Origin of the sequence: Mycobacterium sp. ITM-2016-00318, from assembly GCF_002968285.2 — a bacterium.
Taxonomy (GTDB): Bacteria; Actinomycetota; Actinomycetes; order Mycobacteriales; family Mycobacteriaceae; genus Mycobacterium.
Window position 1 is genome coordinate 630,056 of sequence record NZ_CP134400.1, and the last position, 54,625, is coordinate 684,680.

Annotated in this window: 64 protein-coding genes (2 of these 64 cut by a window edge); 30 read left to right on the forward strand and 34 right to left on the reverse strand. The window is 66.7% G+C overall.

All coding sequences use genetic code 11. The features are described 5' to 3' along the window. The 6 genes from C6A82_RS03030 to C6A82_RS03055 form a co-directional block, all read right to left on the reverse strand. Nucleotides 1-160 carry the 5' portion of a VWA domain-containing protein gene (locus tag C6A82_RS03030; protein WP_105343434.1) on the reverse strand. Its footprint begins 785 nt before the window's first position, so 160 of the gene's 945 nt are visible here — the first part of the coding sequence; it begins with the start codon at nt 158-160; the stop codon falls past the left edge of the window. Beyond that, on the reverse strand, nt 157-1,158 hold the full coding sequence (locus C6A82_RS03035; protein WP_105343436.1) for a hypothetical protein: 1,002 nt from the start codon (nt 1,156-1,158) through the stop codon (nt 157-159). Before C6A82_RS03035 ends, C6A82_RS03030 begins: the two co-directional genes overlap by 4 nt. Beyond that, nucleotides 1,149-1,622 (reverse strand): hypothetical protein, encoded by a 474-nt coding sequence (locus C6A82_RS03040; RefSeq protein ID WP_105343437.1) that lies wholly within the window; start codon nt 1,620-1,622, stop codon nt 1,149-1,151. The genes C6A82_RS03035 and C6A82_RS03040 overlap by 10 nt, the downstream gene beginning before the upstream one ends. Further along, nucleotides 1,612-2,592 (reverse strand): DUF58 domain-containing protein, encoded by a 981-nt coding sequence (locus tag C6A82_RS03045; RefSeq protein ID WP_105343439.1) that lies wholly within the window; start codon nt 2,590-2,592, stop codon nt 1,612-1,614. Before C6A82_RS03045 ends, C6A82_RS03040 begins: the two co-directional genes overlap by 11 nt. Nucleotides 2,593-2,601: 9 nt before the next feature. Beyond that, nucleotides 2,602-3,603, reverse strand: coding sequence for a MoxR family ATPase (locus tag C6A82_RS03050; protein WP_311101643.1), 1,002 nt, complete (start codon nt 3,601-3,603; stop codon nt 2,602-2,604). Between the two features lie 161 nt (nt 3,604-3,764). Then, the gene (locus C6A82_RS03055) at nt 3,765-5,012 is read right to left on the reverse strand and encodes a sulfotransferase (protein ID WP_105343066.1); all 1,248 of its coding nucleotides are present in this window, start codon (nt 5,010-5,012) and stop codon (nt 3,765-3,767) included. 28 nt (nt 5,013-5,040) lie between these two features. Between C6A82_RS03055 and C6A82_RS03060 the strand changes: the two genes are divergently transcribed. Together C6A82_RS03060 and C6A82_RS03065 are read left to right on the forward strand one after the other, a co-directional pair. Then, the gene (locus tag C6A82_RS03060) at nt 5,041-5,616 is read left to right on the forward strand and encodes a TetR/AcrR family transcriptional regulator (RefSeq protein WP_105343064.1); all 576 of its coding nucleotides are present in this window, start codon (nt 5,041-5,043) and stop codon (nt 5,614-5,616) included. Next, nucleotides 5,613-6,716 carry a DUF1214 domain-containing protein gene (locus C6A82_RS03065; RefSeq protein WP_105343062.1) on the forward strand — a complete coding sequence of 368 codons (1,104 nt, stop codon included), beginning with the start codon at nt 5,613-5,615 and terminating at the stop codon, nt 6,714-6,716. The genes C6A82_RS03060 and C6A82_RS03065 overlap by 4 nt, the downstream gene beginning before the upstream one ends. Before the next feature lie 9 nt (nt 6,717-6,725). Here the strand turns inward: C6A82_RS03065 and C6A82_RS03070 are convergent, their stop codons facing one another. Next, nucleotides 6,726-7,598, reverse strand: coding sequence for a 1,4-dihydroxy-2-naphthoate polyprenyltransferase (locus C6A82_RS03070; protein ID WP_105343070.1), 873 nt, complete (start codon nt 7,596-7,598; stop codon nt 6,726-6,728). Nucleotides 7,599-7,688: 90 nt separating this feature from the next. Here C6A82_RS03070 and C6A82_RS03075 point away from each other — a divergent pair, with 90 nt between their 5' ends. From C6A82_RS03075 to C6A82_RS03100, 6 genes are all read left to right on the forward strand, one after another. Further along, a complete protein-coding gene (locus C6A82_RS03075) occupies nt 7,689-7,901 on the forward strand; it encodes a hypothetical protein (RefSeq protein WP_105343060.1) in 213 nt (70 codons plus the stop codon). Then, nucleotides 7,898-8,677 carry an S-methyl-5'-thioadenosine phosphorylase gene (locus C6A82_RS03080; RefSeq protein ID WP_199193648.1) on the forward strand — a complete coding sequence of 260 codons (780 nt, stop codon included), beginning with the start codon at nt 7,898-7,900 and terminating at the stop codon, nt 8,675-8,677. The genes C6A82_RS03075 and C6A82_RS03080 overlap by 4 nt, the downstream gene beginning before the upstream one ends. After that, nucleotides 8,674-9,705 (forward strand): NAD(P)-dependent oxidoreductase, encoded by a 1,032-nt coding sequence (locus C6A82_RS03085; RefSeq protein WP_105343056.1) that lies wholly within the window; start codon nt 8,674-8,676, stop codon nt 9,703-9,705. The genes C6A82_RS03080 and C6A82_RS03085 overlap by 4 nt, the downstream gene beginning before the upstream one ends. Before the next feature lie 95 nt (nt 9,706-9,800). Then, nucleotides 9,801-11,222, forward strand: coding sequence for a PE-PPE domain-containing protein (locus C6A82_RS03090; protein WP_105343054.1), 1,422 nt, complete (start codon nt 9,801-9,803; stop codon nt 11,220-11,222). 40 nt (nt 11,223-11,262) lie between these two features. Further along, nucleotides 11,263-12,051 carry an alpha/beta hydrolase gene (locus C6A82_RS03095; RefSeq protein ID WP_105343052.1) on the forward strand — a complete coding sequence of 263 codons (789 nt, stop codon included), beginning with the start codon at nt 11,263-11,265 and terminating at the stop codon, nt 12,049-12,051. 13 nt (nt 12,052-12,064) lie between these two features. Then, nucleotides 12,065-13,192, forward strand: a complete 1,128-nt coding sequence (locus C6A82_RS03100; protein WP_105343050.1) for a nitronate monooxygenase family protein — start codon at nt 12,065-12,067, stop codon at nt 13,190-13,192. Here the strand turns inward: C6A82_RS03100 and C6A82_RS03105 are convergent. Then, nucleotides 13,181-13,660 carry a DUF5990 family protein gene (locus C6A82_RS03105; protein ID WP_311101644.1) on the reverse strand — a complete coding sequence of 160 codons (480 nt, stop codon included), beginning with the start codon at nt 13,658-13,660 and terminating at the stop codon, nt 13,181-13,183. The two genes, C6A82_RS03100 and C6A82_RS03105, sit on opposite strands and share 12 nt — an antisense overlap. 36 nt (nt 13,661-13,696) lie before the next feature. Beyond that, nucleotides 13,697-14,146: a nitroreductase family deazaflavin-dependent oxidoreductase gene (locus tag C6A82_RS03110; protein ID WP_311101645.1), complete on the reverse strand. Its 450-nt coding sequence runs from the start codon at nt 14,144-14,146 to the stop codon at nt 13,697-13,699. A 78-nt stretch (nt 14,147-14,224) separates the two neighbouring features. Here C6A82_RS03110 and C6A82_RS03115 point away from each other — a divergent pair, with 78 nt between their 5' ends. Beyond that, nucleotides 14,225-15,559 (forward strand): adenylate/guanylate cyclase domain-containing protein, encoded by a 1,335-nt coding sequence (locus C6A82_RS03115; RefSeq protein ID WP_105341725.1) that lies wholly within the window; start codon nt 14,225-14,227, stop codon nt 15,557-15,559. A 2-nt stretch (nt 15,560-15,561) separates the two neighbouring features. Here the strand turns inward: C6A82_RS03115 and C6A82_RS03120 are convergent, their stop codons facing one another. The 3 genes from C6A82_RS03120 to C6A82_RS03130 all read right to left on the reverse strand — a co-directional run bounded on the left by C6A82_RS03120 (nt 15,562) and on the right by C6A82_RS03130 (nt 18,064). Next, nucleotides 15,562-16,215: a cytochrome b gene (locus C6A82_RS03120; RefSeq protein WP_105341726.1), complete on the reverse strand. Its 654-nt coding sequence runs from the start codon at nt 16,213-16,215 to the stop codon at nt 15,562-15,564. A gap of 122 nt (nt 16,216-16,337) precedes the next feature. Further along, nucleotides 16,338-17,363: a cell wall metabolism sensor histidine kinase WalK gene (locus C6A82_RS03125; protein WP_105341728.1), complete on the reverse strand. Its 1,026-nt coding sequence runs from the start codon at nt 17,361-17,363 to the stop codon at nt 16,338-16,340. Then, complete coding sequence (locus C6A82_RS03130) at nt 17,363-18,064, reverse strand: response regulator transcription factor (protein WP_105341729.1); 702 nt, start codon at nt 18,062-18,064, stop codon at nt 17,363-17,365. Before C6A82_RS03130 ends, C6A82_RS03125 begins: the two co-directional genes overlap by 1 nt. 104 nt (nt 18,065-18,168) lie before the next feature. On the opposite strand from C6A82_RS03130, the gene C6A82_RS03135 reads away from it, so the two are divergent. Genes C6A82_RS03135 through C6A82_RS03145 form a run of 3 tightly spaced genes read left to right on the forward strand, consistent with a single transcriptional unit; the run spans nt 18,169 to nt 20,118 of the window. Further along, nucleotides 18,169-18,825, forward strand: coding sequence for a glycosyltransferase family 2 protein (locus C6A82_RS03135; protein ID WP_311101646.1), 657 nt, complete (start codon nt 18,169-18,171; stop codon nt 18,823-18,825). Continuing rightward, complete coding sequence (locus C6A82_RS03140; protein WP_105348850.1) at nt 18,822-19,487, forward strand: DUF2064 domain-containing protein; 666 nt, start codon at nt 18,822-18,824, stop codon at nt 19,485-19,487. Before C6A82_RS03135 ends, C6A82_RS03140 begins: the two co-directional genes overlap by 4 nt. A 1-nt stretch (nt 19,488) precedes the next feature. Next, nucleotides 19,489-20,118, forward strand: a complete 630-nt coding sequence (locus tag C6A82_RS03145; RefSeq protein ID WP_105348848.1) for a class I SAM-dependent methyltransferase — start codon at nt 19,489-19,491, stop codon at nt 20,116-20,118. Here the strand turns inward: C6A82_RS03145 and C6A82_RS03150 are convergent. From C6A82_RS03150 to C6A82_RS03160, 3 genes are all read right to left on the reverse strand, one after another. Further along, the gene (locus C6A82_RS03150; RefSeq protein WP_105348846.1) at nt 20,099-20,605 is read right to left on the reverse strand and encodes a hypothetical protein; all 507 of its coding nucleotides are present in this window, start codon (nt 20,603-20,605) and stop codon (nt 20,099-20,101) included. The two genes, C6A82_RS03145 and C6A82_RS03150, sit on opposite strands and share 20 nt — an antisense overlap. A 1-nt stretch (nt 20,606) precedes the next feature. Next, a complete protein-coding gene (locus C6A82_RS03155; protein WP_105348845.1) occupies nt 20,607-21,980 on the reverse strand; it encodes a molybdopterin-dependent oxidoreductase in 1,374 nt (457 codons plus the stop codon). A gap of 67 nt (nt 21,981-22,047) precedes the next feature. Then, complete coding sequence (locus C6A82_RS03160) at nt 22,048-23,403, reverse strand: hypothetical protein (RefSeq protein WP_105348843.1); 1,356 nt, start codon at nt 23,401-23,403, stop codon at nt 22,048-22,050. Between the two features lie 127 nt (nt 23,404-23,530). Here C6A82_RS03160 and C6A82_RS03165 point away from each other — a divergent pair, with 127 nt between their 5' ends. Further along, nucleotides 23,531-24,370, forward strand: coding sequence for a GNAT family N-acetyltransferase (locus tag C6A82_RS03165; protein ID WP_105348841.1), 840 nt, complete (start codon nt 23,531-23,533; stop codon nt 24,368-24,370). 29 nt (nt 24,371-24,399) lie between these two features. Next, nucleotides 24,400-24,990 (forward strand): TetR/AcrR family transcriptional regulator, encoded by a 591-nt coding sequence (locus C6A82_RS03170; RefSeq protein ID WP_105348840.1) that lies wholly within the window; start codon nt 24,400-24,402, stop codon nt 24,988-24,990. Nucleotides 24,991-25,002: 12 nt separating this feature from the next. Here C6A82_RS03170 and C6A82_RS03175 read toward each other — a convergent pair whose 3' ends face one another. Then, a complete protein-coding gene (locus C6A82_RS03175; protein WP_105348838.1) occupies nt 25,003-26,463 on the reverse strand; it encodes a lipase maturation factor family protein in 1,461 nt (486 codons plus the stop codon). Nucleotides 26,464-26,603: 140 nt separating this feature from the next. Between C6A82_RS03175 and C6A82_RS03180 the strand changes: the two genes are divergently transcribed. Then, complete coding sequence (locus C6A82_RS03180) at nt 26,604-29,111, forward strand: glycogen/starch/alpha-glucan phosphorylase (RefSeq protein WP_105348836.1); 2,508 nt, start codon at nt 26,604-26,606, stop codon at nt 29,109-29,111. Nucleotides 29,112-29,179: 68 nt separating this feature from the next. Further along, nucleotides 29,180-29,524, forward strand: a complete 345-nt coding sequence (locus tag C6A82_RS03185) for a DUF3140 domain-containing protein (RefSeq protein ID WP_105348835.1) — start codon at nt 29,180-29,182, stop codon at nt 29,522-29,524. Nucleotides 29,525-29,568: 44 nt separating this feature from the next. Here C6A82_RS03185 and menE read toward each other — a convergent pair whose 3' ends face one another. Further along, nucleotides 29,569-30,660, reverse strand: a complete 1,092-nt coding sequence (gene menE / locus C6A82_RS03190) for an o-succinylbenzoate--CoA ligase (RefSeq protein ID WP_233217157.1) — start codon at nt 30,658-30,660, stop codon at nt 29,569-29,571. Nucleotides 30,661-30,710: 50 nt separating this feature from the next. After that, nucleotides 30,711-31,013 (reverse strand): DUF3349 domain-containing protein, encoded by a 303-nt coding sequence (locus C6A82_RS03195; protein ID WP_105348832.1) that lies wholly within the window; start codon nt 31,011-31,013, stop codon nt 30,711-30,713. 228 nt (nt 31,014-31,241) lie between these two features. Between C6A82_RS03195 and C6A82_RS03200 the strand changes: the two genes are divergently transcribed. Genes C6A82_RS03200 through C6A82_RS03210 form a run of 3 tightly spaced genes read left to right on the forward strand, consistent with a single transcriptional unit; the run spans nt 31,242 to nt 33,138 of the window. Next, nucleotides 31,242-32,507, forward strand: a complete 1,266-nt coding sequence (locus C6A82_RS03200; protein ID WP_105348830.1) for an inorganic phosphate transporter — start codon at nt 31,242-31,244, stop codon at nt 32,505-32,507. Between the two features lie 30 nt (nt 32,508-32,537). Beyond that, nucleotides 32,538-32,822 (forward strand): hypothetical protein, encoded by a 285-nt coding sequence (locus C6A82_RS03205; RefSeq protein WP_105348828.1) that lies wholly within the window; start codon nt 32,538-32,540, stop codon nt 32,820-32,822. 10 nt (nt 32,823-32,832) lie between these two features. After that, on the forward strand, nt 32,833-33,138 hold the full coding sequence (locus tag C6A82_RS03210; RefSeq protein WP_105348827.1) for a DUF3349 domain-containing protein: 306 nt from the start codon (nt 32,833-32,835) through the stop codon (nt 33,136-33,138). 44 nt (nt 33,139-33,182) lie between these two features. Here C6A82_RS03210 and C6A82_RS03215 read toward each other — a convergent pair whose 3' ends face one another. From C6A82_RS03215 to C6A82_RS03240, 6 genes are all read right to left on the reverse strand, one after another. Next, a complete protein-coding gene (locus tag C6A82_RS03215) occupies nt 33,183-33,554 on the reverse strand; it encodes a VOC family protein (RefSeq protein WP_105348825.1) in 372 nt (123 codons plus the stop codon). A gap of 46 nt (nt 33,555-33,600) precedes the next feature. Continuing rightward, entirely contained in the window at nt 33,601-34,482 is an 882-nt protein-coding gene (locus tag C6A82_RS03220; protein ID WP_105348823.1) for an SDR family oxidoreductase, read from the reverse strand. 104 nt (nt 34,483-34,586) lie between these two features. Continuing rightward, on the reverse strand, nt 34,587-35,498 hold the full coding sequence (locus C6A82_RS03225; RefSeq protein WP_105348821.1) for a 1,4-dihydroxy-2-naphthoyl-CoA synthase: 912 nt from the start codon (nt 35,496-35,498) through the stop codon (nt 34,587-34,589). Next, a complete protein-coding gene (locus C6A82_RS03230) occupies nt 35,495-35,947 on the reverse strand; it encodes a nitroreductase family deazaflavin-dependent oxidoreductase (RefSeq protein ID WP_105348819.1) in 453 nt (150 codons plus the stop codon). The genes C6A82_RS03225 and C6A82_RS03230 overlap by 4 nt, the downstream gene beginning before the upstream one ends. A 10-nt stretch (nt 35,948-35,957) precedes the next feature. After that, nucleotides 35,958-36,419 carry a nitroreductase family deazaflavin-dependent oxidoreductase gene (locus tag C6A82_RS03235; protein ID WP_105348818.1) on the reverse strand — a complete coding sequence of 154 codons (462 nt, stop codon included), beginning with the start codon at nt 36,417-36,419 and terminating at the stop codon, nt 35,958-35,960. Nucleotides 36,420-36,428: 9 nt separating this feature from the next. Next, nucleotides 36,429-37,151: an HAD family hydrolase gene (locus C6A82_RS03240; RefSeq protein WP_233217156.1), complete on the reverse strand. Its 723-nt coding sequence runs from the start codon at nt 37,149-37,151 to the stop codon at nt 36,429-36,431. Between the two features lie 58 nt (nt 37,152-37,209). Between C6A82_RS03240 and C6A82_RS03245 the strand changes: the two genes are divergently transcribed. Further along, nucleotides 37,210-37,962 (forward strand): PIG-L deacetylase family protein, encoded by a 753-nt coding sequence (locus C6A82_RS03245; RefSeq protein WP_105348816.1) that lies wholly within the window; start codon nt 37,210-37,212, stop codon nt 37,960-37,962. A gap of 75 nt (nt 37,963-38,037) precedes the next feature. On the opposite strand, the gene C6A82_RS03250 is transcribed toward C6A82_RS03245, so the two are convergent. Beyond that, a complete protein-coding gene (locus tag C6A82_RS03250) occupies nt 38,038-39,246 on the reverse strand; it encodes an RNA polymerase sigma factor (RefSeq protein ID WP_105348861.1) in 1,209 nt (402 codons plus the stop codon). Between the two features lie 62 nt (nt 39,247-39,308). Between C6A82_RS03250 and C6A82_RS03255 the strand changes: the two genes are divergently transcribed. Continuing rightward, nucleotides 39,309-39,905, forward strand: a complete 597-nt coding sequence (locus tag C6A82_RS03255; protein ID WP_105348814.1) for a nucleoside/nucleotide kinase family protein — start codon at nt 39,309-39,311, stop codon at nt 39,903-39,905. 91 nt (nt 39,906-39,996) lie between these two features. Here C6A82_RS03255 and fadD8 read toward each other — a convergent pair whose 3' ends face one another. Then, nucleotides 39,997-41,598 (reverse strand): fatty-acid--CoA ligase FadD8, encoded by a 1,602-nt coding sequence (fadD8, locus tag C6A82_RS03260; protein WP_105348813.1) that lies wholly within the window; start codon nt 41,596-41,598, stop codon nt 39,997-39,999. Nucleotides 41,599-41,665: 67 nt separating this feature from the next. Between fadD8 and C6A82_RS03265 the strand changes: the two genes are divergently transcribed. Next, nucleotides 41,666-41,881, forward strand: coding sequence for a DUF3253 domain-containing protein (locus tag C6A82_RS03265; RefSeq protein WP_105348811.1), 216 nt, complete (start codon nt 41,666-41,668; stop codon nt 41,879-41,881). A gap of 55 nt (nt 41,882-41,936) precedes the next feature. Here the strand turns inward: C6A82_RS03265 and C6A82_RS03270 are convergent, their stop codons facing one another. Together C6A82_RS03270 and C6A82_RS03275 are read right to left on the reverse strand one after the other, a co-directional pair. Beyond that, nucleotides 41,937-42,404, reverse strand: a complete 468-nt coding sequence (locus C6A82_RS03270) for a YciI family protein (protein ID WP_105348809.1) — start codon at nt 42,402-42,404, stop codon at nt 41,937-41,939. Between the two features lie 167 nt (nt 42,405-42,571). Further along, a complete protein-coding gene (locus C6A82_RS03275) occupies nt 42,572-43,195 on the reverse strand; it encodes a PadR family transcriptional regulator (protein WP_105348808.1) in 624 nt (207 codons plus the stop codon). Between the two features lie 63 nt (nt 43,196-43,258). On the opposite strand from C6A82_RS03275, the gene C6A82_RS03280 reads away from it, so the two are divergent. Further along, nucleotides 43,259-44,077, forward strand: coding sequence for a maleylpyruvate isomerase N-terminal domain-containing protein (locus C6A82_RS03280; protein ID WP_105348806.1), 819 nt, complete (start codon nt 43,259-43,261; stop codon nt 44,075-44,077). Nucleotides 44,078-44,083: 6 nt separating this feature from the next. On the opposite strand, the gene C6A82_RS03285 is transcribed toward C6A82_RS03280, so the two are convergent. Both C6A82_RS03285 and C6A82_RS03290 read right to left on the reverse strand, forming a co-directional pair. Then, entirely contained in the window at nt 44,084-44,713 is a 630-nt protein-coding gene (locus C6A82_RS03285) for a heme-binding protein (RefSeq protein WP_105348805.1), read from the reverse strand. Nucleotides 44,714-44,814: 101 nt separating this feature from the next. Beyond that, nucleotides 44,815-45,396, reverse strand: a complete 582-nt coding sequence (locus C6A82_RS03290; protein ID WP_105348803.1) for a hypothetical protein — start codon at nt 45,394-45,396, stop codon at nt 44,815-44,817. A 251-nt stretch (nt 45,397-45,647) separates the two neighbouring features. Between C6A82_RS03290 and C6A82_RS03295 the strand changes: the two genes are divergently transcribed. Then, a complete protein-coding gene (locus C6A82_RS03295) occupies nt 45,648-46,637 on the forward strand; it encodes an o-succinylbenzoate synthase (RefSeq protein ID WP_105348801.1) in 990 nt (329 codons plus the stop codon). Here the strand turns inward: C6A82_RS03295 and C6A82_RS03300 are convergent. Genes C6A82_RS03300 through C6A82_RS03310 form a run of 3 tightly spaced genes read right to left on the reverse strand, consistent with a single transcriptional unit; the run spans nt 46,593 to nt 47,992 of the window. Continuing rightward, nucleotides 46,593-46,847 carry a hypothetical protein gene (locus C6A82_RS03300; protein ID WP_311101649.1) on the reverse strand — a complete coding sequence of 85 codons (255 nt, stop codon included), beginning with the start codon at nt 46,845-46,847 and terminating at the stop codon, nt 46,593-46,595. The genes C6A82_RS03295 and C6A82_RS03300 overlap by 45 nt on opposite strands. Beyond that, on the reverse strand, nt 46,844-47,707 hold the full coding sequence (locus C6A82_RS03305; RefSeq protein WP_105348799.1) for an oxygenase MpaB family protein: 864 nt from the start codon (nt 47,705-47,707) through the stop codon (nt 46,844-46,846). Before C6A82_RS03305 ends, C6A82_RS03300 begins: the two co-directional genes overlap by 4 nt. 60 nt (nt 47,708-47,767) lie before the next feature. Beyond that, nucleotides 47,768-47,992: a hypothetical protein gene (locus C6A82_RS03310; protein WP_199193959.1), complete on the reverse strand. Its 225-nt coding sequence runs from the start codon at nt 47,990-47,992 to the stop codon at nt 47,768-47,770. 122 nt (nt 47,993-48,114) lie between these two features. On the opposite strand from C6A82_RS03310, the gene C6A82_RS03315 reads away from it, so the two are divergent. The 5 genes from C6A82_RS03315 to C6A82_RS03335 are packed head-to-tail and all read left to right on the forward strand — an operon-like array spanning nt 48,115 to nt 52,812. Then, nucleotides 48,115-49,083 (forward strand): GlxA family transcriptional regulator, encoded by a 969-nt coding sequence (locus C6A82_RS03315; RefSeq protein WP_105348857.1) that lies wholly within the window; start codon nt 48,115-48,117, stop codon nt 49,081-49,083. 11 nt (nt 49,084-49,094) lie between these two features. Further along, the gene (locus C6A82_RS03320; protein WP_105348796.1) at nt 49,095-49,838 is read left to right on the forward strand and encodes a DJ-1/PfpI family protein; all 744 of its coding nucleotides are present in this window, start codon (nt 49,095-49,097) and stop codon (nt 49,836-49,838) included. Continuing rightward, entirely contained in the window at nt 49,835-50,611 is a 777-nt protein-coding gene (locus tag C6A82_RS03325; protein ID WP_105348794.1) for an alpha/beta fold hydrolase, read from the forward strand. Before C6A82_RS03320 ends, C6A82_RS03325 begins: the two co-directional genes overlap by 4 nt. 9 nt (nt 50,612-50,620) lie before the next feature. Next, nucleotides 50,621-52,273 carry a 2-succinyl-5-enolpyruvyl-6-hydroxy-3-cyclohexene-1-carboxylic-acid synthase gene (gene menD / locus C6A82_RS03330; protein ID WP_105348855.1) on the forward strand — a complete coding sequence of 551 codons (1,653 nt, stop codon included), beginning with the start codon at nt 50,621-50,623 and terminating at the stop codon, nt 52,271-52,273. Then, nucleotides 52,270-52,812 (forward strand): DUF3592 domain-containing protein, encoded by a 543-nt coding sequence (locus C6A82_RS03335; protein ID WP_233217155.1) that lies wholly within the window; start codon nt 52,270-52,272, stop codon nt 52,810-52,812. Before menD ends, C6A82_RS03335 begins: the two co-directional genes overlap by 4 nt. Here the strand turns inward: C6A82_RS03335 and C6A82_RS03340 are convergent. Then, entirely contained in the window at nt 52,770-53,477 is a 708-nt protein-coding gene (locus tag C6A82_RS03340; RefSeq protein ID WP_105348792.1) for a thioredoxin domain-containing protein, read from the reverse strand. The genes C6A82_RS03335 and C6A82_RS03340 overlap by 43 nt on opposite strands. Nucleotides 53,478-53,609: 132 nt before the next feature. Here C6A82_RS03340 and C6A82_RS03345 point away from each other — a divergent pair, with 132 nt between their 5' ends. Further along, nucleotides 53,610-54,625, forward strand: the 5' portion of a protein-coding gene (locus tag C6A82_RS03345; protein WP_105348791.1) for a glycosyltransferase family 1 protein. The gene runs 112 nt beyond the window's last position; only the first 1,016 of its 1,128 coding nucleotides appear in the window; the start codon lies at nt 53,610-53,612; the stop codon falls past the right edge of the window.

Genomic DNA, 54,625 nt, shown 5'->3' on the forward strand with positions numbered 1-54,625 from the left:
GCAGCAGGACGGCGAGTGTCAGACCGGTCCAGCGCCAGACGGTCGACCACCGACCCCCGGCTGTGGCGTACAGCCGCCGCATGGTCAGTAGTCGCATTGCGATGACCACGACGGCGACCACGATCAGGACGACGGTTGGCAGCACCGGCTGAAACGTCATCGTCTCAACACCATCAGCGACAGGCACAGCAGCATGGAGGCCACCACGGCAACGCCGAGCGGAACGGCAGGCGCGTCGCCGAACCAGGAGGTGGTGGACTCTTCGACGGGAGCGGTCGCCGCAGGCGATTTACCTCGAATGGCGTCCAGATCGCCGGTGAGCTGGTCCTGTCGCCCGTCGAGCGAGAAGTACTGTCCGCCTGACGATTTCGCGACCGACGGTAGGACGCCCGCGTTGCGGCTCGATGTACTGAGCGCGTTGATCTGGATACCAGCCTTGCTCGCCATGGCGCTGATCTGGTCCGCCGTAAGCAACGACGGCCTGGTCTCGTCGGCTCCGCGCAGCTGGCCAGAGCCGAGATAGATCAGCGAACGACGGTGTGAGCTTGTCGATTCGAAGGACGGGAAGCCGGTCATACACAGCGCGAGGACATCCTCGACGCTGGACGCGTAGTCGACGTAGTTCACCGCCGGCGTGAATGAGGCGGCGGTGGCGACGGCGTCGTCTGCGCGGTCCCGGGAAAGCTTGGCGAGGTCGCCGAGCCTGGCGGCCACGTATTGGTAGTCGCGGGTCATCGGGATGACGCGACGGTTTGGCGAGGTGAGGCCGATGCGCTGGGTGCCATACGTTCTGGCCTGGCCCGCGAAGTACGTCAGGAAGTCTCCGGTGACTGGTTCGGTGACGGGCTCGCCGACACAGAGCATGATGTCGTCCGGCGGGTCGGGCGGCGCGCTCGACCACCACCACCCGCTCGGTCGAGCGCTGGCAAGTACCGACGCGCCGAGAAGCAGCCCGATCAAGGCCACCGCCATGAGCATCGAGAAGAGCCTCGCCCGTGCCAGTCGGGCGTATTCGGGTAGACGCGTCAGCCGCGAGGTGTTCGCCATCCGGCGCAGTTGCCGCCGAACCTGCTCCATCGGTAGAAGCAGCGCAAGCACGATAGCGACCGCGGCGCAGATCAATCCGGCGATCGCGACCGGCCACCAGGTCAGGACCACGACTGGATCAATTCCTCGGCCGTCACACCGATTTCTCGGACGTCGACCGGCGACGCCGTGTTGAACTGCGCATCGTTGAGTGCGGCGAGCACGGGGGCCGCATCGGCCAGCGTGCCGGATCGGATCGCTTCCACATGCAGGTACTGCGCGGGAGTGCCGGTTGCCTGGTGCAGGAAGCTGCGCAACGTCCGGCTCATCCGGTGACTGGCCTCGGCCGCCGTCAGTTCACCTGCGCGGTATTGCCCGTCGATCGACCGGATCGCGCGGACGAATGTCCGTCTCAGCAGCTTGGCATGCACCGATCGCAGCACGGGAATGGACCGCAGCCGGTGCGCTGGCAGCGTCCAGGCGAAAACGGCTGTGTACCAGCCGATGACGAGGAGCAACAGCGCCAACCCGAGCCATAACCACGACGCCGAGTACGGCGACGGGCCGAACACGAAATTCAGAACGTCATCCGGCACGCGGCCGCACCCCCGTACGAGAGGAGGACGAGGAGACACCCGCACGCGAGGAGGACGAGGAGACGCCCGCACGCGAGGAGGACGAGAACACCCCCGCACGCGAGGAGGACGAGAACACCTGCGCCATCTCGACCAGCCGAGAGCGGATCTGCCGGCTGGCGCCGACGATCGTATGGGGGATCGCACGTGTGGTCATGAACTCTTCGAGCGTGCGCCGACGGTTCGTCTCGGCGCGCCGGTAGGCGGCCACGATCCGGGGACCGAGGTCGGCTTCGCCGATCACGAAGTTCCCGTTCGCGACGTCGTACCCGTCGTGCTGCGCTACGTGCGTTCCGATGGCGGGTGCGTCGGCGACCATGGCCCACAAGACATCATGCCGACCTGCGAGTCGGCGCACCGCCTCCTCGAGATGCCCGCCGGTCTCGGGCTCGTCGGAAACCACCACGATGAGCATCGAGTGACGGTAATGCTTCGCCACATAATCCAATTGACAGGCGATTTCACTGGCGCCGGGCTTGGCCAGTGCGTGACCGTAGTACCGGTGCAGCATGTTCTCGATATGGGTTTCGCCGCGGCCCTGGCGGATGTTGACGCAACCGCGGCTGTCACCGTAGACCATGCCGATCTGATCGGCGCGACCGAGAGTGATCAACCCGATGGCGCCGAGAATGTTGGTGGCCACATCGATTTTCGCCTCGCCGCTCGGCGCCTGCGCCGTCATGTTCCGGCCTGCGTCGGCGACGAGCAGGATCTTGTGGTGCTTCTCGTCGACGAAGCGCTTGATCAACACGCTGCCCGAGCGTGCGGAGGCCTTCCAGTCGATGTCGCGCACATCGTCGCCGCGCACGTAGGGGCGCAGGTCGTCGAATTCCAGGCTGCGGCTGTGCAACAGCGCGTAGCGCCCGCCTTCGAGGAGGCCGCGGGTGTCGGTGCCGAAATGCGACCTCGCCCTGTTGAGATGCTTGCTCACGCCGAAGCCTTAGGGCACTCGGACAGCTTGCAGCACAGCGTCGATGACTACTTCGGGGGTGACGCCGTTGCTCGCCGCCTCGAAGCCGAGGATGAGGCGGTGCCGCAGCACGCGGTGGGCCAGCGTGGCGATGTCGTCGGGGATCACGTGTGCCCGGCCCGACAGCAGCGCGAGCGCACGCGCGGACTTGACGAAGGCGATGGTCGCGCGCGGGCTGGCGCCGTACTCGATGAGGCGCGCCAGTTGCGCGGGTAGGTAATCCTCGGGCGCGCGGGTCACCGAGACGAGCTCGCTGGCGTAGCGGATCAAAGCCTTGTCCATGTAGATGTGGCGGACCACGTCCTGCAGCCGACGAATGTCATTGAGCCCGACGACCGGCCTGCTTCGGTTGCTCTTGTCGTATAGCCCCGCGTCCATGCGGTCCATCACCTCGACCTCTTCGTCGGCGGAGGGATAGGAGAGAACGTCTTTGAGCATGAACCGGTCGGTCTGCGCCTCCGACAGCGGATAGGTGCCTTCCTGGTCGACCGGGTTCTGGGTGGCTATCACCAGAAACGGTTCGGGGATCGGGTAGACCGTTCCCGCGATGGTGGTCTGACGTTCCTCCATCGCCTCCAGCATGGCGCTCTGGGTTTTGGCACTACTGCGGTTGATCTCGTCGAGCAGCACGATGTTCGTGTGCACCGGGCCGAGCTGGGTGTTGAACGAGTTCGTCGCCGACTCGTAGACCTGGGTGCCGATAATGTCGCTTGGCAGCAGGTCAGGGGTGCACTGGATGCGCTGGAAGCCGCCGTGGATGGATTCTGCGACGACGCGGGCGGCCGTCGTCTTCGCCAGGCCAGGAACGCTCTCGATAAGGATGTGTCCGCCCGCGAGCAGGCCGATGAGCAGCGACTCCCGCAGGTTCTGCTGGCCCACCACCTTCGCGGAAAAGGCGTTGCCGACGGCGCCGACGATGCGCTGGGCATCGGTGATGGCACGCTGGTCGAGCGGTGCGGGTGCTGCGGTCATCTGTGCCTTTCTAGCCGTGAACGGGCCAGGGTGCTAGTACCCGTGGTCGCCGGTCCGCACACAGAGACCTCGAAGGGGTTGGTTGCCCTCCGTCGCGAGCAGATGCAAAAGTGCCCAAAGGCGCCCGTTCGAGGGTACTTTTGCGCCTGCTCGCGGTGAAGTCAGGCCAGGAATCGGGCGACGTAGCCGGCGAACGGGTCGCGCAGCTCACTCTCGGTCAGGCCGAACATCTCCGGCGATGTCGCCACCTTGCCGAGTCGGCCGCGCTGGTGGCCTGCCAGGTAGCCGCTGATCGCTGTCAGTGCTTCGTCGTCGAGCGCCTCGCCTGCTTTGTCGTACACCTGCGTCGCGACGGCCATCTCGTCGACCATGAACTCGTCGAACCGGACGTCGATCGAGCGTTCCTCCGGAATGGTTTCACGATCGCGGACCAGCGCGTTGAGCATCCGGCCCAGCCGCTCGACCCATGTCGACGAGATGTCGTGTACCGGCACCGGCGCGCAGTACATCCGCGCGCTGTAGGTGATCATCGCAAGCATCGACAGCGTCACCGGGGCCGGGTCGCGATGGGTGAAGATCACGAACACGTCGGGGAAGACGGCGTTCAGCACCGGCAGTTGCTCCAGGTGCTGCGGCGACTTGAGCAGCCAGCGCCGGCCCCCGCGAAGGAACTGCATGGCTTTCAGTTGTGTCGCGAGGTACTCGTAATGCGACGTCTGATCGTGGGCCATGTAGTAGTCGCGCCACCGCGGTACGTGCGCCAGCGTCTCGAACAACATCGTGGAGAAGTCGTTGGCCAGTAGCTGAATCTCCTCGTGCACATGGTCGGTCGTCATTTCGTGCATCAAGGGGAAGTGCGGCATCACGACGTTCATCACTTCGACGGCGACGTCCATCCGGGTTCGGCGCGGATCGGGCTCGAGGCCGGCTTCGGCAGGCAACGGGAACGGCTCATTGCTTTCCCAGTACGGCATCGTGCGGAAGGTCGCCGGCGCGGCAAGCAGGTTGTGCAGGTGGGTGGTCCCGGTGCGCGGCAGCCCGGCGATGACGACCGGCGGCAGCAGTTCGATGTCGTTGATCTGCGGGTGACGAGCCAGTAGTTCGGTGAGCAGCAACCGGTTCTTCAGCCACTGCAGTAGCTGGGCGTGATGGTTGACGATCCCGGCTGGGATCAGCGTCGGAATCTCCCGCAGCGCAGTCAGATACACATCGAGGCGTTCTCGGTAGTCGTCGGGGCCGAAGTCGTCGAAGCCGGTCTCTGCGGCGGCCTTGGCGTGCAGTACGTCGGCGTCGAGTGGGCAGTCGGGCGCCATGGACGCCATCACGTCGCGAATCTGCTGCGCCCCTTCGCTGAAGCGCGGCTCGGTCAGGTCATCGAGGTGGGCGACGGCTGCTTCGACATCGGTCATGTGGACTTATGTTACTCTGAGTTTCGTAATGACAACAGACCTCGGCCGCCCCCGCGACCCGCGCATCGACGATTCGGTGCTGCGCGCGACGGTCGAACTGCTGGGGACGTCGGGTTACGCCGATTTGTCGGTCGATGCGATCGCCAAGCGCGCCGGCACCAGTAAGCCGGCGATCTACCGGCGCTGGCCGAGCAAGGCGCATGTGGTGCACGAGGCGGTCTTTCCGATCTCCGAGGCGACCGAGCTGCCAGACACCGGCTCGCTCGCCGGCGATTTACGCGAGATGGTGCGGCGCGCGACGGGCGTGCTGACCACTCCGGCAGCGAGAGCCGCGATGCCGGGGCTGCTGGCGGAGATGGCCACCGATCCGACGCTGCATGAGAAGCTGCTCGGCCGGTTCGGCGACATCACCACCCGAGGTATGACCGAGCGTCTCGACGACGCCGTGAGGCGCGGCGAAGTCCGGCCGGACGTGACGGCCGTCGATCTCGTCGAAGCCATCGCCGGCATGGCGTTGATGGCGATCATCACCCGCAATCACGATCTCGACGACGCCTGGGTGGAGCGCACGGCCACCTTCATCACGAAAGGAATCAGCGCATGACACACGAGTCGACGCTTGCATGGCGCGAACTGCTGGAAACCCTTGGGGAACTGGATGCCTCGTTCCTCGAAGGCGATCGCGCCGTCACCGATGACCGGCACGTCGCCGACGGCTATCGCATGCTCGCGACCACACTCGGCGTCGCATTCGATACCTATATGTTCCCCGACCCGAGCCGACCGCGGTGGATCGAGGTCAATTCGCCTGCGCGGCAGGATCGCCGCTGGGGCGGGGACAACACCGACGCCTACTACTTCATGTGCCCGGTGGACCCGAAGCGGCGCTACCGAATCAGCGGGAACAAAGGTGACAGCGTCTACTTCTCGGTGACCGCATACAACGAGCCGTCGCCGGGTGCGTGGTCGGACCGGATCGTCGCGATCCTGCGCGACGACGACCTCGACATCGACGCCGACGGCAACTTCTCGTTCGAATTGGGGCCGACGCCCGATGCGGCCGTGCTGATGACCCGCGACTACCAGGCCGACCCGCGCACCGGACGGCCCGTCAGCTGGCATATCGAGGCACTCGACGAGCCGGATCCGTTCCGCCACGGTGACGAAGAGACCGCCGCCGCTCTGCGGGCGAGTGCCGCGTGGATGCGGACCATGTTCGCCATTCTGCCGCTCGCCGTCGGCGCACGGGTCGAGGACTCTCACGCCTTGGGCCACGAGATCTCGCAGGCCGCAAACCAATTCGCCGATCCCTACCAGGTTCCCGACGCGAACTTCGGCTGGTCGGCGCGCGACGCCTGCTATGGGTACGGAAGCTTCGTGCTCTCTGACGACGAGGCGCTGGTCATCACTCATCGACCGCCGAAGTGCCGATTCTGGAACTTGGTGCTGTGGAATCAGTTCATGGCCACTCCGGGCGTCGACGACGCTCGCAGTTCGGTCAACGGCCACAGCGCGGTGCCCAACGCCGACGGCTCGGTGACGGTCGTGTTGTCGCGCGGGATGACTACGCATCCGAATGCGCTGACGACGCTGGGCTATCCGCTCGGCAACCTCGCGTTCCGCTGGTTCCTCGCCGAAGACGTGCCCGCCCGCCCGGAGGTGCAGTTGGTCAAAGTTGCCGATGCGCCGACGGCCGTCAGCTGATGAAGGGCGCTAGGCGCCGAGCCACAACGCCAGCGCCAACGCGATCGACCACACCAGCATGGTCAGGCCCGTGTCACGCAGGACCGGGATGAGGTCTCTGCCGATGCCGCCGGTGCGCACGGGCCGCGCGGCACGCAGCGCCAGCGGCGCCGCGACCAACCCGACCGCGCACCACGGCGTCGCGAGCATCAGCAACAACGTCATGAGCAGGGCGACGGCCAACAGGCCCTGATACAGCAGGCGAGTGCGGGCGTCGCCGAGGCGCACCGCCAGCGTGATCTTGTCGGCTTCCTTGTCGGTGGGTATGTCGCGAAGATTGTTGGCGACCAGGACCGCCGACGACAGCGATCCGATACCGGCCGCGAGGGCGAGGCCAATCCAGTCGACGCGACCGGCCTGCGTGTACTGCGTACCGAGCACGGCGACAAGGCCGAAGAACACGAACACGGCGACCTCGCCGAGTCCCAGATATCCGTACGGCTTCGAGCCTCCGGTATAGAGCCACGCGCCTGCGATGCACACCGCTCCGACGGCGAGCAGCCACGGCGCACTCACGAGGGCCAGTGCGGCCCCGGCCACGGCAGCGAGGCCGAAGCACACCAATGCAGCGGTGAGCACCTTGCGTGGTGCGGCCAAGCGGGACCCCACCAGCCGCAGCGGACCGGCGCGCACATCGTCGGTGCCGCGGATGCCGTCGGAATAGTCGTTGGCGTAGTTGACCCCGACGATCATCGCGACCGCGACGGCGAGCGCCAGCAGGGCCTTCCACCAGACGAAGCCGTCCAGCCAGGCAGCGGCACCCGTGCCCCCGATCACCGGAGCGATGGCGTTCGGCAGAGTGCGCGGTCGCGCCCCCTCGACCCACTGCGCGACACTCGCCACGGACGCCATCGTGTCATGGGCTGCCAATCTTGCGGGCGGAGTGACGACCGACACATTGTCGGGCTGCGGCCGCCGCCGAAGACTGAGACCATGGATGACCGACTCAGCAGCGGCGAGATTCGTAAGGACGCACTTCAGGAGATTGCGCAATCCGTGGCATCGACGGTGGGCGAGGTGACCGCAATCATCACCACCGCCGTCAAAGACGTCTTCGGCGCGATCGGCGGCCTGGCCACCGACGTGTTCGAGATCCGGGAAGGGGTCCGCCGCGCGCAGGAGCGCAGCGACGACACAATGGAGTGATGCTCGGAGTCATCGGCGGCAGCGGCTTCTACTCGTTCTTCGGCCCTGATGCGCGCAGCATCAACCTCGACACGCCCTACGGCGAGCCGAGCGCACCGATCACAGTGGGCACCGTCGGCGATCACGAGGTGGCGTTCCTGCCTCGTCACGGCGTCAACCACGAGTTCTCGCCGCACACGGTCCCGTATCGGGCCAACATGTGGGCGCTGCGCGCGCTGGGTGTGCGGCGGATCTTCGGTCCCTGCGCGGTGGGCAGCCTCACGCCTGAACTCGGGCCCGGCGCGATGGTGGTGCCCGATCAACTGGTCGACCGGACCCGCGGACGCCTTGACACCTACTTCGATTCCGGCGGCGTCCACGTCGGGTTCGCCGACCCCTACTGTCCCGCGCTTCGCGCCGCGGTGACCGACCTGCCCGGGGTGGTCGACGGCGGCACCATGGTCGTGGTTCAGGGTCCGCGGTTCTCGACGCGTGCCGAGAGCCAGTGGTTCGCGCGGGAGGGCTTCACGCTGGTGAACATGACCGGCTACCCCGAGGCGGTACTGGCCCGCGAGCTCGAGATGTGTTACGCAGCAATAACTTTGGTGACCGACGTTGACGCAGGTGTACCAGTGGGAAGTGGCGTGCGCGCCGTGGATGTGTTCGCCGAATTCGAGCGCAACCTTGTGCCGTTCAAGAAGCTGGTGCACGAGGCGATCTCCCAGGTCACCGCCGAGCGCCTGTGCACCGACTGCCTGGCGCACGAAGGCGTCACCCTGCCGTTCGAACTGCCATGAGGGTGCTGCTGACCGGCGCGGCCGGCTTCATCGGATCGCGGGTGGCAACCGCGCTCGACGAAGCCGGTCATGAGGTTGTTGCCGTCGACGCCATGCTGCCCGCCGCGCACGGCGAGAATACCGAACCGCCTGAAGGGGTACAGCGCGTCGACGTGCGGGACGCGACGGCGGTGGCGTCGCTACTCGGCGGCGTCGATGTGGTGTGTCATCAGGCGGCGGTGGTCGGTGCAGGGGTCGACGCGGCGGATGCGCCGTCGTACGGCAGCCACAACGACTACGCCACGTCGGTGCTGCTGGCTGAGATGTTCGCCGCGGGCTGTCGACGCTTGGTGCTGGCGTCGTCGATGGTGGTGTACGGGCAGGGCCGGTTCAGGTGCGCCGAGCACGGTGTCGTCGATCCGCTGCCTCGCGCACGCGCCGACCTCGACGCGGGGATCTTCGAACACCGCTGCCCCGTCGGCGGTGAGGAACTGCAGTGGCAGCTGGTCGACGAGGATGCGCCGCTGCGGCCGCGCAGTCTGTACGCGGCGAGCAAGCTCGCACAGGAGCATTACGCGCTGGCATGGGCGGAGTCGACCGGGGGATCGGTGGTGGCGCTGCGCTATCACAACGTTTACGGGCCGCACATGCCGCGCGATACCCCGTACTCGGGGGTCGCGGCGATCTTCCGCTCGCAGCTCGAAGCGGGCGATGTGCCGAGAGTTTTCGAGGATGGCGGCCAGATGCGCGACTTCGTTCACGTCGACGACATCGCCGCGGCCAACGTGTTGTCCGTCGAGTCGGACCTGGGCGGCTTCAATCCGGCCAATGTGTGCTCGGGTAAGCCGATCTCGATTCTCGAGGTCGCGACCGAGTTGTGCGAAGCGCGCGGAGAGTCGGCGCCGGTCGTGACGGGCCAGTACCGCAGCGGCGACGTCCGCCACATCGTGGCGAGTCCGGCGGGGGCCAAAGAGTTGCTGCAATTTAACGCCGCCGTCGATCCGCGGGACGGTCTGCGGGAGTTCGCGTACGCCCCTTTGCGCGGGTAGGCAGTGCGCTTGGGAATCTTGCGTAAGCGGGATAGCTCCCGGGCTTGCGCCGTGTTAGCGTTTGCCAAGTCGGGGGACGAACTTGTGTCCACCGCATGATCTGGGAGGCCCCGTTGGCCGGTAAGCACTGCAAGCGTTCGCCGATTCAGACTGAGGTTGCCAAGCGCGGAGGCACGGGCCTCGCTGCAGCAGCCCTCACCGTCACCGGCTTGTCCACCGCCGTCGTGACCGGTACGACCGCAGCGGTTGCGCCGAACGTGCAATTGATGGCGCTGGTCTCCGCCGCCAACTCCACGTCGCAGTTCTTCGCCGGCTCGTCTTACTACGGCCAAGATTGGACCGAGATCTACGGCGGTCAACAAGTCGTGCCGTTCTTCCAGGGTCCGCAAGGCATCGCAGATGCGATCACGAACGTCGCATTCGAGGACGACAGCACGGGGGTGACGGGTTCTGGTTGGGGCGCAGGACAGGCTGGCACCGCCTTGGGCATCATCGCCGCAAACGACGCAGCGAACCCTCCCGGCGAGGACGACGTACTTCCCACCATCGGGCTCGTCATCCTTGACAACAACACCAACCGTGCCGGCGGCGGCTTCTGGACTACCTACCCTCAGTTCGCGCCGCTGCTGTTGACGACGGCCGACCCCACGCCGAACAATCTTGACGTCACGGTGTTGGACATCGCCTACGAGTACAACATCAACTCGGATGCACCCGTCGACCCGCTCAATCCATTCGCCTTGGGTAATAGCTTGGCTGCCTACGCGTTCGGATACGGGGCCGAGTCCAGAACGCTGAACATCACGCAGGATGAAGCCGGCGCCACTCCGGTGTACACCGAACCGGACGGCACAGAGGTTCCTTTGCAGCCGGGATATCACTATGTCGTCGATAGTGATGGCTTCATCGCATCTGAGGACAAACTGCCGGTTAACCCGGACGGATCTTCTGTCACCACTACCTACATCACCGTCGACAGCGGCAACCTGCCGCTGACGCGCCCGCTGCGGCTCATTCCTGGCGGCGACATCCTGGCCAACGCGATCGATCCGCTCATGACCGACCTCGTCAACGCCGGCTACAATGACGGCCTGGGGCAAGAAGACAACCCGGCGATTCCGGAGAATCCGACCGTCACCCGGCCGTGGCAGCCGTTCTCGTCGCTGTCGGCGTTGGATGCGGGCGATCTGCAGGATGACGTTGAAGACGGCGCTACCGCCGGCGCCACCACGGCGTTCGAGAACATCGGCAACCCGTCGAACTTCATCACCAAGCCCATCGGTGAGATCGGCCAGCTGCCGTTCCTGTCGACGCTGACCAACTCGTCGGTAACGCAGACCGGCCTGACCACCAACAAGGCTGCGTCCGCGCCACAAACAGCTGCTACAGGGTCGAACAGCGAACGGCCTCGGCCGCTGAAGAAGGCCGCTGACGACTTCAACTCGTCACTGAAGAAGTTCGCGGAGAGCCTGCACAAGAAGGCGCCCGCATCGTCCGAGAACGACAACGAAGGCTAGACCGCGGCGGATCCTCGCCGCGGCGCTTATCGTCACGCTTGTGGCCTCCGCACTCATTGTCGCTATCCGGACGCAGCAGCGTCGGCTCATCTACTTCCCGACGCGTGACCCGGTGCCCTCGGCCGCGGCATATTTCCCGGGCGGTCGCGACGTCGTGCTCGACACCGAGGACGGCAAGCACCTGGGCGCTTGGTATCTAACGGCGCCGATCGGAAAACCGGGCCCGGCTGTCGTGGTGTTCAACGGCAACGGGGGGGACCGGTCGGGTCGGGCGATGCTCGCTGTCGGCCTGCAGCGGCTCGGCATGTCGGTGCTGCTCTTCGACTACCGCGGATACGGCGGCAACGACGGCACCCCGTCGGAGAAGGGCCTCGCCGCCGACGCGCGCGCTGCGCAGGCCTGGCTGGCCGCACAGCCCGAAGTCGACCCCGACCGCATCGTCTACTTCGGCGAATCCCTCGGCGCGGCAGTCGCCATCGGTCTATCGCTGGAGCGGCCGCCTGCCGCATTGGTGCTCCGCTCTCCGTTCACGTCGCTGGCCGAAGTCGGCAAGGTCCATTACCCATGGCTGCCGGTCGGTTGGTTCCTGCTCGATCGCTTCCCGTCGATCGACCGGATCGGCTCGGTCACCGCACCGGTGATGGTCGTCGCCGGTGACCGCGACGACGTCGTGCCGGAGCCCCTCAGCAAGAAGCTGTACGACGCGGCCCCCGACCCCAAGCGCTACCTGCTGGTGCCCGGCACCGGACACAACGACCTGGTGCTCGCCGGCGGCGACCGCGTGATGGACGAGGTCGGGAGGTTCCTGTCAGAGGCGAAGGTGCTCTAGCGATACTGAACGGGTGAAACCCGCGATCTGTGAACAGTTCGGCATCGACTTCCCGCTCTTCGCCTTCAGCCACTGCCGCGACGTCGTCGCCGCGGTGACCAACGCCGGCGGCTTCGGGGTGCTCGGCGGAACGGCCTTCACACCCGAACAGCTCGACCAGGAACTGTCGTGGATCGACGACCAGGTGGGAGACAAACCCTACGGCCTCGATCTGATCGTGCCCGCCAAGTTCGAGGGCAAGGGCGAGAAGATCAGCTCCTCGGACCTCGCCGCGCGCATTCCCGACGAGGTGCGCGGATACGTCGCCGACATCCTCGCCGCGCACGACATCGAGTCCGATCCCAAGCCGTTCATCGGCGGCTCGTCGCTGGCCGGCACCACCGGCCGTGAATTGCTCGAGGCGGCCATGAGTCATCCGATCAAGCTCATCGCCAACGCGCTCGGTGTGCCGCCGGACTACATGATCGACGCGGGCAAGGAGCGCGGCATCCCGGTCGCGGCACTCGTCGGCGCCAAGGAGCACGCCGCCAAGCAGGTCGCCGCGGGCGTGGATCTGATTGTGGCGCAAGGCACCGAGGCCGGCGGGCACTGTGGCGAGGTGAGCACGATGGTCTTGGTGCCCGAGGTCCTAGAAGCTCTGGCGGCCATCGGCAGTCAAATCCCCGTGCTGGCCGCAGGTGGCATCGTCACCGGCAGGCAGATGGCGGGGGCCGTCGCGATGGGCGCAGACGGAGCGTGGACCGGATCCGTGTGGCTCACCACCGAGGAAGCCGAGACGGCACCGCATACCAAACAGAAGTTCCTCGCGGCGACGTCGCGCGACACCATCCGCTCGACCGGCCGCACGGGAAAGCCCGCGCGACAGTTGGTTTCGGACTGGACGAACGCCTGGGCGCCGACGCCGGGTGGCCATGAGACGCTGCCGCTGCCGCTGCAGTCCATGCTGTGCGAGCCGGTCATCCGCCGCGTCGATGTTCTTGCCTCGCAGGGGCATCCGGGCGCTCAGGCGCTGTCGACCTACTTCGTCGGGCAGGGCGTGGGCCTGATGAACAAGGTCAAGCCGGCGCGCGAGGTCGTGCGCGAGTTCATCGAGGACTATCTCGCTGCGACCGAACGGCTGAACAACTCGCTACCCGACTGACCACTCGATCACGGGCGGTCGCACCGCCGCGCACAGCGGCTGCCCCTTGGCGTCGGTGAGCTTGAGCCGGCCGACGAGCAGCCCGGACTGAGCGGCTTCCGCGAGGACCTCGGCGGGCACTCCGTCGAGCATCAGCTTGGCTCGACGGAACATCTCCAAGCGACCGTTGCCGCCGGCGCTGCCCCAGTCCAGGTAGATGAACCTATCGCCCGGTCTGCCCTGGATGTACGGGCCGCGGACGTCTGATCCGTTCACCTCGCAGTCGATGGTCCACGTCACCTCGGCTACGTCGGCGGGTTGCAGGTTCAGCAGCTCGGGCGGTCGGCGCCTGGTCTGCATGCCGACGTGGACGTTGGCGTAGCCGGGGAAGTTGTGGCCGGACGGGCAGTCGCGACCGGGCAGGTCGGTGCCGACGATGCGTATCTGCACCCACCCATTGTCGTCGACCAGCGATTTCGGCGCGTTCACGTGCGCTCAGCGTCGATTGGCGCGCCGAAATCGCAATCAGTCGGTGAAGGTGATGCGCACCGAGATGGGGTCGCTCTGCAGCGCGCGCATACCCAGCGCGGTAGCCGACTGGCCGAGCTTGCTGTTGCCGCCGAAGCTGCGGGCCCTGGCGACGACGTCATCGTCGGGCGCGAACGCCGCAGTGCCGGTGCGCCATTCGTTGTTGATGCGCACTCGAACCTCCGGGTTGGCCGTGATGTTGTGCGCCCAGCCGGCGCGCTTACCGTGCTGGGAGACGACCCAGACGCCGGTTGCGTCGGCGCGCCCGGTGAGCGGGACGCGACGCGGCTGGCCGGTCTTCGCGCCGGTGGTCTCCAGTTCCACGGTCGACGAAGCCCGAATGCCGATCCTGTCCAGCGCAGTGATCAACGGATTGACGATCATCCGACCGACCTGCCGCTCGAACTTGAACTTGCGAAGCGCCTTGCGGGAATCAGTGGTTGCCATGATCACCGACAATAGTAGAACAATCATTCAAGTACAACAGTCGGCCTGAAACCACCGGTCAGATGACATGCTCATCGCATGAGCGGCGTCCCCGAAACGAGATTCGTGCGCGACGGTCACGCCGACATCGCTTATCAGGTTGTCGGCAAAGGACCGGATCTGCTGTTCGTTCCGGGACCGCAGCATCCGATCGACCTGATCTGGGACGAGCCGGAGGTTTCGGGCCATCTTCGCCGGCTCGCGTCGTTCACTCGGTTGATTTTGACCGACCTCCGCGGCAGTGGCAGCTCGGACCATGTGGAGATCGCGGATAACCCCGTGATGCAGTCGTGGGTCGATGGGCTGGTCGCCGTGCTTGACGCCGCCGATAGCCAATCCGCCTCGGTCTTCTCGCATGCGGGAGCCGCGCTGCCGATCATGCTGCTGGCGGCGAGCCATCCCGATCGAGTGCGTTCACTGGTGCTGTGGAACGCCTACGCACGGTTTAATCGCGCATCCGATTACCCCGTCGGCGTTCCCGAGCATGCGCTGCCGGGTTACATCGACAACTATGTGAACGCGCTGGGAACCGGTGCGATGGTTGATATCTCGGCACCGAGTTGGGCGGGCGATGCGGCAAAGCGGCGGTGGTGGGCGCGAAGCGAACGGCTCGCCGGGGGCCAAAACTATTTCAGAAGGGCGCTGAACTATTTCATGCGCACCGATCTCCGGCCCGTACTCGAAAGCATCCAAGCTCCGACCTTGATTCTGCGCCGGCGCAACGAGCGTGAGGTCCGTCGCGGCCACGCCCTCACTCTCCTCGAGCGGATACCGAATGCGCGGCTGGTGGAGTTGGACGGCGAAGATCACATGTGGTTCGCAGGCGACGGGGACGCCGTAGTGGATGAGATCGAGTCGTTCATCACCGGCGAGCGTCGCGCGAAGCCGTCGAACCGCGTGTTGTCGACGGTGCTCTTCACCGACATCGTCGGGTCGACGCAGCGGGCGGCGCAAGCCGGCGACGCCGCGTGGACGATCACCCTCGCATCCCACAACCGCATCGTCGAACAGCACGTGGCGTCCGCGCGGGGAAAGGTCGTGAAGTTCACCGGCGACGGCGCGCTCGCAACCTTCGACGGTCCGGCCCGAGCTATCGAATGCGCCTGCGCGATGCGCGATGCGTTGCAAGACCTCGGCTTACAAGTTCGTGCCGGCTTGCACACCGGCGAAATCGAGATGGCCGCCGCCGATATTCACGGAATCGCTGTCCACGTCGCCGCTCGCATCATGGGGCTCGCAGGCGCTGGCGAGGTTCTGGTATCGAGCGTGATGCCGCCGCTCGTTCTCGGTTCACGCATCGAGTTCGACGACCGCGGCACTCACGAACTCAAGGGTGTTCCCGGCTCCTGGCCCGTCTTCGCCGTGCGCGGTTGACGTCACAGCATTCGCCGCAGTTGGCCGTCGCGCCGGACGACTGTGTGGCTCAACACCAACCCGACGTGTACCGCGATGACAGCCAAGAGGATAAATTGAGCGGCGATGTGCGCCGCAAGCCAATCGTCTCCGGTCGCGATCAGCAGCAGACCCGTTCCCGGAACCACGAACAACAACGTGAGCAACAGCTTCTCCAGCGCCGCTTCGAGCCGTCGCTCACCGGGGCGGAGGTATGGAGCCCATGGAGGTAGGGGAGCCGCGGCCCGCCACGACACCCGCAGAAGCCCGAGCGTCACGACCGAAAGGCCAAGGAGGACATGGATTTCCGGTAGCGAAACGCCGTCTGCCAGGAGGCCACCGGAGAACACGTCGGAGAACGCCGCCGACACATAGTCGTCCTCGCGCGCGTCCAAGTTGTCCTCCAGTCTGTCGATCTCGTCCTTGAACGCGTCCTCTGCCGCGTCGCCCTGCTCCTTGGCTCGGTCCTTGCCGGCGTCCTCGAGAGCGTCGATGCGATCCTTCTCGCGATAGAAGGCCTCATCGTCGCCCTCCATGGTCCAGCCGACCAGAAACTGGCCGAGGATCGCGAACACCGTCAGCCAGTGCAGGGTCTCGGTGACGGCGCCGTAGCCGTGGTCGCCGTTTCCCAGGGGCATAGACCGACGTTAGCGAGCAGCCGCCAGCATTCATTCGCCGATCGTGCAGTTGTTGTACATGACGCGCAGGTAAGCCCGCAAACAAGTGCACGCTCGCCGCGACGACGTCGAAGACGCGTGAGTCAGTCGACTGCCAGCGGCAGCCGGACCTCGAACCGCGCTCCTGTGTCCAGGTTGCGCGCGGACAGCGTGCCCCGATGCGCCTGCACCAAACCGGCGGCGATCGCAAGGCCAAGGCCGGATCCGCTCGGCAGCGACGCGTCCGAGCGCGGCACCCGGCCGTTCGACCCGCGGTACGCCACGTCGAACACCCGTGGCAGGTCTACTTCGTCAATGCCGACACCGGTGTCATCTACGCGGGCCCACGCACCGTTCTCGTCGCAGCCCAGTGCCAGCTCCACCTTGCCGCCCTCCGGGGTGTGCGCGATTGCGTTGGCGACCAAGTTCGACAGCACCCGCACCAGCGCGCGGTCACTGCCGACCACTCGCACCGGGTCGGTGGGCAGATCCGCCGTCAGCACCACGCCGGCGCGCTCGGCCGCGATGCGATGCGCCGACATCACATCGTCTACGACCTCGTCGAGCGCTACCTTGTCGAAGGCGGGCTGGACCGCACCCGCGTTGATCTTCGACATCTCGAACAGATCGTCGACCATCTCGGAAAGCCGAATCGACTCCTGTTCGATGTGTTTGGCGTGATCGCGAACCTCGTCGTCGGCGACCACGCCGTCGGCGATGGCCTCCGACACGGCGCGGATACCCGCCAGCGGCGTACGCAGGTCATGGCTGACGAAGGCGACCAACTGTCGTCTCGACACCTCGGCGGCCTGCTCCGAGTCGCGGATCTCCTGTTCCCACACCGTCCGGCGGGCCTGATAGCGCGCCATCATGATGGCGGCGGGGATCGTCACGATCGACACGATGACCAGCACGACGGCGATCCGCTCGAACATCCCGGTCACCATGAACCCGCTTGCGCCCAAAACTCCGGTGAACGTGGCGATCGTCGGGATCAACACAAGCGCGACCATGCTGACCGCCAGCGACCACGACCGAGCCAACTTGATGATCAGCGCGCCCGCGAGCACCACCGGGACCGAACACGCCAGGGCCCACCCGGCGATCTCCCAGAGTTCGTGCGGCGGCATTACCCGGTCTGCTCTACCCGCGACCGCTCATCGCCGCCCCACAAATATCCGCGGCCCCACACCGTCTGCACCCGATGCTGGTCACCGAGCTTGGAACGCAGGCGCTTCACGTGCACGGTCACCGTCGACAGGTCACCGAAATCCCACCGCCATACCTGCTTCAGCAATTCCTCGCGCGAGAAGACCGTGTCGGAGTGCGTCATGAAGAACAGCAACAGCTCGAACTCGCGATTGGTGAGGCTGACCGGCCTGCCCCGCACTGTCACCGACCGCGACGCAGCCGACACCTTCAGCTCACCCACGGAGAGCTCCACCGGCGACACCCCGACCGGTGTGGGCGCCCGGCGCAGCACGGAACGCACCCGCAGCGCCAGTTCGCGCGGGCTGAACGGCTTGGTCAGATAATCGTCGGCACCCGCCTCGAGCCCCGCGATCCGATCGTCTTCCTCGCCGAGCGCGGTCAGCAGAATGACCGGAATCGTGTGGTCACCGCGCTGGCGGAGGCTTCGGCACAGCGCCAGGCCGTCGGGGCCGGGCATCATGACGTCGAGCACCGCTACGTCGATACGCTGCGTGCCGAGCAGGCGAAGCGCTTCGTTGCCGTCCCGGGCGACAGCCACCTCGAGGCCGTCGCGTTCCAGATAGCGGCGCACGACATCGCGCACGACGGTGTCGTCGTCGGCAATCATTACGCGCGTCACAATTTCGAGGTTAGCTGCGTGGGAGCCACTACCTGGGCCGATGTCACCCTTTTGTCACCGTTGGCCTTGGTAGCTGCCAGCCTGCTGGCCTAGCGTCGATTGGTATGGCCGACGGTTCCGTCACGGTGGTGCTGCCCTGTCTCAACGAAGCTGCCTCCCTTCCCGGCGTGCTTGCCGCTTTGCCGGATGGGTACAGGCCACTGGTGGTGGACAACAACAGCACAGACGGCACGGCCGAGGTCGCGCGCCGGCTCGGGGCCCATGTAGTGGCCGAACGTCGACGCGGATACGGCTCGGCCGTGCATGCGGGGGTGGAGGCGGCTACCACACCGATCGTCGCAGTTGTGGACGCCGACGGTTCGCTGGATCCCGCTGATCTACCCGCGTTGGTCGACGAACTCGACCGTGGCGCCGACATGGCGATCGGTCGACGACGGCCGGTGCCGGGCCTGCACTGGCCTTGGCACGCCCGGTTGGGCACCGCGGCGGTGTGCTGGCGACTGCGCAGCCACTACGGGCTGCCGGTTCACGACATCGCGCCGATGCGCGTCGCCCGGCGCGAACCTCTGCTGGCGCTCGGCGTCACCGACCGCCGCACCGGATACCCGGTCGAGCTGATGGTGCGAGCCGCCGAGGCAGGCTGGACGGTGGTCGAACGCGATGTGCCCTACGGACCGCGCACCGGCGGCAAGTCGAAGGTCAGCGGGTCGCTTCGCGGTAGCGTCCATGCGGGATTGGACTTCTGGCGGGCGATCGCATGATCCCGGTGACGTTGGTGGTCATCGCGAAGGCGCCGGTGCCCGGGTTCGCCAAGACGCGGCTGGCAGCGGCGGTCGGCGACGAGGCGGCCGCCGACATTGCAGCGGCGACGCTGTTGGACACGCTCGACGCCGTCGATGCAACACCGGTACAGGACACGGTGGTGGCTCTGACGGGAGACCTCAGCAGGGCCAGTGGCAGTCGCCAGATCCGCTCGCGGTTGGGCGACGTGCAGGTGGTCGAGCAACGCGGCGACGACTTCTCGGCGCGACTGGCCAACGCGATCGCCGACGCCGCGGTGGTTGCGGGCCCGCATCCCGTTCTGTTGATCGCATCGGACACCCCGCAGGTGACCCCCGATCTGCTCGCCGACTGCGCGCAGGCGCTGCTGGAAACCGACGTCGTGCTCGGTCTGGCCCGCGACGGTGGCTGGTGGGTGCTCGGTGTGACGGAGCCGGCAATGGCCGACTGCCTGCACGCGATCCCGACGTCGCGATCGGACACCGGGCCGGCGACGTTGGAGACGATGCGCGGCAACGGTTTACGCGTGAAGCTGGTTGCCGAGCTGTCTGATGTCGACACCGTCGACGACGTGAGCATCGTCCGTGCCGGGTGCAAACCCGACAGTCGATTTGTGCGGGCGATCCAGGCTGCGGGGCTCTGACGTGCTTGGCAACCTCTACGACCGGGCCTTGGACGGCGAGCGGTGCTGGGTGCGCCACGACGACGGCCGGCTTCTCGCGCTGCCGGTGCGCAGCTGGCTTGGCGGTCAGCACGCCGACCGTGGTTTCGACAACGCGATTCTCGGGCTGTGCACCGGGCCGACGATCGATCTGGGTTGTGGCCCGGGCCGTTTGGTGGCGCGGCTCGTCGAGCGAGGCGTGCCCGCGCTCGGGGTCGACCAATCCGCCACCGCGATCGGGCTGGCGCGGCGCAGCGGCGCACCCGCGCTGCTGCGCGACGTGTTCGATCCGCTTCCCGGCATGGGGCGGTGGCAGACGGTCCTGCTGGCCGACGGCAACGTCGGGCTCGGCGGCGACCCGTGGCGGGTGCTGCGGCGCGCAGGCGAGCTGATGAAGCGCGGCGGTCGTTGCATCGCCGAGTTCGATTCGGAGAGTTCAGGTGTCAACTCCGGGTGGGTGCGGTTGGAGTCCCGCAGGCAGATCGGGCCGTGGTTCCGGTGGGCATCGGTCGGTGTCGACTGCGCGGCCAAACTGGCCGACGACGTCGGCCTTGTGCTGTCGGACATCCACCCGATCGGAAGCAGGGTGGTCGCTAGTCTGGCGGCGGCTTAGCCCGGCGCGACAGCACCGAGCGGAGGGCGTACACGACGGCGCTGACAGCGAACATCGCCGCGGTCAACAGCAGCCAGCGGCTCAGGAACCCGTCCTGTGTCTGCCCGGTCGCCGCCCTGTACGCCAAGCCGCCCTGCTCGATGATCCCGGGCAGGAAGACCAGCAGCGTCAACGCGGCGCCGAGCGCAGGTATCCGCACGTGGTTCAGCGCCGAGATCGACTTATCGGTACGAGGCCGAATACGACTGCCTGCGAACAGGATTCGGTCGACGAACGCATAGAGCGGAAACAGCACGAGATCGTGGGCGACGATGGCCGCGGCGAACCACACCAGGATCGACTGCCACCACGCGTTCGGGTTCCACAACGTGACCGGCTTGACGGTGGCCAGCACGTAACCGAACAGCGCGAAGCCGGCGATCAACGTCAACAGGTGAAGCGGGCTCGAGCCGTATACCGACCGGAACCGTTCCAACGCCGTGCGCATGTCAGCCCGCCCTGAAGTCGATCGACGCCACCCACTTGGTGTTGTGCACACCTGGCAGGCCCGGCACGATGATCCGCGCCGGGTAGCCATGGTCCGGCGACAGGTCGGCGTCGTTGACCCGCAGCGCCAGAAGGGAATCGGGGTGCGTCACCTGATTCGACTGCAGCGTCGCCCGGTTGAATCCGCCGCGGCGCTCGACCGACCGCACGAACGCCGAGACCGGCTCGGGAACGCCTGCCAGGGCAGCGAGATCACGCAGCGGCACACCGGTCCACGTCTCGGTCGTCGACCAGCCTTCGACGCACGCGATCGGCAGCACCGCGGTGTGCTGTGGCATCGCGCGCAACGCCATGAGGTCGATCGTCGTCGGTGACGGGCCGCCGGTGAGGGTGAGCCGCCATCGTTCGCCGGTGGCTTCCGGTGTGATGCCCGCAGCCCATGCCGTGCGGTTGACCTGGAAATCGTTGGGACCGTCGCCGCGGCTGCGTCCCCGCGGCAGCAGAAGCGCCGCCTTGCGGGTGACGCCCCCGATCGTCTGGCCGGCCGTGATGACCGCCATGAACAGCGCGCCACCGCCGACCAGAGCCAGTGCCCCGCGACGGCTGATCGTTGGCGCGGCCGGGTTCTCCGGCGCCAGTCCGTCCGGCACGAACGGCTCGGCGATCGTGTCGGCACGCTTGGTACGCAGGACATTCCGCATCGACATGGATCGCAGCCCCGCCCACATCCGTGGGATTTTGATAGCGATGTGAATGACGAAACCGGCGATGAACACCCAGGCGCCGTAGTAATGGGCGGTGTAGAAGCTGAAGCCGAAGATGTAGTCGTACTGGATGTTCAGCACGCCGGTGATGATTTCGAACAGGATTCCGCCGACCAGCATCAGCAGCGAAATCCGTTCGAGCAATTGGGCTATCGACCTGGCGGGTGGCCACACGAACAGGCGCGGTATCACCGACCACAGCTTGGCCAGCACCACTGGAATCAGGATCAGCCCCAACCCCACATGCAGGCCCTGATTGAGCCGGTAGATCCAGGCAGGCTCGGTGGGCCAATCGAAGGTCGGAAGCTTCAACCACCCGACGTCGCCGGGGATCGCCTGTGCGAACTGCGGGCCGTAGGCGATATAGGAGAGCAGCCCGGTGATGATCACGATCGGCATCGTCACCAGCAGGACCGAGCCCAGCACCGAGGTCAGCCACAGTCCGCGCAATGGGCTTCGCCAGCGCGCAAGCAGTCTGGTTCCCGGCGGGGGATGGGCGGCAAGACCCTGCCACAGCGCGCGCGGTGACCCGTATCCGGCCTCGTCTGACGGCTCCGTCCGTCGGTTCTCTTCCGACGGCGGAGTGGGACTCGCCGGAGGAGGCGTCGTCATGGCAGCAGTATCCCCTCAAGCCTGGGTCTCGATCTCGGCTCGCGGAGAATTCGTCGAGGCGCTGGCTTCACCAGTTGGTCAGGATCACACTGTTCAGCACAATGGCACCGATGACGTTGAGGCTCAGCCAGAAGCGATATGACTGGGGCGGCAACAGCGCAGCCGCCGCGGTGAGCCACATGGTGAACGGCAGCCAGATGCGTTCGGTTTCGGCCTTGCTCAGCATGCTCAGGTCGGCGAAAAGAATGGCCAGCAGAGCGCCGATCACCAGAACGCGGAGCCCAGGGGTTCTCCGTATCGCCGCTTTGTCGAACGCCCGGCCGATACCCGCGACGCTGCCGAGCCCGATCGCACACACCACCGACGCGAAGTTCGCCCACGACCAGTACTGGAACGGTCTATCGAGCGCTATACCCTGCCAATAACGTTCCTGCACAAGCTGATAGCCGTCAAACCACCAGAAGCCGAAGGCGAAGAACACGCCGACCACGAAACCGGCCATCAGTGCGGCGGGGATCAGTGTGCGCAACGCGGTATGCCAGTCGATGCTGGTGATCAGCACGGCCATCGCCAGGAACGCGATCAGCGCTAGCCCGTAGTTGAGGAAGATCGCCCAGCCCAGAAGCACGCCGGACCCGCCTGCGACCAATAGCGGCACCCGCACCTTCTGCCGTGCCGCCAGCGCAAGCAGGGCGATGCCCCATGCCGCGACGCCGGCGAAATACCCGTCGGCCGAAACGGCGACCCAGATGGCCGTCGGCGCGACGGCCACGAACGGCGCGGCCAGCCGGGCGGTTTCCTCGTCGGCGACGGCGCGCACCGTGACGATGATCGCGGCAGCGGCGCTGGATCCGACCAGCAGACACAGCAGCCCGGCCCAGGCGCCGCCGCTGAGGCCGAGGCGGTCCAGCCAGACGAACGTCACCAGCGCGCCGGGGGGATGGCCGGACACGTGGGTAATCCAGGAATCCGGCTGATAGTCGAGGATTCTGCGGGAAAAGCTGCTGAGCGCCTCGGGGATGTCGTCCACGGTCGGCACCTGGCGCACGTACTCGTGACGGGCGGTGAGGCGGCTGGCGAAACCGCGCTGCCAGCCGTCGATCATGGCCAGCGAGAACGCCCAGGCGCACGACGTCGCCCACGTCGCCAGCGTCAGCGCCCGCCACGGCAGCCGCTGTGCGAGGGTCGGGCCCCACAGCACCGCAGCGGTACCGATCAGAATGGCGGCCGGCGTGCCCCACCCGACGTGGACCTTCCACCACCCGAAGATCGGCGCCACCCCGGCGAAGTCGCGAAAACGCTCGGGTGTGGCATTGATCAGCGGTGTGACGATGCCCAGCCGCAGGTGCGGTACCACGAAGGCTGCGACGAGCAGAACGACGGCGACAACGACGGCCACGACGTCTCTCCGAGCGACACGCATTCTCGCCAGCGTAAGGGCAGTTCCTTGGCGGCAGTCGCCCAGCACCGCACGCTCACGTGTGAGGCGATTTGAGTGCGCGCGAAAAAAAGACAGGCGACGGCCGCCGTCGCTGCTGTCTGATAGGACCGTGACCGAACCCCTCTTCTGCAGCATCGAACTCGGCCAGCGCATCGAGCGCGCCGAGGCGCAACTGATCGCCGCAGGCACCGAAGCAGCGATCCGCCGTAATCCCGGACGCCCGTTCGTGACGCCGATCGCCGGTGGGTTCGCGTGTTTCGGTGACGACGGCGCACCGTTCAACAAGGTTGTCGGGCTGGGATTCGGTGGGGTGCCCTCCGAGGCTTCGCTCGACGACATCGAATCGGCGTACGCGGCGAGGGGCGCCGCCGTCCAAGTGGAGCTGGCCCACCTGGCCGATCCCGAGGTCGGCATCGTGCTGACCGGCCGCGGCTATCGGCTTGTCGCGTTCGAAAACGTGCTCGGGCGTCCGCTACGCGGCGGTGAGGCATCGCAGGGCCATGCAGAGGTACAGGTGCGGCAGTGCGACGAGGACGAACTCGACGCGTGGCTGGACGTGGTGGTGAGTGGCTTCGCGAATCCGGACGACCAAGGCGTGGCCACGCACGAGGACTTTCCCAGGGAGATCGTCGAGCGCGCCGAACGTGATCTCGTCGCGGCAGGTGCGCTGACCTATTTGGCGCGTAGGGAGGGTGTGGTGGCAGGCGGGGGTGGCTTGCGGGTCACCGACGGCGTCGCGCAGTTGGTGGGTGCGGCCACCGCGCCGGAACACCGCAGGCGGGGCGTGCAATCCGCCCTGCTGGCGACGCGGTTGGTCGACGCGGCACGCGCCGGCTGCGACATCGCCGTCGTGACGACGGCACCCGGGTCGAAGTCGCAGCAGAACGTGCAACGACAGGGCTTTCACCTGCTCTACACCCGCGCCGTCCTCGTGAAGGTTACGGAATAAACAGTCCATAACCAGCGTAGTATCCGGTTATGGCACGTCCCCGCACATTTGACGAAGGCGACGTCATCGTCGCCGTGCGAGACGAGTTCTGGAAGCGCGGCTACGCCGCCACATCGGTCGACGACCTGACGGCCGCAACCGGTTTGGGTAAGGGCAGTCTCTACGGTGCGTTCGGCGACAAGCGCAGCCTCTACCTCCGCGCGCTCGACGGCTACATCGGTTCGTCTCTGGATGACGTTCGCGCGAGCCTTCGCGACCCGGCTTTCAGCGCCTACCGGCGGCTCGGGCGGCACATTCGTGGTCAGGCCGGAATGCTCATCGCCGACAAACAGCGACGCGGCTGTCTGATGGCGAAGAGCGCCGCAGAACTCGGCGCAACCGACGCCGCAGTCGAGGCGAAAGTGGCGGATGCGTACAGAGTCTGGCGCACTGAACTCGCCGCTTGCATCAAGGAAGCCCAGCGCGACGGCGACGTCGACGTCGAGCAGGACCCGCAGGCTTTGGCGGGCGCGCTTCTGGCGTTCATGCGAGGTCAGGAGGCTCTGCACAAGGGCGGCGCAACGCCGGCGCAGTTGCGGTCCGCCGCCGACGCGATGGTGTCGCTGATCCCCACCGCGTAGGCCGCAGTGGCGTCAACTCCTGAAGCGACGGCTAAGGTAGCTCGCCTCGTCGAGGGAAAGCGGCGCAAGGTACTCGCCGATGCGCTCGCGCCGCCACCAGACGCGCTCGGACCGCAGTTCGTGCGCGGTGCTGAAGCGGTACCGGTACAGCGTCGCCCTGACATGGGTGGGTGGCGCGTCCGGGAACGGGTTGGTGCGCAGTAGCCGGACGATCGAGGGATCGTTGGCCAACAACCCCTTGCAGAACGGGATCAGCCAGGGTGCAGCGTAAGCCGACGACAGTGGAAGGAACCACATCAGCCAGTCGAGTCGGAGGTGGTACGGACTCCACTGGCGCGGCATTCGCCTCACATCACCGGGCTTCCCCTTGAATTCGTATTCCTGCCAGAGAGTTTCCTCGGTCGGATGAGGTTCGGTAGTACCCTCGACAACCACTTCGTCGCGGGTCCGGCTGATGCTGCCGAACGCGCCGTAGGTGTTCACCGTGTGCAGCGGGTCGAACGAGCTGTTCATGCGTTGCCGCCGCGACAGCAGGTTTCGTGCCGGATACCAGCTGCGAACGAGAACCAGTGCAGCAAACGCGATCACCACGGCGACGTACCAATACGGTTGTGATGCAGGGAGATCAACGGGTGGGCCTAGAGCGAGAACCGTCGTCACGGTGGAAGTGTCGATCACGCTGAGGGCCAGCACGATCGTCAGCATGTTCAGCCACGAGAAGTTCCCCGACAGCACCAGCCAGAACTGGGTCGCGGCGATGATCGCCGCCGCGACGCCGGCGATCGGCTGGGGAGCGAACAATCCGAACGGCACGATCAGCTGCGCGAAGTGGTTACCCGCCACCTCCACGCGATGAAGCGGACGCGGCAGGTGGTGGAAGAACCAGCTGAGCGGGCCGGGCATCGGTTGTGTCTCGTGGTGATAGTCCAGACAGGAGAGGTCGCGCCAGCACCGATCGCCACGCAGCTTGATCAGACCGGCGCCGAACTCGACGCGGAACAGCAGCCACCGTGTCAACCACATCACGAGCACAGGCGGGGCGACGTCGTCGTTGCCGACGAAGACCACCAGCAGTCCGGCCTCCAGGAGAAGGGACTCCCAGCCGAACGAGTACCAGATCTGCCCGACGTTGACGATCGACAGGTACAGCGCCCACAGCGCAAGCCAGACAAGCATGGCCAGCCACAGCGGCACGGCGTCGGCGAGCCCGATCGCCATCGCAGCGGAGACCGCGGCGCCGACCCAGCACACGGCGGCGAAGAAGCGATCGGAGTAGTGAAGGTGGAAGAGGCTTGGTGTCGACCGGAATGTACGGCGCGCGAGATAGTTCGGCACCGGCAGCATTCCGTGCGTGCCGATCAGACCGCGGAACTGTCGCGCCGCACCGACGAAGGCGATGACGTAGACGACGGCTATTCCGCGCTCGAGGACCAGCCTGCCCCACCACCATTCGGGCGCTGCCAGCCAGTCCATCGGTCACACCTCCGTTGGCCGCCTACCCGCGCATCCCGCCCCGAAACAATCAGCGGATCAGCGGATGAGTCCGTGCGATGGCTACATCATGCTCGCCTGAAGTTCATTTGCGCGACGACGATAAGTGCGACACTGCGCCGATGACCGACGTCATCCGGCCTTCCACCAGCGCCCCCGCCGATGCGCCCGACCCCAACCGCAGCGGGCTGTCCCCCGAAGCCATCCGCCGCGGCATCGTCGACCACCTGCGCTACTCGATCGGCCGCCCGGCCACCGTGCTGACTCCCGAGCACTTCTACCGGGCGACCGCGCTGGCCGTACGCGACCGCATGCAGGACAACTGGTCGGCAACGGCAGACACAACGCTGGACCTCGGCCGCAAGGCGACCTGCTATCTGTCGGCGGAATTCCTGATGGGCCCACAGCTGGGCAGCAACCTGCTGAACCTCGGAATCGAGCAGGCGACGCGCACCGCACTGGAAGTCATCGGCCTTGACCTCGACAGCGTGCTGGCGTGTGAGGAGGAGCCGGGGCTGGGGAACGGCGGCCTCGGTCGACTCGCCGCGTGCTATCTCGACTCGCTGGCCACGCTCGAGCGGCCCGCGATCGGTTTCGGTATCCGCTACGAATTCGGCATCTTCGACCAGGAGATCCACGACGGCTGGCAGGTCGAGAAGACAGACAACTGGCTGGTGAATGGAAACCCGTGGGAGATCCCCAAGCCCGACGTGAACTATCTGGTCAACTGGGGCGGCCACGCCGAGCGCTACGTCGACGACACGGGAAGCGAGCGCGTGCGGTGGGTGCCGGGCCGGGTCATCAAGGGTGTCGCTTACGACACGCCCATTCAGGGATACGGAGTCAACTCGTGCAACATGTTGACGCTGTGGAGTGCGCGGGCCGTCGAATCGTTCGCGCTGGACGCCTTCAACACCGGCGACTATTACAGGGCGGTCGAGGACGAGGTGAACTCAGAGACCGTGACCAAGGTGCTGTATCCCAACGACGAGCCCGACGTCGGCAAGCGGCTGCGTCTGCTGCAGCAGTACTTCTTCGTGTCCTGTTCGCTGCAGCACGTGATACACATCATCGACGACCTGATCGATGTTGGGATCAGCGAACTTCCCGATCGATTCGCGCTGCAGCTCAACGACACCCATCCGTCCATCGGTGTCGCTGAGCTGATGCGCCTGCTGGTCGACGTGCGTCGGCTCGACTGGGACGAGGCGTGGGACATCACGGTGGCCACCTTCGGCTACACGAACCACACGCTGCTGCCGGAAGCGCTGGAGACGTGGCCGCTGGGCATGTTCGGCGAATCGCTGCCCCGCCACCTGGAGATCATCTTCGAGATCAACCGCCGGTTCCTCGACGAGGTCCGCGCGAAGTTTCCCGGCGACGACGACAGGGTGCGACGCATGTCGCTCATCGGCGAGGACGGCGGAAAGTGCGTCAGGATGGCACATCTCGCGACCGTGGGCAGTCATGCCATCAACGGTGTCGCGGCGTTGCACTCCGCTCTGCTCAAGCAGAGCGTCCTCAAGGACTTCTACGAGATGTGGCCGGAGCGGTTCAGCAACAAGACGAACGGCGTGACACCCCGCCGCTTCCTCGCGGTGGCCAATCCGGGCCTGCGAGGGCTGCTCGACGACACCGTCGGCGAGGGCTGGCTCGTGGACATGACCCTGCTGCGGCGTCTCGAACCCCTGGCCGATGACGGCGCGTTCCACCCGCGGTGGCGCGATGTCAAACGCGCGAACAAGGCGCGGCTCGCCGACTACGTCGAGGCGACAACAGGTATCGAACTCAACCCCGACTGGCTGTTCGACATTCAGGTGAAGCGCATCCACGAATACAAGCGCCAGCACCTCAACGTGCTGCACATCGTCACCCTCTATCACCGGTTGAAGAACAACCCGGGCTTCGAAATCCCGCCGCGGGCCTTCATTTTCGGCGGCAAGGCGGCACCCGGCTACTTCCTCGCCAAGCGCATCATCAAGCTGATAAACGCCGTCGGTGAAACCGTCAACAACGATCCCGACGTCAACCGGTTCCTCAAGGTGGCGTTCGTGCCGAACTTCAACGTGCAGAACGCCCACCTGATCTACCCGGCCGCCGACCTGTCCGAGCAGATCTCGACCGCGGGCAAGGAAGCGTCGGGAACCGGCAACATGAAGTTCATGATCAACGGCGCGTTGACGATCGGCACCCTCGACGGCGCCAACGTCGAGATTCGTGACGAGGTCGGCGCTGAGAACTTCTTCCTGTTCGGGCTCACCGAAGACCAGGTGGCGCAGGTCAAGCGCGACGGCTACCGGCCGATGGACCACGTCGATCACAACGAGGAGCTCAAGGCGGTCCTGCAACTCATTGCGGGCGGCGGCTTCTCGAACGGTGACACCGATGTGTTCCGTCCGCTGGTGGACAACCTGCGCAACGACGACCCCTTCCTCGTGCTCGCCGACTACGCGTCCTACATCGCATGCCAGGAGCACGTCAGCGCGGCGTGGCAGGACACCGACGCATGGATGCGGATGTCGATCCTGAACACCGCGCGCAGCGGCAAGTTCTCGTCGGACCGTGCCATCGCCGAGTACTGCGACGACATCTGGAACGTTCACCCGGTGACCGTCACGGTCGAGCGCTAGTTCGACGAAGGCACGTGATTAACCCGCCTGACACGCGGGTAGCCGACCGTCGTCTGGAGGTAGGTGCGATGTCTGAACACGTCGAGATCGATCCGGCGCTGTGGGAGGAGTTTCATCGCGTCGTCAACATGACGTCGCGTGAGCTCGTTGACTGGTTGCGAACGCGGTCCGCGGGCGAGACAACCGAAGAGTTCGCCGATCAGTCCGGTTCGCAGACCGGACGCCACGTCCTCGAAATTTTGAGGAAGAGGCGCGTCGACCTGACTGCCGACGACGAGCGGATCATGCGCAAGGTGGTCGACCGGATCCATGCCGAACGCAGCGCCGATATGGAACCCACAGCAGGCGACGACGCCTGGCGTCACCGAATGATGACGATCGGCCACGACCCGTTGAAGCCGGTGGCGCCATAGCGTCCTAGAGCCACGCCAGTAGCTCCGAACACTGCGCGGCTGGCTCAGTCACCGAAACGCGCGACCAGCTTCCTTCTGTCGAGCTTGCCGATGCCACGCCGTGGCAGCTCTTCGACGATGTGCAGCTCGCGTGGTGCGGCCGTCGGATCCAGCAGCGTCTTGACGTGGGTGCGCAGTTCCTCGAGTGTCGGGACGGTGTAGCCGTCGGCGGCCACGACGGCGGCGACGACGCGTTGGCCCAGCCGGTCGTCGGGCACGCCGAAGACCGCGCAGTCGACAACGCGGGGGTGCGAGGACAGCGCGTTCTCCACCAGCTGAGGAAAGACGGTCAACCCACCTGTGCTGATTGCGTCGTCTGTCCGACCCAGTACCCGCAGGGTTCCCGAACTGTCGAGCACACCAACGTCATCGGTGAGGAACCATCCCGGTTCGGCGAACGGGTCGTGCTCGGGCGGATTGCGATAGCCCTTCGCGAGGGTGACGCCGCCGAGGGCGACTCTGCCGTTGACGTCCACGCGGACACGGACGCCGTCGAGCGGAGCGCCGTCGTAGACACACCCGCCTGCCGTCTCGCTCATGCCGTAGGTCCGAACCAACGAAATATTCTCCGCCGCAGCTCTTTCCGCGCCCCGGGCCGGCGTAGGACCGCCCCCGATCAGTATCGCGTCCAGCTCGGCCAGCGCCGCGCACGCCGCCGGATCGGCCAAGGCCTTGTCGAGTTGCGCGGCCACCAGCGAGGCGTACCGCCTGCCCGGGCGCATTGCCGCCACCGCAGCGGGCAGCTCCGATGCCTCGAACCTCGCCGAAAGCGCGACCGGGGTCCGGCCCGCGATGACACTGCGCACCAGTACCTGCAGGCCCGCGATGTGGTGGGCGGGTAGCGCGAGCAGCCACTGCCCCGGTCCGCCGAGGCGGCGGTGCGTCGCGTCCGCACTCGCGATCATGGCCGTCGCGGTCAGCATCGCCCCCTTCGGCGCGCCCGTCGTTCCTGAGGTCGACACGACCGCCGCGACGTCGTCGTCGATGGCTTCCTCAATGCGCAAAGACGTTGTCAGCAAACGGGTCTGGACTACATCATCGGCTGGTACCGGCAGCATCGGGTGACCACCCTCTAGCGCGGCTTCCACCGCGGGCATTACCGACAATGCCGACGGTCCAGCCGGCACAGGCACGGGGCGTAGGACGGCTATTCGATGTCCTCGGGGTCACGCGGGTCATCGAGCGGCCACCCCTTGGCGGCCAGACGTGCGCGCACGCGTTCGACGTCGTCGGGGGCGGGCAATTCGTCGGTGAGTCCAGTGATGAGCACGCCGATGTCGACGTGGTCGAACTCGCCGCGGTCGAGCAGCTCGCGGACCACGGTCTTGACTTCGTCATCGGTGAGGCGAGGCTTCAGCAGGGAGAACAGCGGAACACGATCGGGCCCCGGCACACCCTCCGGGTATCCGGCAGTGATCCACGCCACGATTTTGGCGAGGAACTTGTTCACCGTTTAACTCCCAACGGCGTGGCTAACCGACCACAATTCCACGAAAGCACGATAGTGGAAGTGCCGCCTGGACGGCCCGGGTGGGCGCCGCGGGCAAACGTGCCCGAGACGGTAGGTGAACAGTCGGTGAACACCTTTCGCCATTCGGCAAACTGCCTGGTTGAAGGGGGCCATTAGGGTGACTAGCGGCTGGCTAAAATCGCTGACCTCCCCGCAGAATTGGCAATCATGAGCGCAGAGATGATCATCTTGGTGCTGCTGATTGCCACGGCGCTGGCATTCGATTTCACAAACGGGTTCCACGACACCGGGAACGCGATGGCGACGTCGATCGCGACCGGCGCTCTCAAGCCCAAGACCGCCGTGCTGCTGGCAGGCGTGCTCAACCTCGTCGGCGCCTTCCTGTCGGTGGAAGTCGCGGTCACCGTCACCACGTCGGTGCTGAAGGTGCAAGACAGCAAGACCGGTGCACTGTTACCGACGATCACTCCGTCGACTGGGCTGACGATCATCTTCGCCGGCCTGATCGGCGGCATCCTGTGGAACCTGCTCACGTGGCTGTTCGGTATTCCGTCGAGCTCGTCGCACGCGTTGTTCGGCGGACTCATCGGCGCGGGCCTCGCGGCACTGGGCACCGCCGGAGTGAACTGGGGCGGCATCAGCTCCAAGGTGCTGATCCCCGCGGTGGCCGCGCCGTTGATCGCCTGCCTGGTTGCCGGGTGCGGCACATGGCTGGTCTACCGGATCACCCGAAACGTCGCGGCGAAGCGCCGCGAAGGGGGTTTCCGTTGGGGTCAGATCGCGACCGCGTCGCTGGTAGCCCTGTCGCACGGCACCAATGACGCGCAGAAGACCATGGGCGTCATCGCGCTCGCGCTGATCACGACCGGCCATCTCGGCGGCGACGTCAAGGAGCAGGGCCTGCCGTTCTGGATCATCTTCAGCTGCGCCGTCGCGATCGGTCTCGGCACCTACCTCGGCGGGTGGCGGGTCATCCGCACCCTCGGCAAGGGTCTTGTCGAGATCCAGTCGCCGCAGGGCCTTGCCGCCGAGGCGTCATCGGCCGCGATCATCCTCAGCTCGAGCGCCGCCGGGATGGCGCTGTCGACCACTCACGTCGCGACGGGCTCGATTCTCGGCAGCGGCGTGGGCAAGCCGGGCGCCGAGGTGCGCTGGGCGGTCGCAGGCCGGATGGCCGTCGCGTGGCTGATCACCCTGCCCGCCGCCGCTCTCGTCGGCGCGCTGGCGTACTGGCTTTCTCACGGCGTCGAATCCCTCACCGACTCCGCTCTCGTCGGCGACGGTCTGATCTTCCTCGTCCTGGTGGCCCTGTCCTTCTACATGTGGTGGCGCGCCCAACAGCAGAAGGTCGACAGCAGCAACGTCAACGCGGACTGGGACGAGACGACCAACTCCGTCGTGCCCGCCGATGTCCGCGAACCCGACGCTGCGGCGAAGGGCGTCAAGCAGACCAAGGATGAGGCCGCGGTCTGACCGCGGCGCCGTAAGCGAAGGAAAGCGTCGATGACCTATCTCGAGTCCATCCTCAAAGTCCTGATCGTGGGACTCGTTCTCGGTGCCGGGCTGCCAGCGGTCTTCGCGGGCGGGCTGGTGGCCTACTCGCGCGGCGCAGGCGGCCAAACCACCGACGGCACGGTGCACGCGCCCAAACCCGCGCTGAAGTACCTCGGGATTCTGCTGTTCGTGTTCGTCGGCTGGGTGATCCTCACCGCGGTGCTGTGGATCACCAGGGCGACGATCGTCCACCACTTCGGGATCGACCCGTTCCCGATGATGCCCAGGAAGTGAGGCCAGTCACATGACCGAAACAACAAGCCAGGGCGTCTTCGAGAACGTCATCGGGTGGCTGCATCGGGGCTACCCGGAGGGCGTGCCGCCGAAGGACTACATCCCGCTGCTCGCCTTGCTGAAGCGCAGCCTCACCGAAGAGCAGGTCGTCAAGGCGGCCCAAACCGTGTTGCGCGGCACCGATTCCGACACCGTTACCGAGAGTCAGCTTCGTGACGCGATCCATCAGGTCATCGCGAAAGAGCCGAATCCCGAAGAGCTGCACCAGGTTGCGGCCCGGCTGGCATCCGTCGGCTGGCCGCTGGCCGCGCACTGAACCACCTCGTCGAAACGGCCCGCGGCCTCCACCGGGCGTCGTTTTCAGTTTCTGGTGTCGCGGCGCAGCGGATGGGTGTCGGGCACCTGCACGAAGATCAGCGTGACGCCGTCGGGATCGGTCACATGCATCTCGTGCAGACCCCACGGTTCTTCGCGCGCCGCCCGCGCGATCGGCACTCCGCGGTCGGTGAGCTCCTTCTCGGTGGCGTAGACGTCGCGCACCTGCAGCCACATCGTGCCCGCGGCGTTCGGTCCGCCATGGCCGGCCAACTCGATCAGCGACTGGCCGGCGTAGAAGACGGTGCCCGCACCGTAGTCGCGGGCGATCGCGAGGCCGAGCTCGTCGCGGTAGAACCGCAGCGAGCGGTCGTAGTCGGCAGGCCGAAGGAGCATCCGGCTGGCCAGGATCTCCATGGATCTTTGTCTATCACGCGCAATGCCGGATGCCGCCGCGACACGGTCAGGAACTCGGCTGCAGCCGCTGCCTCTTCATCAGCGCGTTGAGCAGACCGGGTGCCACGGTGTCGAGGGCCTTGGCCGTGACGGCCATCCGCGGCGCGATGCGCACCGGCCGGGTGCGGGCAGCGGTCACCATCCAGTCGGCGGCCTCGTCGGGGGTGAGCGCGGGCAGTCCGGTGTAGGCCTTCGTGGGCGCGATCATCGGCGTGGCCACCAGCGGGTAGTAGATCGTCGTCGAATGCACACCCTTGTGCGCCCATTCGGTCTCGATGACCCGGCTGACCGCCGAAAGGGCGGCCTTCGACGCGGTGTACATCGCGAACAGGGGCGTGGATTCGCTGAGCACGCCCCAGCTGGCGACGTTGATGATGTGGCCGTCGCCGCGCTCGAGCATGCCGGGCGCCAGCGCGCGCATCAGTCGCAACGGCGAGTAGTAGTTGAGGCCCATCGTGCGTTCCACGTCGTGCCAGCGCTCGAGCGAGTCGGCCAGGGGGCGGCGGATGGATCGGCCCGCGTTGTTGACGAGGATGTCCACGCCGCCGATTTCCTTCTCGACGCGGGCGGCGAGCGCATCGACGGCGTCGAGGTCGGCGAGATCGCAGTCTATGGCCAGCGCGTCACCGCCGTCGGCGACTATTCGTTCGGCGACCTCGTCGAGCAGGTCTCTGCGGCGGGCGACCACGACGACGGTCGCGCCCCGACGCGCCAGCTTGTAGGCGGAGGCCTCGCCGATGCCCGAGGACGCGCCGGTGATGAGGACACGCTTGCCGTCGAGGTCGACGTCGCGTCGGCCGGTGATCGACATCAGCTGCGGCGCGATCGGTGGTCGCATGCTGGCCAGCACCAGCTCGTCGACCAGCCGGCGCAGGGGGCTCTTGTTCACCCGCCGAGTCTATGGACCGCGACGCCCGTCGGGAATCCATCGCCGAGTCTGAGTGATTTCGGCGCGCTGACGTGCGCTGAGCGTCGGTTAGCGCGCCGAAATCACTAGTAGTAGCGCGGGAAGGGGCTCCAGTCGGGGTCGCGTTTCTCCAGAAACGCGTCGCGGCCCTCGACGGCCTCGTCGGTCATGTAGGCCAATCGCGTTGCCTCACCGGCGAACAGCTGCTGACCCATCAACCCGTCATCGGTCAGGTTGAACGCGTACTTGAGCATACGCACGGCCTGCGGCGACTTGCCGTTGATCGCCGCGGCCCACTCGAGGCCGACGGTCTCCAGGTCCGCGTGGTCGACGACCTCGTTGACCGCGCCCATCGCATGCATCTGCTCGGCGTCATACGGCCTGCCGAGAAAGAAGATCTCACGCGCGAACTTCTGCCCGACCTGCTTGGCCAAATACGCACTGCCGTAACCGCCGTCGAAGCTGCCCACGTCGGCGTCGGTCTGCTTGAACCGGGCGTGCTCGCGGCTGGCCAGCGTCAGGTCGCACACCACATGAAGGCTGTGTCCTCCGCCTGCGGCCCAGCCGTTGACCAGACAGACCACCACCTTCGGCATGAACCGGATCAGCCGCTGAACCTCGAGAATGTGCAGCCGCCCGGCGCGTGCGACATCGACGGTTTCAGCCGTTTCACCCGAGGCGTACTGATACCCGCTGCGGCCGCGGATGCGTTGATCGCCGCCGGAGCAGAACGCCCAGCCGCCGTCCTTGGGCGACGGACCGTTGCCGGTGAGCAGCACGACGCCCACGTCGGGCGACATCCTGGCGTGGTCGAGGACGCGGTACAACTCGTCGACGGTGTGCGGGCGGAAGGCGTTGCGCACGTCGGGCCGGTCGAACGCCACGCGCACCGTCGGCTGCGGAACGCCGTCGACGACGTGGCGGTGATACGTGATGTCGGTGAGCTCGAAGCCGTCGACGGGCTGCCACAGCGCGGAGTCAAAGGGGTTGTCGCTCATGCCTTTACCGGGTCCATGCGGAAGACGGGGCAGCGTCCGGCGAGCGCCTCGAATTCGTCGGGGTTGGGCCCGGTGACCAGGCCGGCGTTCTTGATGAACCCGACACCGGTTGGCACCCTGATCGGGAATTCCCGCAGCAGCGGGCGGGCTTCGTCGACCGACAACTCCACCATGCGCACCTGTTCACTGCGGCGGCCCTGGTGCAGGGTGGCCTGCCCCGCGGCCCGCACGTTGGCCGCCCAATCGGAGCCGGGCAAACCGCCGACCACATACCGCCTGTCGTCGACGTGCATCGGCGTCACCGGCGTCGATCGCGGCTTGCCGGTCTTGCGACCCGGCACGGTCAGCACGACGGGGCCCTTGCCGCCGAAGTTCACGCCCGCCTTCTGCAACCCGATCATCACCTTGTTGACGTACTTCAGCCACCACGGCAACCGAGAGTTCGACATGACAGCGACGCTACGTGATCGGCTCGATGCGGAACACCGGGCAGCGGCCCGCCAGGCGCTCCACCTCATCGGGTGTGCCGTCGGTCAAGAGGCCTACCCGCTTCATCAGGTCGACGCCGGTGGGCACCAGAGTCGGAAACGCGCGCAGGACCGGTCGCGCGTCCTCCGGCGATAGCTCCACCATGCGTACCCGCTCTGCGTGTCTGCCGTGTGCCAGCGTCGCCTCGCCGGCGGCACGGACGTTGTCGACCCAGTCCGAACCGGGATAACTGTTCACCACGTAGCTGATGCCGTCGACGTGCATCGGCGTGACCGGCGTCGACCGCGGCTTGCCCGTCCTGCGGCCAGGCACCGTCAGAACCACCGGCTTCTCGACGCGCGAGATCGGCACACCGAGCCGCAGCATCACCATGAACACCTTGTTCAGCGGTTTCAGCCACCGCGGCGGGTGGACTCGTTCAACGCCCGGCATGCTCTGACGCTACTTCGCGTCGAGGCCGACGCCGTAGCGGGTGAGCGCGCGGCGAAGGGCGTCGGGTCGCTCCGATGTGGGCAGCGGGTCGACGAGCAGAAAGCCACATCCGAGCGCCCGTGCACCGCCGTCGGCCTCTTCACTGTCGCCGACCATCACCGCGTATTCGGCAGCGACGTTCAGCCGCGTCAGCGCGGTCTGGAAGATCGCCGGGCTCGGTTTGACCGCGCCAACTTCGAACGACAGCACGAACTCGTCGACATCGCCTGCCGCGCCGATTGCCTCGAACGCGGGCCGCACGTCGAACGCGATGTTGGAGACCACCGCGGTCTTGATGCCTTGTCGCTGCAGGCTTTTCAGCACATCGGCGGTGTCCGGATACGGTGTCCACGACGCGGGATCGATCACCCGCTCGTACAGCGTCTCGGCCTGATGGCCGGGCAGCCCAGACTCACGCAGCACGTGGAGGTATGCCTCGCGATGCAGATGGGGTTCCAGGTCTCGATTGACCCACGCCTCGTATGCCTGGCTAGCCGCTTCGGCGGCGACGTCGGAGCCAGTCGTCGTCTCCGCGAAAACTCCCGTCGGCGCGGTCAGCCGGCGCATCAGCTCGGCCTGCACATGCCCGTCGACCTCACGTTCGTCGACCTGCATTCCGGTGAACCAGCTGTCGTCCTCCTCGAGGCGAAACAGCGTGCCCGAGTAGTCGAACAGCACAGCGCGCACAACCACACCGGAATTCTTTCACGGCGAGAGGTGTCAGATCGCGTCCACCGGTTACCCAACGGCGGTGAGCGAGCCACTCTGCAATTGCGCACGCCTTGCGGCGCGACCGCTCCCCGAGGGCGGCACTCCTGCGCGTGAGTGGACCGGCTGGGGACGACGCTTCGCGCCGCTGAACATCGGGCACTGCCCGGCGCTGCTGTTGGTCGCGGCTCATCCAGACGACGAGACGCTCGGGCTCGGGGCTACCGCCGCGGCGCTCGCGCAGCGGGGCGTCGCGGTTCAGGTGGTGGCGGTGACAGACGGTGAAGCGGCGTACCAGCAGGACGGCGGTGGCTCGGCACTGGCTGGGCTGCGCCGCGACGAAATGGTCGCCGCGGCCGCCCGACTCGGCCTGCCGAGGCCGATCTTCCTCGGGATACCCGACGGCGAGGTGACGGCCGACGAAGACCGCGTCGAGGTTGAGCTGGAGGCGTTGTTGGCCGATTCGTCGCCGGGCACCTGGTGTGCGGCGCCGTGGCGGGGTGACGGTCACCCCGACCACGAGGCGACCGGTCGGGCTGCCGCCGCGGCGTCGAGAGACGTCCCGTCGGCCTTCATCGAGTATCCGATCTGGATGTGGCACTGGGCGCTGCCTGCCGATCTCGCCGTGCCGTGGGACAGGGTCAGGCGGATGCCGCTGACGTCACGCGACTCGGCGGCGAAGGAGGGGGCGTTGCGACGCTTTTCCAGCCAGCTGCAGCGGGTCGAAGGGCCAAAGCCGCTCGCGCCCGAGGCCATCGCCCGGCAGATGGCGGTCGGCGAAGTCGTCTTCGTCTAGCGCCAGGTATGAGAATTTCGTTTTCGGGCTGCGGCGACGCCGACGTCGGTGGCCGCACGCACCGATCCCCGGCGCCTAGCCGGAGGTCGAACGAATCGCCTTGCTGGTCAGCACATCTCGTTCCCGCTCGTTGTCGGTGAGGTCGGCGGCCCTTGCGAACTCTGCGGCGGCCTCGTCGCCTCGGCCGAGGCGGGCCAGTAACTCGCCGCGAACACTCGGCAGCAGATAGGACCCGTCGAGCCCGGTCAGCCCGTCGACGATGTCGAGTGCCGCTTGTGGCCCTGACGTCATGGCGACCGCGACGGCCCGGTTCAGCGCGACCACCGGCGACGGCGAGATCTGGAGGAGCCCGTCGTACAACGTGACGATCCGCTTCCAGTCGGTGTCGGTGGCCGTCGGTGCGGTGGCATGGCACTCGGCCAGCGCAGCCTGCAGCGCATACGGCCCCCAGCCCGAGCCGCGCTTGTCGACGGCGTCCGCGGCGCGCTGCAGGGCGGCGACCCCGCGGCCGATCTGCGCGCGGTCCCACTTGGTTCGGTTCTGGTCCTCGAGCAGGATCGGGGAGCCGTCGGCGTCGGTGCGCGCCGCGAATCGCGAAGACTGGAGCTCCATCAGCGACACCAGCCCGTGCACTTCGGGCTCCTCGGGCACCAGCGCGGCGAGCACTCGGCCCAGCCGCAGCGCCTCCGTGCAGAGTTCGTCACGGACCCACCGCCTGCCGAACGACGCCGAGTAGCCCTCGTTGTAGATCAGATAAATCACCGAAAGCACTGCTGAGAGACGTTGCGGATACTCCGAGCGGTCCGGCACCTCGAAGGGCACCTTCGCGGCGGCCAGCGTCTTCTTCGCCCTGGTGATTCGAGCCGCGACCGTCGGCGTCGAGGTGAGAAACGCCCTGGCGATCTCGTCTGTCGTAAGGCCGCCCACCACGCGAAGCGTCAGCGCGATCTGTCCTTCGCGGGGCAGCACCGGATGCGACGAGATGAAGACCAGCCGAAGCACGTCGTCGTCGATGCGGTCGGGATCCCAAGCGGGCTCGTCGATCTGGGTTTCCAGCTCACGGGCCAGCGTCGCGTACTTGGCGTCGAGGTTCTCCTTGCGCCGCCAGAAGTCGATCGCCTTGCGTTTGGCGACGGTCGTCAGCCACGCTGCCGCGTTGCGTGGCACGCCGGTGTCCGGCCACTGCGTCAGCGCGTCGACGAGGGCTTCCTGTGCCAGATCCTCGGCCAGGCCGACGTCGCCCACGGCGCGGGTCAGCGTCGCGACGATCTTGGCGGCCTCCATCCGCCACACCGCGTCGACGGTTTCGCGTAGATCGGTGGGGGACACGTGCCTATTGTGCCGAGATGGACACCGCGCGCGTCGAGGCACTGCTCGCCCGTCACCGCCGCGTGATCCTGGGCATCACGGGCCCGCCCGGTGCGGGCAAGACACGGGTCGCCGAAGAGATCGCCTCGACATTCGATGACGCCGTTCACCTGCCGATGGATGGCTTCCATCTCGCCGATGTCGAACTGCGCCGACTCGGTCGCCTCGACCGCAAGGGTGCGATCGACACCTTCGACGCCTACGGATACCTTGCGCTGCTCGACCGTATCCGTCGTCAGCCGAAGCAGACGGTGTACGCGCCTGCGTTCAACCGCGACATCGAGCAGCCGGTCGCGGGCAGCATCGCCGTACCGCCTGACGTGAGACTCGTTGTGACCGAGGGCAATTACCTGCTCGACGACGATGACCCATGGCCCGCGATCGCGGCGAGACTGGACGAGGTGTGGTTCGTCGACGTCGCGCCCGAGGAGCGTCATCGCCGCCTGGTGGCGCGGCACATCCAGTTCGGCAAGTCGCGCGAGCAGGCCGAGGCGTGGGTGCGCACCGTCGACGAGCCCAACGCCGCGCGCGTCGAAAAGCGCCGCCCCAGCGCCGATCTGGTGGTCACCCTGTAACCGCGTGGGCCCCCGCGAAGCTGGGGACAGACGCAAAAGTGCCCTCATTTAGGGATTTCGGGGTACTTTTGCGTCTTCTCGCGCGAAGGAATCAGCCGACGGCGCGGCCGGCCCCCTCCCAGAACTGCGCGCGGACGGCCTTCTTGTCCGGCTTGCCCAGTGCGGTCACCGGTACCGAGTCGACGACGATCACCTGCTTGGGCGACTGCACGGAACCCTTGCGCTCCTTGACCGCGGCCTGGATCTCCTCGGTGACCTTCGCGACCGCCTCGTCGTCGCTCGGCGCGTCGGGCCGCAGCACGATGACCGCGGTCACAGCCTCGCCCCATTTCTCGTCCGGAGTGCCGATGACGCAGACCTGCGCCACCGAAGGGTGTTCGGCGACAACATCTTCCACCTCACGCGGAAACACGTTGAAGCCGCCGGTGACGATCATGTCCTTGGTGCGGTCGACGATGTACCAGAAGCCGTCCTCGTCCTCGCGGGCCAGGTCGCCGGTGTGCATCCAGCCGTCCCTGAAAGTCTGCGACGTCTCGTCAGGTCGGTTCCAGTAGCCGCCGGACACCAGCGGGCCGCTGACGCAAATCTCGCCGACCTCACCTTGGGCGACCTGATTGCCGTCGGCGTCGAGCAGCGCGGTGCGGCAGAACACCGTCGGCCGCCCGCACGACGTCAGCCGCTTCTCGTCGTGATCGCCCTTCGGCAGATAGGTGATGACCATCGGCGCCTCGGACTGGCCGTAGTACTGCGCGAAGATCGGGCCGAACCGGTCGATCGCCTCCCGCAGCCGCACCGGGTTCATCGCCGATGCGCCGTAGTACACCGTCTCCAGCGACGACAGGTCGCGGGTGTGCGAATCGGGATGATCCATCAGGGCGTAGATCATCGACGGCACCAGCATCGTCGCCGATATCTTCTGCTCCTCGATGGTCTTGAGCACCTCGGCCGGATCGAATTTCGTGAGCACCACGAGCTCGCCGCCCTTGATGATGGTCGGCGCGAAGAACGCCGCGCCCGCATGCGACAGCGGCGTGCACATCAGGAACTTCGGCCGCTCCGGCCACTCCCACTCGCACAGTTGGATATTGGTCATCGTGGAGATCGACTGCACCGTGCCGATGACGCCCTTCGGCTTGCCGGTCGTGCCACCGGTGTAGGCCATGCCGCCGATGTGATCCGGCGGCAGGTCGGCGGCGACCAACGGCTTCGGCGAGAACTTCGCCGCCTCCGCGGTCAGGTCGACGGCGACGTCGGCCAGTTCGTCGGGGACGGGCCCGATCGTCAGCACCTGCTTCAGGCCCGGCACCTTCTCAAGCAGTCCCTTGGCCCGCTCGATGAACATCGGGTTCGGATCGATGATCAGCGAGCTGACTCCAGCGTCGTTCAACACATACGCGTGGTCGTCGAGCGAACCGAGAGGGTGTAGTGCCGTGCGGCGGTAGCCCTGCGTCTGGCCCGCACCGAGAATCATCAGCACCTCGGGCCGGTTCAGCGACAGCAGCCCGGTCGCGACGCCCGATCCGGCGCCGAGCGCCTCGAACGCCTGAATGTACTGGCTGATGCGCTCGGCAAGCTCGCCGCCGGTCAGGGTGGTGTCGCCGAGGAACAGGACCGGCTTGTCCTTGTGCCGCTTAAGGGCGCCCACCGTCAGATGGCCGGAGTGGAGGGGGTGACGCAGCAGCGAGTCGGTCATGCCTAGAGATTAGAACGTGTTACAGAAATGGTTTCAAGGGCCGGGTAATCGGGCTCTCGTAAAGACGATGAGTGAGCAGCTACTACGGGAGACGATCCTGCGCATGGCCGAGGAACGCGGACCGTCGAAGAGCATCTGCCCGTCGGACGCGGCGCGTGCGGTCGGCGGCGAGAAATGGCGTGACCTGATGGACGACGCCCGCGACTCCGCGCGCGAGCTGGCTCGCGAGGGCGCGGTCGTCGTCACCCAGGGCGACGACGTCCTCGACCCGGACGCCACGTAGCGATTTCGGCGCGCTGACGCTCGCTCAGCGTCGGTTTACGCGCCGAAAACACCAGTCAGCCACCGAACTTGTCAGCCTCCGCCCGCGCCTGTGCCGCGATTTTCTCGGCCAGCTCGGCCTTCCACTGGATTTCCTTCGCGATCCACGGGTTGTCGACGGGAAACTCGTCGGTGTCGTGCACCCGCCGCACCTCGAGCTTGACGCCCTTGCCGAGCGGCACCTTCTTCGCCCATTGCTTGGCCTCTTCCTTGGAGGAAACGTCGAGGATCCAGAAGCCGTTGAACAGCTCCTTGGCCTCGGTGTACGGCCCGTCTGTGACCACAGGCGGGTCGGAGTCGAAGTCGACGACGAATCCTTCCTCCGGTCCGGTCAGACCCTCACCGGCCAGCAGCACGCCGGCCTTGATGAGTTCCTCGTTGAAGCGGCCCATCGACTCGATGACCTCGTTGAAGTCGATGTTCATCTCCTGCATCGCGGCCTCGGCCTCGGGGGTGGACCGCATGATCAGCATGTAGCGCGACATCTTCTGTCTCCTTCTATCCGTGTTGAAGGGGCGCGTCCATCGTGCCCTCGATGACACGTCGAACGGCAACCCCGGAAATCGACAAGGCCCGAAAAGACTTTGAAAGTTCCCGCCGGAACAGATCGCCGATCTCGACGTGCGCGCGACCTATCTCGCAGGCAGAAGGTCTACGGGTCCGGCTGGGCGAAGATTCGCTCGAGCCGTTCGCGGTCTCGGGGGCTGAGGCCGACATCGCGGGTGTTGGGCCATTCATCGATGTTTATCATCGTTTCCTCGCACCAGTCGATGAGCAGCCGGTAGAACTTGTCGAGAAAGACCGCCATCGGTACGACCAGGTGAAGCCGATGTGGGAACGGCCCGCCGGTGTCGAGCACGTCTTTGATGACCTCGTAGCCCTCGACGTGGAATTGGCGCGCCTGTCGGGTGGTGGCTTCCAGCGTCTCGCGCAGACGTTCGGCTGAGGTCTGGTCGCCGAGGAACATTCGGAGGAACGCCTCGATCTCGACGACCGGCGGGGCGGGCTCGGTGTCGAACCACTGCGCGAGCGCCGTGCGGCCTTCGGGAGTGATCGTGTAGAGCGTTCGCTGCTTGCGCGGACCCTCGACGGTCTCGGCGGTGGCGTGGCCGCGGTCGACGATCCGCTTGAGCTCGGCATAGAGGTGCGCATCGGAGCGTGGCCAGTAAAAGCGCAGGCCGCGGCGGATCTGGGCGACGATCTCGTACGCACTCCATGTTTTGATCCCGAGCAGCCCGAGGAGCGCGAACGATGTGGTGGTCGGCTTCGATGGCATGTGGTTGACATTACTCCAATGTGGAGTATCTTAAGCTCCACACTGGAGTAGGGAGGTTGCTGGATGAACGACACACACGTCCTTGCGATCGTTGACACCGATCGCGACGAGTTGAGATGCCGCATCGACGAGATGCGCCAGCGGTTCTACCGGCTGGCCTTGTCCGCTGACCCTGACGCCAGGCACTCGACGTCTGAGTGGACCGTCCAGCAGATCGTGGCCCACGTGGTTTCGATCGCGAACCGATACGAATCCTTCGCCGAGACGGGCGAATTCCGGCGCGCCAAGGACCCCGCCGACCTGGACCGGATCAATCGGGAGGAGATGGAGGCGCTGCTGGCGCCAGTTCCCGACCTCGTCGACCGGCTGAAGGCCATCGAACCGGAGATGGACGAGTTATGCGACAACCTGCCGGATGACTTCACTGCCGAATTCCACTTCGGCGTGCCGGTGTCGGGAATCGTCGCGCAGATCAACTGGCTCTTCGAGCTCATGTTCCACGGCGAGGACATCGCGCGAGCCGTTGGTCGGCCGTGGGCAGTTCGTGAGCGCGACATGTTGTTGGCGCTGCGCGAGGCGGCAGAAGTTCTTCCGGCGTACGTTCGCCCAGAAGCCGCCCGCCGCAACGACATCTGCGTCGAGCTGCGGATCCCCGGCGCACGCCCCTATGTGATTCATGTTCACGACGGAACTGCCGAGATGCGCGACCGTCGGCCTGGAGACCGCCCAGACGCCGTCCTCAAGGCGCCCGCATCCACCATGACCAGGATGCTGATGGGCCGCATCGGCCCGGTCGCCGCAACACGGCTCGACCTGCGTATCGCCGGCGGTAGACGACCCTGGAAGGCGATGAAGCTGCAATCCTGCTTCGTGACGGCCTGACTCGTATCAGCCCGCGACGGGAACCGCGATTTCGTTGCGGCGCAAAAACGGCACCGTCCACGGCGGGTCGTAGAACCAGGCGACGGGCTCGCCGACGACATCGATGCGCTTGTCCCGCAATATCTCCAGCAGTTCGTTGGTCTTCGCAGAGACGGCAGCGGCGCTGCGGTCGCCGCTGAAGCGCAGCACCGCCACCGTCTCTCCCGGAACGGTGACGAGCGTGACGTCGTCACTGTCCGGCTTCGGCAGGGTGTCCAGTGACCACTTCGACGGCATGAAGAACCGGATCGTCAACCTGTCGTCGGACTGCCTGCTCTGTGCGACCGGCGCCGTCATCGCGATTTCGTCGCCGTTTCGACCACCTTGCTGCGCGACCGGTGCGGTCATCGCGATCTTCTCGTCGCGGTGGTTCGCGCCGAAGATGTAGGACGCCAGCCGGCGGAAGCAGATGCTGCGGGCACGGTCCTCGTCCGCGGCGACGGTCGTCTCCGCCGCGATCCGGGGACCGTACTGCCGCAGCTCGACACCGTCGCCGACCGGCGTGGCGAGGTAGTGAGGCTCCTCGGTACCAACTCGAATCCCGAAGATCGACATCGCCGACTCGGCGACCTGGACCGGAATTTGCGCTATTCGCATGATGTCCTGTGCTCCTGCCTGAGTGGGGCGCCGCCTGACAGAGGGGTGATGGCGGAACCGTCAGGCGACGCCCATGGCTCGCTGCGAGCCGCCGGGCCTGCCTAGTCGTCGGCGGCGGCTGTTTGGTTGGTCTGCTTCGCGGTGGCGCCGGACGACGGTTTGCCGACTGCCGATGCCGCCGTCGACCCCAGCGGATTCGGGATGCCGATGTTGGCGACGCCGATGTTGTTGTCGCCCGTGTTGAAGGCGCCGACATTTCCGCTGCCGCTGTTGAAGAAGCCGGCGATGGCATAGCCGGTGTTACCGATGCCGACATTGCCTGCGCCCCGGTTGTTGATGCCGCCGTTGAACGCGCCCTGGTTGCCGGAGCCGAAGTTGCGTGATCCGACGTTGTTCGTGCCGAAGTTGCGGGATCCGACGTTATTGGCGCCGACGTTGAAGTCGCCGTTGTTGCCGACGCCGGTGTTGAAATTGCCGGCGTTTCCCGCGCCCAGGTTCGGTGCACCGGTCAGCAGGCTGAGCTGCACACCGGGCGGGACGACTGGTGCGGGTGGCAGTGCCGAGCGCACCGCGACGGCCGGCGCTACCGCGAGGCCGGCGGCACCGGCAATCGCGTTGCCGACACCCAGGAGCGCTCCCGACCCGATGCTCGGCGGCGGCAGAAGATCGGCGAGCGCGCCCAACGCGACGTCCGGTGATGCGGTTTGCGGCGTGGCGACAGGCGCCGGGTTGCCGCGGTCGGGGTGATGGCGATGACACCGGCGCCAACGGCGGCGACGCCCGCGGCCAGGATGGAACGAAGGGCAACTTGCATGGCACACCTCACGATTCAGCGGCAGTTGAGCAAATGAGCTTTTCCCCCTGACGCCGTTTTCAACGCGCGGATTTTCTTACCGAAGATTGACCGAAGTATGACGTGCGGAATGATCGAGCCATGCCGTCGCTAGCGGATATCGTCGATCGGCTGCACGTCGTCGCCCTTCCGCTGCGGGTGAGGTTCCGCGGCATCACGGTTCGCGAGCTCGCGCTCATCGACGGCCCCGCCGGCTGGGGCGAATTCGGCGCGTTCCTCGAATACGGACCACTCGAGGCTGCTGCCTGGCTCGCCGCAGCCATCGAGGCCGCTTACAGCCCATCGCCGGCTACCCACCGCGACCGCATACCGATCAATGCGACCGTGCCCGCGGTCACCGCCGCGGAGGTACCCGACGTGCTGGCGCGGTTCCCCGGCGCGCGCACCGCCAAGGTGAAGGTCGCCGAGCCGGGTCAGACCCTCGCCGACGACGTGGCCCGCGTCGACGCCGTGCGCCGGCAGGTGCCGACCGTGCGCGTCGACGCCAACGGCGGGTGGAGCGTCGCCGAGGCCGTTGAAGCGGCCAAGGCGCTGACCGCAGGCGGACCGCTCGAGTACCTCGAACAGCCCTGCGCCACCGTGTCCGAGTTGGCCGAACTGCGCCGCGCCGTCGACGTGCCGATCGCCGCCGACGAGAGCATTCGCAAGGCCGACGACCCGCTGCATGTCGTGCGGTCGGGCGCCGCCGACGTCGCCGTGCTCAAGGTCGCGCCGTTGGGCGGCGTCGGCGTGGTCCTCGAGATCGCTGGGAAGATCGACATCCCGATCGTGGTGTCCAGCGCGCTGGACTCGGCGGTCGGCATCGGCCGCGGTCTGCTGGCCGCCGCGGCACTGCCGGAACTGCGGCACGCATGCGGGCTGGGTACCGGCGGCCTCTTCGTCGACGATGTCGCCGAACCGCTGGTGCCCGTCGACGGATATCTGCCCGTCGCCGCGGTCACTCCCGATCCGGCCCGGCTGGCCGCGTTGGCTGCGCCTGCCCAGCGCCGCCAGTGGTGGATCGACCGAATCAAGGCCTGCCTCGAATCAGGGCGCGCAGATCTCGTGACCCATCAGCAGGAACGGCCATAGCGCCGTCGTCGCTCCGAACGCGCCTAGGTCCGACCCCGCGGGAATGCGTGTCTCGAGACTGCTTTCGACCCGCGCCACGTCGTCGGCATTGAGGAACGTCCAGATGATCCCGACAACCAGGTAGGGGATCGCGATCCACATCGCGAATTCGAGCATCGCTTCGATGCTCACCTTCCGGCTCAGCAGCCGACGCAGACCGGTCACCGTCACACCAGCGCACTGTGGGCACGAGCGCGCCTGCGGACGTCGGCCAGGACGATGAAGCTGCCGCCTTGGCGCAGGAACACCGGGAGGAACCGGTTAACGAACGCCACGAGCAGAAACAGCCATTCGAAGCGGCGCTGCCTACCTCGACTCCAGGTCACGCCGAGCGCATCCCGGAACACCGGAGCCAGAAAGCCTACGGTGAGGAACTTCAGCAGCGGCCGGAAGGGCAGCCCGAGAAGGGGATTGATCATTCGCAGGTTGACCAGTTCCATCAGGTAGTCGCGCACCGGCGGGTCGATGGCCACCTTCTTGCAGGCGTCGTCCCAGTACTTGTCGAAGTCGACGCGGGTGGCCGGCCACTGGTCCTCGGTGACCTGCAATGTGGTGCCCAAGGTCCATGCCGAGCGGTAAAACTGTTCCGCTTGTCCCGCGGTCATCTCGCCGCGCAGCAGCTTGTAGGTGTCCTCCAGGCCGACGAAAAGGCATGCCGCAACCCACATCTGGAGATCGCGATCGAACGCGTTGTACTTCACGGGGCTTTCGGCGGTGGAGACCACCTGTCGGTGCGCACCGTCGACCGCCTCGCGGAACGCCGCACGGTCCTCTTCGGAGCCGAACACCGCGACAGCAAGGTACGCAGACGTCGTCCTGAGCCTCTTCCACGGGTGCTTGAGGATGCTGCCGGAGTCGACCTTGCTCTCCGCGACGCCGTAGCCGACGCCCGGAAGGGCCAGCTGCATCACCACGTTGGCCGCGGCGGCGGCGAACGACCAGAAGTCCATCGCGTCCTTCACCGACACCTCGGCGTCGGGATCCCAGCGGGCGGTCCGTCGCCTGACGGATATGCGGGTGATGTCACTCATGTGCCGACCTCACAGGCTCGGCCGCCACATTCCGGCCCGATGATTCGCTCGCAAGTTCGCTCATGCCATGCACACATCCGAGAACAGCAGCACCGGCCAGCTCACGATCGAGCCGAGGAACGACACCGTGCGGTCGATGCCGGAGAGCGTGCCGAGATGGCCGGTGTGCGTCAGCGACCAGATCACGCCGATCACGATGTACGGGACGAGCGCGAGGATGGCCGTTCCGATCCACTCGGCGATCGTCATCTCGAAGGCGAAGAACTTCCGTAGCGTGTCGAGCACCGGCACTATGTTAATGATCATTCCGCTCTGGGCAGGCTCTTCCGCGGTTTCAGGGAGTGCTGTCCTGATTTGTGGGGTACATGGCGTAGACGACAAGCACCCCGGTGGCCAACACTGAGACCGTGACGCGGTCGGTGGTGATCCTCGGCTATCCCGGTGTGCAGGCACTGGATATGGTCGGACCGTTCGACGTGTTCACCGGCGCGACCATGAACCTGGCCGCCCGCAACCGCGCCGACGACGGCTACGACGTCACGATCGCGTCCGCGAACGGAGAGCAGGTCACCACCGGTACCGGCCTCACTCTTGTCGCTCAACCACTGCCCGACCCGCGCGAACCGATCGACACCGTGGTCCTTCCCGGCGGCTGGGGACTCGACGCGGCCCGCCGGAATCCACGGCTCGTCGACTGGGTCACAGCGGTGTCCGGTACGGCCCGCCGCGTCGTCAGCGTCTGCACGGGCGCATTCCTTGCCGCCGAGGCCGGACTGCTCGACGGCTGTCGGGCAACCACGCACTGGGCATTCGCCGACGAGCTGGCCCGCCAATTCCCGTCCATCACAGTCGACCCAGACCCCATCTTCGTGCAGAGCTCACCGTCGGTGTGGACCGCCGCCGGCGTCACTGCAGGCATCGACCTTGCGCTGTCGCTGGTCGAAGCGGACCACGGCACCGAGGTGGCGCAGACGGTGGCCCGCTATCTGGTGCTGTATCTGCGGCGGCCAGGCGGCCAGAGCCAGTTCGCTGCACCGGTGTGGATGCCTCGCGCCAAGCGCGCGCCGATCCGCGACGTGCAGGAAGCGATCGAAGCCGAACCCGGCGCCGCGCACAGCATCTCCGAGTTGGCCCGCCGCGCTGCGATGAGCCCGCGTCATTTCACCCGCCTCTTCACCGACGAGATCGGCGAGGCGCCGGGCGCCTACGTCGAGCGGATCCGCACCGATGCGGCCCGCCGACAACTGGAGGAGACCGACGACACCGTCACCCTCATCGCCGCCCGCTGCGGCTTCGGCACCGCAGAAACCCTGCGCCGCAATTTCGTTCGACGAATGGGCATATCGCCCGACCAGTACCGCAAGACGTTCGCCTAGAGGAGGAAATCATGCAGATCGCCATCGTGTTGTACCCTGGCTTCACCGCGCTCGACTTCATCGGACCCTACGAGAGCCTGCGTATGCTACCCGACGCCGATGTGCGTTTCGTCTGGCACGAGCCGGGCCCGATCACGGCGGACTCCGGCGTGCTGGTCGTCGGCGCGACCCACTCGTTCGCCGAAACACCCTCTCCCGACGTCATTCTCGTACCGGGCGGCTTCACGACGATGGAACATGCTCGCGACGAGAAGGTGCTCGACTGGCTGCGAAGCGCGCACGAGACCGCGACGTGGACCGCGTCGGTGTGCTCCGGATCGATCATGCTTGCCGCCGCGGGGCTGCTGGCGGGCAAGCGTGCCACCTCCCACTGGGCTGCGCTGTCGGCGTTGAAAGCGTTGGGCGTCAAGCCCGTCGGCGACCAACGCATCGTCCACGAAGGTGACATCGTTACCTGCGCGGGCGTCTCGGCGGGTATCGACCTCGGCCTCTGGCTCGCCGGTCAGATCGCAGGCGAGGGCCGTGCCAAGGTCATCCAGCTGTCGATGGAATACGACCCGCAGCCACCGTTCGACTCCGGCCACATGTCCAAGGCGTCGGCCACCACGAAGGCGGGCGCCACCGCGCTGATGAGCAAGGACCTCATCAAGCCCAAGCAGTTGAGAGCCGCGACGGGCCTGCTGTGGGATCACGCGATCGAGCGTGCCAGGGGCAAGCGTCGCAAGAGCCGCACTCGCGTAGCCTCTGCTGGGTGAATCTGGCCTACGACGAAAGAGGCACCGGCGATCCGGTGCTGTTCATCGCCGGTAGAGGCGGCGCGGGCCGCACCTGGCATCTGCACCAGGTTCCCGAATTCGTGCGGGCCGGCTACCGGGCGATCACCTTCGACAACCGGGGGATCGGCGCCACCGAGCAGGCGAGCGGGTTCGGCACCGAGCAGATGGTCGCCGACACCGCCGCGCTGATCGAGAAGCTGGACCTCGACCCCGTCCGCCTCGTCGCGGTGTCGATGGGCTCGTTCATCGCGCAAGAGCTGATGGTGGCCCGCCCGGAACTCGTCCGCTCCGCTGTGCTGATGGCCACACGGGGCCGCCACGACCGCACCCGCGACTTCTTCCGCACCGCCGAACGCGAGCTCGCCGACTCCGGCATCGAGCTGCCTGCGATCTACGACGCGAAGCTGCGGCTGCTGGAGAGCTTCGGACCGGCGACGCTCAACGACGACGCCGCGGTGCGCGACTGGATCGACATGTTCACGATGTGGCCCAACAAGGCGACACCCGGCATGCGGGCCCAGCTCGAGGTCAGCCCGCACGAGAACCGGCTGCCCGCTTACCGAAGTATTACGGCACCGGTGCTGGTCATCGGGTTCAGCGACGACATTGTGCTGCCGCCGCACCTCGCCCGCGAGGTCGCCGAGGCCATCCCCAACGGCCGTTACCTGGAGATTCGCGACGCCGGACACCTCGGCTTCATCGAGAAACCGCAGGTGGTGAACGTAGCGGCGCTCGACTTCCTTGCCGAATAGGCTGTAGTGGTGAACCCATCCACGGCACAGGCCCGTGTCGTCGTCGACGAACTCATTCGCGGCGGCGTGCGCGACATCGTGCTGTGCCCTGGATCGCGCAACGCGCCGCTGGCATTCGCGCTGCACGATGCCGACCGGGAAGGCCGGATCAGGCTGCACGTGCGCATCGACGAGCGGACCGCCGGATTCCTGGCCATCGGCCTCGCGGTGGCCGAGGGCGCGCCGGTGTGTGTGGCGATGACGTCGGGCACGGCGGTCGCCAACCTGGGACCCGCGGTGGTGGAGGCCAACTACGCGCGCGTCCCGCTGATCGTGCTTTCGGCCAACCGGCCCTACGAGCTGCTCGGCACCGGCGCGAACCAGACGATGGAGCAGCTCGGCTACTTCGGCACGCAGATGCGGGAGAACATCAGCCTCGGCCTCGCCCCGGAATTGAGGGGAGCCGCGCCCGGCGAACTCGATAAGTTCAACGCACAGTGGCGATCGGCCACCTGCCGAGTGCTGGTGGCGGCCACCGGTTCTCGCACCGCCAACGCGGGCCCGGTGCAGTTCGACATCCCGCTGCGCGAGCCGCTGGTGCCCGACCGCGACCTCGACCCGTCGACGTCGTACGCGCCACAGGGCCGCCCCGGCGGCAAGCCGTGGACCCACACCCCACCGGTCATGTTCGACCAGCCGCTCGACATAGACCTCACCCCGGACACGGTCGTCATCGCCGGGCACGGCGCGGGCGCGCAGCCGAACCTGGCCGCGCTTCCGACCGTCGCCGAGCCGACGGCCCCGCCCACCGAAAACCCGCTGCACCCGCTGGCGTTGCCGCTGCTGCGTCCGCAGCAGGTGATCATGCTCGGCCGCCCGACGCTGCACCGGCCCGTTTCCGCCCTGCTCGCCGACCCGTCGGTGCCGGTCTTCGCGCTGACCACCGGCCCGCGCTGGCCCGACGTCTCGGGGAACTCGCAGGCCACCGGCACCCGCGCAGTCATCTCGGGCGAACCGAATCCAGCCTGGCTGCGGCGCTGCGCGGCGGTCAACTCCCACGCCGTCGCTGCGGTGCGCGACCAGCTTCAGGCGCACCCACTGACCACCGGCCTGCACGTTGCGGCCGCGGTGGCTGACGCCCTGCGCGACGGCGATCAGCTTGTGCTCGGTGCATCGAACCCGGTCCGCGACGCCGCACTGGTCGGGTTGAACCCGCGGGGCATCAAGGTCCGGTCCAACCGCGGCGTGGCGGGGATCGACGGCACGGTGTCCACGGCGATCGGCGCCGCGCTGGCGCACGACCGCACAGGTGGCCGCACGGTTGCGCTGATCGGCGATCTGACCTTCGTGCACGACAGTTCGGGGCTGTTGATCGGGCCGACCGAGCCGACGCCGCGGCAGCTGACGATCGTGGTGTCCAACGACAACGGCGGCGGGATCTTCGAGCTGCTCGAGCAGGGCGACCCTCGGTTCTCCGACGTGTCGTCTCGGATCTTCGGCACCCCGCACGACGTCGACGTCGGCGCGCTGTGCCGGGCTTATCACGTGGACAGCAGACAGATCGAGGTCGACGATCTCGCCGCTGCGCTCGACGAACCGTTCGACGGCATGCGGGTGCTGGAGGTGAAGGCCGACCGGTCGTCGCTGCGGGCGCTGCACGCGTCGATCAAGGCGGCGTTGTGATCGATCGGGTCAAGCGACTGGTGCGCAGCGTAGTCCCACAAGTGATCCCGCACCTGTACGGCCAGCCCGACGAGACCCGCACCGAACGCACCTTCCGCCGCATGCGAATCGGCGTCGTCATCGTGGCCTGTCTGGTGACGTTGCAGTCGCTGCTTCTGGTGTTCGGTGCGTGGCGCAACGACCGGCAGATCGAGGGCAACATGGGGGTAGCCGCCGCCGAGGTGCTCAGTGCGGGGCCGCGCCGTTCCACGATCGAGTTCGTCACCCCCGACCGTGTCACCTATCGGCCCGAGCTCGGGGTGCTGTATCCCTCCGAATTGGACACGGGCATGCGGATTTACGTCGAGTACGACAGAGCCAACCCCGATCTCGTTCGGGTGCAGGACCGCAATGCGGCGCTGGCCATCATTCCGGCCGGGTCGATCGCCGTCGTGGGCTGGTTGGTCGCCGGTGCGGCGTTGATGGGGTTGACGTTCTTCGAACGCAGGCTGGCGCGTCAGGCCGAGGCCAGCAGGTTGTTCAGCCAGTCGTCGTCGTGAATGTCGACCTTCTCCTGGGTATCGAGGTCGTAAACTGTTGGCGTGCCTGTGCTTATCGGGTCGATGCCGATGAGCGCGCCGTAGTTGTAGGCGCCCATCTCCTCGATGTCGATCTGGTCGGCGGTGTCGCCTGCGCCGATGCGGCCCGCGACGTCGTCGGGTAGGCCCGATTCCTGTGCCATCTTCGCCATCTGGTTGTCGCTCGGTCCAGGCCCGCCGGGTTCCTGGTGGGCCCAGAGGTCTTCGACGAAGCTCTGGAACTCCGGGCCCGAGGCCATGTCGTTCTCGTCGGAAGCCTCGGGCGCTCCGACGGCGAGGAACAGCGCGTTGGCGACCCGCACCGAATGCTGGTCGGTGCTCGGGTCGTCCAGGAAGGTCAGCGGACGGTAGGTCACCGCGAGGTCGCCGATATTGATGTGTCGCTTGATGTCGTCGCCGAAAGCGGCCTGCAGGTCGGCGCAGTGGGTGCACTGCGGTTCGGTGTACAACTCGATCTGCACCGGGGCGTCGGGATAGCCCGCCACGATGCCGTAGCCGTCTTCGCTCAGGCCGAGCGGAGGTTTCGTGGGATCGACGGTCGCAGTCCCGGTGACCTGGCTGGTGCAGCCGGCCGCGCCGAAGAGCATCGCCGCCGTCACCGCCGCGACCGCGCGGGAAACTCGCATGTCAACCGCCCTTCCTTTCGCGCAGGATACCCGCACACGGGCCCCCTTGTTCTGGGCGATCGGCACGAGAACTTCGCGTGTCGTATCCCCGCAGGCAACCCTGCCGACAGCCGCTGATGCCACCATCTCGGTGTGCGCGTTGGGATCGTCGCAGAGTCCTTCCTTCCGAATGTCAACGGCGTCACCAACTCGGTGCTTCGGGTGATCGACCATCTCCGCCATCACGGCCACGAGGTCCTTGTCATCGCACCGGACACACCTCGCGGCGAACCCGCCGCCGACCGCGTTCACGAAGGCGTCCGTATTCACCGGGTGCCGTCGCGGATGTTTCCGAAGATCACCTCCCTGCCGCTGGGCGTCCCCCGGCCGCGAATGGTGAGTGTCCTCAAGGGTTTCGACCCCGACATCGTGCATCTGGCCTCGCCTGCACTGCTCGGTTGGGGCGGCATGCACGCCGCGCGCCGCCTGGGCGTGCCGACGGTGGCGATCTTTCAGACAGACGTGGCCGGTTTCGCGCAGAGCTATGGCATCGGCTTCACCGCGCGGGCCGCATGGGCGTGGACCCGGATGGTGCACAGCCGGGTCGACCGCACTCTGGCACCGTCGACGGCCGCCGTGGATAACCTTGTCGCTCATCGCATTCCTCGCGTGCAGAAGTGGGCTCGCGGCGTCGACATCGCCGGGTACGCGCCCTCCGCGCGTGACGAGCGGCTGCGCAGTAAGTGGTCACCCGATGGCAAGCCGATCGTCGGCTTCGTCGGCCGCCTCGCTCCCGAGAAGCATGTCGAGCGGCTTGCGGTGCTTGCGGGCCGCGACGATCTCCGGCTCGTCATCGTCGGCGACGGTGTCGACCGAGCCAAGCTCGAGGCCGCCTTGCCTGGAGCGGTTTTCACCGGCGCGTTGTACGGCCCGCAGTTGGCCACCGCCTACGCCAGCATGGACGTCTTCGTCCACCCCGGCGAGCACGAGACGTTCTGTCAGGCCGTGCAGGAGGCGATGGCCTCGGGTCTACCGGTCGTCGCCCCCGATGCAGGGGGGCCACGAGATCTGGTGGCGCCCATGCACACCGGGCTTCTGCTGCCGGTCGCCGAGTTCGAAGATCGGCTGTCGACCTCGGTGGACCACCTGCTCGACGAGCGTCAGCGCTA

Bases quoted from the DNA above. Each gene is read 5' to 3' on its own strand.
- C6A82_RS03050 (WP_311101643.1), bottom strand. From the start codon at position 3,603: ATGACCGCAGCACCCGCACCGCTCGACCAGCGTGCCATCACCGATGCC.
- C6A82_RS03055 (WP_105343066.1), bottom strand. From the start codon at position 5,012: ATGACCGATGTCGAAGCAGCCGTCGCCCACCTCGATGACCTGACCGAG.
- C6A82_RS03060 (WP_105343064.1), top strand. From the start codon at position 5,041: ATGACAACAGACCTCGGCCGCCCCCGCGACCCGCGCATCGACGATTCG.
- C6A82_RS03065 (WP_105343062.1), top strand. From the start codon at position 5,613: ATGACACACGAGTCGACGCTTGCATGGCGCGAACTGCTGGAAACCCTT.
- C6A82_RS03075 (WP_105343060.1), top strand. From the start codon at position 7,689: ATGGATGACCGACTCAGCAGCGGCGAGATTCGTAAGGACGCACTTCAG.
- C6A82_RS03085 (WP_105343056.1), top strand. From the start codon at position 8,674: ATGAGGGTGCTGCTGACCGGCGCGGCCGGCTTCATCGGATCGCGGGTG.
- C6A82_RS03090 (WP_105343054.1), top strand. From the start codon at position 9,801: ATGATCTGGGAGGCCCCGTTGGCCGGTAAGCACTGCAAGCGTTCGCCG.
- C6A82_RS03110 (WP_311101645.1), bottom strand. From the start codon at position 14,146: ATGGCAACCACTGATTCCCGCAAGGCGCTTCGCAAGTTCAAGTTCGAG.
- C6A82_RS03115 (WP_105341725.1), top strand. From the start codon at position 14,225: ATGAGCGGCGTCCCCGAAACGAGATTCGTGCGCGACGGTCACGCCGAC.
- C6A82_RS03120 (WP_105341726.1), bottom strand. From the start codon at position 16,215: ATGCCCCTGGGAAACGGCGACCACGGCTACGGCGCCGTCACCGAGACC.
- C6A82_RS03125 (WP_105341728.1), bottom strand. From the start codon at position 17,363: ATGCCGCCGCACGAACTCTGGGAGATCGCCGGGTGGGCCCTGGCGTGT.
- C6A82_RS03135 (WP_311101646.1), top strand. From the start codon at position 18,169: ATGGCCGACGGTTCCGTCACGGTGGTGCTGCCCTGTCTCAACGAAGCT.
- C6A82_RS03140 (WP_105348850.1), top strand. From the start codon at position 18,822: ATGATCCCGGTGACGTTGGTGGTCATCGCGAAGGCGCCGGTGCCCGGG.
- C6A82_RS03150 (WP_105348846.1), bottom strand. From the start codon at position 20,605: ATGCGCACGGCGTTGGAACGGTTCCGGTCGGTATACGGCTCGAGCCCG.
- C6A82_RS03155 (WP_105348845.1), bottom strand. From the start codon at position 21,980: ATGACGACGCCTCCTCCGGCGAGTCCCACTCCGCCGTCGGAAGAGAAC.
- C6A82_RS03160 (WP_105348843.1), bottom strand. From the start codon at position 23,403: ATGCGTGTCGCTCGGAGAGACGTCGTGGCCGTCGTTGTCGCCGTCGTT.
- C6A82_RS03170 (WP_105348840.1), top strand. From the start codon at position 24,400: ATGGCACGTCCCCGCACATTTGACGAAGGCGACGTCATCGTCGCCGTG.
- C6A82_RS03175 (WP_105348838.1), bottom strand. From the start codon at position 26,463: ATGGACTGGCTGGCAGCGCCCGAATGGTGGTGGGGCAGGCTGGTCCTC.
- C6A82_RS03180 (WP_105348836.1), top strand. From the start codon at position 26,604: ATGACCGACGTCATCCGGCCTTCCACCAGCGCCCCCGCCGATGCGCCC.
- C6A82_RS03185 (WP_105348835.1), top strand. From the start codon at position 29,180: ATGTCTGAACACGTCGAGATCGATCCGGCGCTGTGGGAGGAGTTTCAT.
- menE (WP_233217157.1), bottom strand. From the start codon at position 30,660: ATGCCCGCGGTGGAAGCCGCGCTAGAGGGTGGTCACCCGATGCTGCCG.
- C6A82_RS03200 (WP_105348830.1), top strand. From the start codon at position 31,242: ATGAGCGCAGAGATGATCATCTTGGTGCTGCTGATTGCCACGGCGCTG.
- C6A82_RS03205 (WP_105348828.1), top strand. From the start codon at position 32,538: ATGACCTATCTCGAGTCCATCCTCAAAGTCCTGATCGTGGGACTCGTT.
- C6A82_RS03210 (WP_105348827.1), top strand. From the start codon at position 32,833: ATGACCGAAACAACAAGCCAGGGCGTCTTCGAGAACGTCATCGGGTGG.
- C6A82_RS03215 (WP_105348825.1), bottom strand. From the start codon at position 33,554: ATGGAGATCCTGGCCAGCCGGATGCTCCTTCGGCCTGCCGACTACGAC.
- C6A82_RS03225 (WP_105348821.1), bottom strand. From the start codon at position 35,498: ATGAGCGACAACCCCTTTGACTCCGCGCTGTGGCAGCCCGTCGACGGC.
- C6A82_RS03230 (WP_105348819.1), bottom strand. From the start codon at position 35,947: ATGTCGAACTCTCGGTTGCCGTGGTGGCTGAAGTACGTCAACAAGGTG.
- C6A82_RS03235 (WP_105348818.1), bottom strand. From the start codon at position 36,419: ATGCCGGGCGTTGAACGAGTCCACCCGCCGCGGTGGCTGAAACCGCTG.
- C6A82_RS03250 (WP_105348861.1), bottom strand. From the start codon at position 39,246: ATGGAGGCCGCCAAGATCGTCGCGACGCTGACCCGCGCCGTGGGCGAC.
- C6A82_RS03255 (WP_105348814.1), top strand. From the start codon at position 39,309: ATGGACACCGCGCGCGTCGAGGCACTGCTCGCCCGTCACCGCCGCGTG.
- fadD8 (WP_105348813.1), bottom strand. From the start codon at position 41,598: ATGACCGACTCGCTGCTGCGTCACCCCCTCCACTCCGGCCATCTGACG.
- C6A82_RS03265 (WP_105348811.1), top strand. From the start codon at position 41,666: ATGAGTGAGCAGCTACTACGGGAGACGATCCTGCGCATGGCCGAGGAA.
- C6A82_RS03270 (WP_105348809.1), bottom strand. From the start codon at position 42,404: ATGTCGCGCTACATGCTGATCATGCGGTCCACCCCCGAGGCCGAGGCC.
- C6A82_RS03275 (WP_105348808.1), bottom strand. From the start codon at position 43,195: ATGCCATCGAAGCCGACCACCACATCGTTCGCGCTCCTCGGGCTGCTC.
- C6A82_RS03280 (WP_105348806.1), top strand. From the start codon at position 43,259: ATGAACGACACACACGTCCTTGCGATCGTTGACACCGATCGCGACGAG.
- C6A82_RS03285 (WP_105348805.1), bottom strand. From the start codon at position 44,713: ATGCGAATAGCGCAAATTCCGGTCCAGGTCGCCGAGTCGGCGATGTCG.
- C6A82_RS03295 (WP_105348801.1), top strand. From the start codon at position 45,648: ATGCCGTCGCTAGCGGATATCGTCGATCGGCTGCACGTCGTCGCCCTT.
- C6A82_RS03305 (WP_105348799.1), bottom strand. From the start codon at position 47,707: ATGAGTGACATCACCCGCATATCCGTCAGGCGACGGACCGCCCGCTGG.
- C6A82_RS03320 (WP_105348796.1), top strand. From the start codon at position 49,095: ATGCAGATCGCCATCGTGTTGTACCCTGGCTTCACCGCGCTCGACTTC.
- C6A82_RS03340 (WP_105348792.1), bottom strand. From the start codon at position 53,477: ATGCGAGTTTCCCGCGCGGTCGCGGCGGTGACGGCGGCGATGCTCTTC.